Source organism: Spiroplasma attinicola, assembly GCF_023509825.1.
Classification (GTDB): Bacteria; Bacillota_I; Bacilli_A; order Mycoplasmatales; family VBWQ01; genus Spiroplasma_D; species Spiroplasma_D attinicola.
In genome coordinates this window covers 288,358-346,028 of the sequence record NZ_JAKQXY010000001.1, presented here as the reverse complement: position 1 = coordinate 346,028, position 57,671 = coordinate 288,358, and the positions used below count along the sequence as shown (strand labels likewise).

Annotated in this window: 59 protein-coding genes (2 of these 59 only partly in view); 27 read left to right on the top strand and 32 right to left on the bottom strand. The window is 25.8% G+C overall.

Annotated features, from left to right (window positions below; all coding sequences use genetic code 4):
- The 5 genes from LT335_RS01700 to LT335_RS01680 all read left to right on the top strand — a co-directional run.
- Positions 1-611: the 3' portion of a folate family ECF transporter S component gene (locus LT335_RS01700; protein WP_249728174.1), read on the top strand. Its footprint begins 106 nt before the window's first position; 611 of the gene's 717 nt are visible here — the last part of the coding sequence; the start codon falls outside the window, past its left edge; its stop codon occupies positions 609-611.
- Positions 604-1,947 carry a cysteine--tRNA ligase gene (cysS, locus tag LT335_RS01695; RefSeq protein ID WP_249728172.1) on the top strand — a complete coding sequence of 448 codons (1,344 nt, stop codon included), beginning with the start codon at positions 604-606 and terminating at the stop codon, positions 1,945-1,947. Before LT335_RS01700 ends, cysS begins: the two co-directional genes overlap by 8 nt.
- A 36-nt stretch (positions 1,948-1,983) precedes the next feature.
- Complete coding sequence (gene rlmB, locus LT335_RS01690; RefSeq protein WP_249728170.1) at positions 1,984-2,712, top strand: 23S rRNA (guanosine(2251)-2'-O)-methyltransferase RlmB; 729 nt, start codon at positions 1,984-1,986, stop codon at positions 2,710-2,712.
- 79 nt (positions 2,713-2,791) lie between these two features.
- Positions 2,792-3,334, top strand: a complete 543-nt coding sequence (locus LT335_RS01685; protein ID WP_249728168.1) for a hypothetical protein — start codon at positions 2,792-2,794, stop codon at positions 3,332-3,334.
- 16 nt (positions 3,335-3,350) lie between these two features.
- Positions 3,351-4,580, top strand: a complete 1,230-nt coding sequence (locus tag LT335_RS01680) for a replication-associated recombination protein A (protein ID WP_249728167.1) — start codon at positions 3,351-3,353, stop codon at positions 4,578-4,580.
- A 172-nt stretch (positions 4,581-4,752) separates the two neighbouring features.
- Here LT335_RS01680 and LT335_RS01675 read toward each other — a convergent pair whose 3' ends face one another.
- The 19 genes from LT335_RS01675 to LT335_RS01585 all read right to left on the bottom strand — a co-directional run bounded on the left by LT335_RS01675 (position 4,753) and on the right by LT335_RS01585 (position 18,733).
- Positions 4,753-6,030 (bottom strand): Mbov_0401 family ICE element transposase-like protein, encoded by a 1,278-nt coding sequence (locus LT335_RS01675; RefSeq protein WP_249728165.1) that lies wholly within the window; start codon positions 6,028-6,030, stop codon positions 4,753-4,755.
- A 65-nt stretch (positions 6,031-6,095) separates the two neighbouring features.
- Positions 6,096-7,970: a VirD4-like conjugal transfer protein, CD1115 family gene (locus tag LT335_RS01670; protein ID WP_249728163.1), complete on the bottom strand. Its 1,875-nt coding sequence runs from the start codon at positions 7,968-7,970 to the stop codon at positions 6,096-6,098.
- 103 nt (positions 7,971-8,073) lie between these two features.
- Positions 8,074-8,892, bottom strand: coding sequence for a hypothetical protein (locus LT335_RS01665; RefSeq protein WP_249728161.1), 819 nt, complete (start codon positions 8,890-8,892; stop codon positions 8,074-8,076).
- A 24-nt stretch (positions 8,893-8,916) separates the two neighbouring features.
- Positions 8,917-9,165: a hypothetical protein gene (locus tag LT335_RS01660; protein WP_249728160.1), complete on the bottom strand. Its 249-nt coding sequence runs from the start codon at positions 9,163-9,165 to the stop codon at positions 8,917-8,919.
- 93 nt (positions 9,166-9,258) lie between these two features.
- Positions 9,259-9,534 carry a hypothetical protein gene (locus LT335_RS01655; RefSeq protein ID WP_249728158.1) on the bottom strand — a complete coding sequence of 92 codons (276 nt, stop codon included), beginning with the start codon at positions 9,532-9,534 and terminating at the stop codon, positions 9,259-9,261.
- Positions 9,535-9,635: 101 nt separating this feature from the next.
- Entirely contained in the window at positions 9,636-10,004 is a 369-nt protein-coding gene (locus tag LT335_RS01650) for a hypothetical protein (RefSeq protein ID WP_249728156.1), read from the bottom strand.
- A gap of 40 nt (positions 10,005-10,044) precedes the next feature.
- The gene (locus LT335_RS01645; RefSeq protein ID WP_249728155.1) at positions 10,045-10,236 is read right to left on the bottom strand and encodes a hypothetical protein; all 192 of its coding nucleotides are present in this window, start codon (positions 10,234-10,236) and stop codon (positions 10,045-10,047) included.
- An 86-nt stretch (positions 10,237-10,322) separates the two neighbouring features.
- Positions 10,323-10,592, bottom strand: a complete 270-nt coding sequence (locus tag LT335_RS01640; RefSeq protein ID WP_249728153.1) for a hypothetical protein — start codon at positions 10,590-10,592, stop codon at positions 10,323-10,325.
- Between the two features lie 88 nt (positions 10,593-10,680).
- The gene (locus tag LT335_RS01635) at positions 10,681-10,854 is read right to left on the bottom strand and encodes a hypothetical protein (protein ID WP_249728152.1); all 174 of its coding nucleotides are present in this window, start codon (positions 10,852-10,854) and stop codon (positions 10,681-10,683) included.
- Between the two features lie 360 nt (positions 10,855-11,214).
- Positions 11,215-11,397, bottom strand: coding sequence for a hypothetical protein (locus tag LT335_RS01630; protein ID WP_249728150.1), 183 nt, complete (start codon positions 11,395-11,397; stop codon positions 11,215-11,217).
- Between the two features lie 56 nt (positions 11,398-11,453).
- Positions 11,454-11,882: a hypothetical protein gene (locus LT335_RS01625; RefSeq protein WP_249728148.1), complete on the bottom strand. Its 429-nt coding sequence runs from the start codon at positions 11,880-11,882 to the stop codon at positions 11,454-11,456.
- Between the two features lie 60 nt (positions 11,883-11,942).
- Positions 11,943-12,449: a hypothetical protein gene (locus LT335_RS01620; protein ID WP_249728146.1), complete on the bottom strand. Its 507-nt coding sequence runs from the start codon at positions 12,447-12,449 to the stop codon at positions 11,943-11,945.
- Positions 12,450-12,470: 21 nt separating this feature from the next.
- Positions 12,471-15,158: an Mbov_0397 family ICE element conjugal transfer ATPase gene (locus tag LT335_RS04500; RefSeq protein ID WP_249728145.1), complete on the bottom strand. Its 2,688-nt coding sequence runs from the start codon at positions 15,156-15,158 to the stop codon at positions 12,471-12,473.
- Positions 15,130-15,741, bottom strand: coding sequence for a hypothetical protein (locus LT335_RS01610; protein ID WP_249728143.1), 612 nt, complete (start codon positions 15,739-15,741; stop codon positions 15,130-15,132). Before LT335_RS01610 ends, LT335_RS04500 begins: the two co-directional genes overlap by 29 nt.
- 21 nt (positions 15,742-15,762) lie before the next feature.
- On the bottom strand, positions 15,763-15,975 hold the full coding sequence (locus LT335_RS01605) for a hypothetical protein (RefSeq protein WP_249728142.1): 213 nt from the start codon (positions 15,973-15,975) through the stop codon (positions 15,763-15,765).
- 24 nt (positions 15,976-15,999) lie between these two features.
- Complete coding sequence (locus LT335_RS01600; protein WP_249728140.1) at positions 16,000-17,520, bottom strand: Mbov_0396 family ICE element transmembrane protein; 1,521 nt, start codon at positions 17,518-17,520, stop codon at positions 16,000-16,002.
- Between the two features lie 43 nt (positions 17,521-17,563).
- Positions 17,564-17,881, bottom strand: a complete 318-nt coding sequence (locus LT335_RS01595; protein ID WP_249728139.1) for an Mbov_0395 family pilin-like conjugal transfer protein — start codon at positions 17,879-17,881, stop codon at positions 17,564-17,566.
- Positions 17,882-18,454, bottom strand: coding sequence for a hypothetical protein (locus LT335_RS01590; RefSeq protein ID WP_249728138.1), 573 nt, complete (start codon positions 18,452-18,454; stop codon positions 17,882-17,884).
- Between the two features lie 12 nt (positions 18,455-18,466).
- The gene (locus tag LT335_RS01585; protein ID WP_249728136.1) at positions 18,467-18,733 is read right to left on the bottom strand and encodes a hypothetical protein; all 267 of its coding nucleotides are present in this window, start codon (positions 18,731-18,733) and stop codon (positions 18,467-18,469) included.
- Positions 18,734-19,118: 385 nt separating this feature from the next.
- Between LT335_RS01585 and rpmG the strand changes: the two genes are divergently transcribed.
- From rpmG to nusG, 3 genes are read left to right on the top strand one after another with little or no spacing between them, the layout of a single operon-like run.
- Positions 19,119-19,274 (top strand): 50S ribosomal protein L33, encoded by a 156-nt coding sequence (gene rpmG / locus LT335_RS01580; RefSeq protein ID WP_249728135.1) that lies wholly within the window; start codon positions 19,119-19,121, stop codon positions 19,272-19,274.
- A gap of 10 nt (positions 19,275-19,284) precedes the next feature.
- A complete protein-coding gene (locus LT335_RS01575; protein WP_249728134.1) occupies positions 19,285-19,737 on the top strand; it encodes a PH domain-containing protein in 453 nt (150 codons plus the stop codon).
- A gap of 26 nt (positions 19,738-19,763) precedes the next feature.
- A complete protein-coding gene (nusG, locus tag LT335_RS01570) occupies positions 19,764-20,390 on the top strand; it encodes a transcription termination/antitermination protein NusG (protein ID WP_249728133.1) in 627 nt (208 codons plus the stop codon).
- 151 nt (positions 20,391-20,541) lie between these two features.
- On the opposite strand, the gene LT335_RS01565 is transcribed toward nusG, so the two are convergent.
- The 4 genes from LT335_RS01565 to LT335_RS01550 form a co-directional block, all read right to left on the bottom strand.
- Positions 20,542-21,807, bottom strand: a complete 1,266-nt coding sequence (locus LT335_RS01565; protein ID WP_249728132.1) for an Mbov_0401 family ICE element transposase-like protein — start codon at positions 21,805-21,807, stop codon at positions 20,542-20,544.
- Positions 21,808-22,288: 481 nt separating this feature from the next.
- Positions 22,289-26,893 carry a beta strand repeat-containing protein gene (locus tag LT335_RS01560; RefSeq protein WP_249728131.1) on the bottom strand — a complete coding sequence of 1,535 codons (4,605 nt, stop codon included), beginning with the start codon at positions 26,891-26,893 and terminating at the stop codon, positions 22,289-22,291.
- A gap of 66 nt (positions 26,894-26,959) precedes the next feature.
- Positions 26,960-27,670, bottom strand: coding sequence for a hypothetical protein (locus tag LT335_RS01555; protein WP_249728130.1), 711 nt, complete (start codon positions 27,668-27,670; stop codon positions 26,960-26,962).
- Positions 27,671-27,852: 182 nt separating this feature from the next.
- Positions 27,853-28,080, bottom strand: coding sequence for a hypothetical protein (locus tag LT335_RS01550; protein WP_249728129.1), 228 nt, complete (start codon positions 28,078-28,080; stop codon positions 27,853-27,855).
- A 172-nt stretch (positions 28,081-28,252) separates the two neighbouring features.
- On the opposite strand from LT335_RS01550, the gene LT335_RS01545 reads away from it, so the two are divergent.
- The 3 genes from LT335_RS01545 (at position 28,253) to rplA (ending at position 29,684) form a co-directional block, all read left to right on the top strand.
- Positions 28,253-28,390: a hypothetical protein gene (locus LT335_RS01545; RefSeq protein WP_249728128.1), complete on the top strand. Its 138-nt coding sequence runs from the start codon at positions 28,253-28,255 to the stop codon at positions 28,388-28,390.
- Positions 28,391-28,557: 167 nt separating this feature from the next.
- Entirely contained in the window at positions 28,558-28,992 is a 435-nt protein-coding gene (rplK, locus tag LT335_RS01540; RefSeq protein WP_249728127.1) for a 50S ribosomal protein L11, read from the top strand.
- 8 nt (positions 28,993-29,000) lie between these two features.
- Entirely contained in the window at positions 29,001-29,684 is a 684-nt protein-coding gene (gene rplA, locus LT335_RS01535) for a 50S ribosomal protein L1 (RefSeq protein WP_249728125.1), read from the top strand.
- A 280-nt stretch (positions 29,685-29,964) separates the two neighbouring features.
- Here the strand turns inward: rplA and LT335_RS01530 are convergent, their stop codons facing one another.
- Together LT335_RS01530 and LT335_RS01525 are read right to left on the bottom strand one after the other, a co-directional pair.
- Entirely contained in the window at positions 29,965-31,383 is a 1,419-nt protein-coding gene (locus tag LT335_RS01530; RefSeq protein WP_249728124.1) for a hypothetical protein, read from the bottom strand.
- A 47-nt stretch (positions 31,384-31,430) separates the two neighbouring features.
- Positions 31,431-32,372, bottom strand: coding sequence for a hypothetical protein (locus LT335_RS01525; protein ID WP_249728123.1), 942 nt, complete (start codon positions 32,370-32,372; stop codon positions 31,431-31,433).
- Positions 32,373-32,638: 266 nt separating this feature from the next.
- Between LT335_RS01525 and LT335_RS01520 the strand changes: the two genes are divergently transcribed.
- The 3 genes from LT335_RS01520 to LT335_RS01510 all read left to right on the top strand — a co-directional run bounded on the left by LT335_RS01520 (position 32,639) and on the right by LT335_RS01510 (position 35,139).
- Positions 32,639-33,352: an ABC transporter ATP-binding protein gene (locus LT335_RS01520; RefSeq protein ID WP_249728121.1), complete on the top strand. Its 714-nt coding sequence runs from the start codon at positions 32,639-32,641 to the stop codon at positions 33,350-33,352.
- A 3-nt stretch (positions 33,353-33,355) separates the two neighbouring features.
- A complete protein-coding gene (locus LT335_RS01515; protein ID WP_249728120.1) occupies positions 33,356-34,639 on the top strand; it encodes an FtsX-like permease family protein in 1,284 nt (427 codons plus the stop codon).
- Positions 34,640-34,752: 113 nt separating this feature from the next.
- Positions 34,753-35,139 (top strand): hypothetical protein, encoded by a 387-nt coding sequence (locus LT335_RS01510; RefSeq protein ID WP_249728119.1) that lies wholly within the window; start codon positions 34,753-34,755, stop codon positions 35,137-35,139.
- Positions 35,140-35,221: 82 nt separating this feature from the next.
- On the opposite strand, the gene LT335_RS01505 is transcribed toward LT335_RS01510, so the two are convergent.
- Positions 35,222-35,506 carry an HU family DNA-binding protein gene (locus LT335_RS01505; protein WP_249728118.1) on the bottom strand — a complete coding sequence of 95 codons (285 nt, stop codon included), beginning with the start codon at positions 35,504-35,506 and terminating at the stop codon, positions 35,222-35,224.
- A gap of 267 nt (positions 35,507-35,773) precedes the next feature.
- Between LT335_RS01505 and LT335_RS04495 the strand changes: the two genes are divergently transcribed.
- A complete protein-coding gene (locus LT335_RS04495; protein WP_249728116.1) occupies positions 35,774-37,474 on the top strand; it encodes an ABC transporter ATP-binding protein/permease in 1,701 nt (566 codons plus the stop codon).
- A 65-nt stretch (positions 37,475-37,539) separates the two neighbouring features.
- On the opposite strand, the gene LT335_RS01495 is transcribed toward LT335_RS04495, so the two are convergent.
- Positions 37,540-38,076: a hypothetical protein gene (locus LT335_RS01495; protein ID WP_249728115.1), complete on the bottom strand. Its 537-nt coding sequence runs from the start codon at positions 38,074-38,076 to the stop codon at positions 37,540-37,542.
- A gap of 204 nt (positions 38,077-38,280) precedes the next feature.
- Between LT335_RS01495 and rpsL the strand changes: the two genes are divergently transcribed.
- The 12 genes from rpsL to LT335_RS01435 all read left to right on the top strand — a co-directional run bounded on the left by rpsL (position 38,281) and on the right by LT335_RS01435 (position 52,483).
- Entirely contained in the window at positions 38,281-38,703 is a 423-nt protein-coding gene (gene rpsL, locus LT335_RS01490) for a 30S ribosomal protein S12 (protein ID WP_249728114.1), read from the top strand.
- Between the two features lie 14 nt (positions 38,704-38,717).
- On the top strand, positions 38,718-39,188 hold the full coding sequence (gene rpsG, locus LT335_RS01485; RefSeq protein ID WP_249728113.1) for a 30S ribosomal protein S7: 471 nt from the start codon (positions 38,718-38,720) through the stop codon (positions 39,186-39,188).
- Positions 39,189-39,197: 9 nt separating this feature from the next.
- A complete protein-coding gene (fusA, locus tag LT335_RS01480; protein ID WP_249728111.1) occupies positions 39,198-41,300 on the top strand; it encodes an elongation factor G in 2,103 nt (700 codons plus the stop codon).
- A gap of 145 nt (positions 41,301-41,445) precedes the next feature.
- Positions 41,446-42,693 carry an elongation factor Tu gene (gene tuf, locus LT335_RS01475; protein WP_249728110.1) on the top strand — a complete coding sequence of 416 codons (1,248 nt, stop codon included), beginning with the start codon at positions 41,446-41,448 and terminating at the stop codon, positions 42,691-42,693.
- Positions 42,694-42,841: 148 nt separating this feature from the next.
- Positions 42,842-43,639 (top strand): hypothetical protein, encoded by a 798-nt coding sequence (locus LT335_RS01470; RefSeq protein WP_249728107.1) that lies wholly within the window; start codon positions 42,842-42,844, stop codon positions 43,637-43,639.
- Positions 43,640-43,843: 204 nt separating this feature from the next.
- Positions 43,844-44,707 (top strand): aldo/keto reductase, encoded by an 864-nt coding sequence (locus LT335_RS04490; RefSeq protein ID WP_249728105.1) that lies wholly within the window; start codon positions 43,844-43,846, stop codon positions 44,705-44,707.
- A gap of 19 nt (positions 44,708-44,726) precedes the next feature.
- Positions 44,727-47,450 (top strand): cation-translocating P-type ATPase, encoded by a 2,724-nt coding sequence (locus LT335_RS01460; protein ID WP_249728103.1) that lies wholly within the window; start codon positions 44,727-44,729, stop codon positions 47,448-47,450.
- Positions 47,451-47,617: 167 nt separating this feature from the next.
- Positions 47,618-48,577: a hypothetical protein gene (locus LT335_RS01455; protein WP_249728101.1), complete on the top strand. Its 960-nt coding sequence runs from the start codon at positions 47,618-47,620 to the stop codon at positions 48,575-48,577.
- Positions 48,578-48,611: 34 nt separating this feature from the next.
- Positions 48,612-49,544 (top strand): hypothetical protein, encoded by a 933-nt coding sequence (locus tag LT335_RS01450; protein WP_249728099.1) that lies wholly within the window; start codon positions 48,612-48,614, stop codon positions 49,542-49,544.
- A 29-nt stretch (positions 49,545-49,573) separates the two neighbouring features.
- Complete coding sequence (locus LT335_RS01445) at positions 49,574-50,500, top strand: hypothetical protein (protein ID WP_249728097.1); 927 nt, start codon at positions 49,574-49,576, stop codon at positions 50,498-50,500.
- 29 nt (positions 50,501-50,529) lie between these two features.
- A complete protein-coding gene (locus tag LT335_RS01440; RefSeq protein WP_249728096.1) occupies positions 50,530-51,174 on the top strand; it encodes a hypothetical protein in 645 nt (214 codons plus the stop codon).
- 382 nt (positions 51,175-51,556) lie between these two features.
- Positions 51,557-52,483, top strand: coding sequence for a hypothetical protein (locus LT335_RS01435; RefSeq protein WP_249728094.1), 927 nt, complete (start codon positions 51,557-51,559; stop codon positions 52,481-52,483).
- Between the two features lie 61 nt (positions 52,484-52,544).
- On the opposite strand, the gene LT335_RS01430 is transcribed toward LT335_RS01435, so the two are convergent.
- From LT335_RS01430 to LT335_RS01410, 5 genes are all read right to left on the bottom strand, one after another.
- Complete coding sequence (locus tag LT335_RS01430) at positions 52,545-54,338, bottom strand: dicarboxylate/amino acid:cation symporter (protein WP_249728093.1); 1,794 nt, start codon at positions 54,336-54,338, stop codon at positions 52,545-52,547.
- A 15-nt stretch (positions 54,339-54,353) separates the two neighbouring features.
- The gene (locus LT335_RS01425; protein WP_249728091.1) at positions 54,354-55,784 is read right to left on the bottom strand and encodes an FAD-dependent oxidoreductase; all 1,431 of its coding nucleotides are present in this window, start codon (positions 55,782-55,784) and stop codon (positions 54,354-54,356) included.
- A gap of 113 nt (positions 55,785-55,897) precedes the next feature.
- Complete coding sequence (locus LT335_RS01420) at positions 55,898-56,911, bottom strand: alpha/beta hydrolase (RefSeq protein ID WP_249728089.1); 1,014 nt, start codon at positions 56,909-56,911, stop codon at positions 55,898-55,900.
- Between the two features lie 65 nt (positions 56,912-56,976).
- Entirely contained in the window at positions 56,977-57,669 is a 693-nt protein-coding gene (locus LT335_RS01415; protein ID WP_249728087.1) for an ABC transporter ATP-binding protein, read from the bottom strand.
- Positions 57,653-57,671: the final stretch of a DUF4430 domain-containing protein gene (locus LT335_RS01410; RefSeq protein ID WP_249728085.1), read on the bottom strand. 506 nt of this gene lie beyond the right edge of the window; the window shows 19 of its 525 coding nt (coding positions 507-525); its start codon lies off the right edge, out of view; its stop codon occupies positions 57,653-57,655. Before LT335_RS01410 ends, LT335_RS01415 begins: the two co-directional genes overlap by 17 nt.

The window sequence follows — 57,671 nt, the reverse complement described above, 5'->3', positions numbered from 1 at the left end:
TTAAATTAATTGTTTTAACAGCTTTTTTAATTGCGATATCGGTATTTTTAAATTCAACAGTAAAAGTTTTTTTAAATTCAGTAATATCAGCAAAAATTTTTGAAGCAAGAATTGGTAATTTTGCATTAGTTTTAATTGGTTTTTTTTGCGGTGGGATCTTAGGGTTTTTAGCAGGTATTGCTGCTGATTTTTTAGGAGTAATTATTTATAATAGTGGAACACCAGTTTTATTTTTTACTTTAACAAGTATCCTCTGATGTATTTTGCCTTATTATTTAACAAAATTTTTTAGTCATTTTTTTTTTAGTAAGCGTTTAATTTATTTTTATTTATCACTAACTTATACATGTACTTTATTATTAATTACAGGAATTAACCCAATTGTTTTAAAATATATGTATAACTTACAAGGATGATGAATATTATATTTGCCAAGAATTATTAAATTACCATTAGATATTGTCATTAATAGTTTTTTATTAATAATTGTTTATCGCAGTTTTATTAAAAGTTCTCAATTAAGTGCAAAAATTTATCAAATAACAAATAATAAAAAATCGAGAAAAATATTAAAATCACAAGTAAATAGTGAAGGTGCTAATAATGGTTAAAATTTTTGATAGTATGTCAAAAACAAAAAAACAATTAACAACTAATAAGGTTGTTAATTTATATTTATGTGGGCCAACTGTTTATAATTATATTCATATTGGAAATATTAGACCGGTAATAATTATTGACGTTTTGTGCCGATTATTAATTAATGAAAAATATAAGATTAATTATGTTCATAATATTACTGATATTGATGATAAAATTATTGACCAAGCAAAAAAAGAAAAAACAACTGAAGTTAAAATTAGTAATAAATATTTTCAAGCTTATTTAAATGATTTAAAAACTTTAAATATTTTATTACCAACAAAAATGCCAAGAGTTACTAATTATATTTCTGAAAATATTAAGTTTATTGAATCTTTAATTGCTTTAAAAAATGCTTATATTGTTAAGAACGATGTTTATTTTGAGGTTGATAAAGTATCTAGTTATGGTGCTTTAGCTAATAAAAAACTAGATGAATTAATTCCTAACTATCGTACCAATGATAATCGAGAAAAAAAATCACCTTTTGATTTTGCTTTATGAAAAGATACTGAAATTGGAATAAATTGAGAAAGTCCTTGAGGAAAAGGTCGACCAGGTTGACATACTGAATGTGTCACTTTTATTGAAAATTTATTTGATGGCAAAACTATCAATTTTCATGGTGGCGGTGTTGACTTAAAATTCCCTCATCATGAAAATGAACGAGTACAATTTTTAGTTAAACATAATCAGTCATTAGCAAATATTTGATGACATAATGGTCATGTTAATTTAGATAATGAAAAAATGTCAAAATCATTAAATAATGTAATTTTAGTAAAAGATTTTTGTCAAAAATATCAACCAAATGTTTTGCGTTATTTAATTTTAAATCATGATCATCAACAACCAATTAATTTCACTGAACAATTAATTGTTGAAGCAATTAATACAATTAAGAAATATCAAACAATTTTACAATTATGAAGTTATCAAATTTTTATTAAAACAATTAAAATTAAAGAAAAAAATAAATATGACAAAAAATATTATCAATTAGTAATTAATTACTTAAGCGATAATATTAATACAACAAATGTTCTTACAACAATTAGTAATATGATTAAAGAATTGCATGATAAAATCAATAAAAATGATTTTGGTGAACAGTCACAAACAGTTTTTCAAACTTTAGTCTTTACTTTTAAAATTTTAGGATTTGATTTTAAATTTGGTAATTATTCAAAATCAATTCAAACAAAAATTAAAACTTGAGAGGAATTAAAAGCAAAAAAAGATTTTAAGAAAGCGGATTTACTTCGTACTGAATTACAGGATTTAGGAATTTTACCAAAAAATTAATCTTTTAATTAATAAAATAAAAAAAGGAAAAGAATTATGTTCTCTTATATTTATGGTTATCATCCAGTTTTAATGGCATTGGAAAAAAGTTCTTTAGTAAAAATTAAGAAAGTTTTTCTTGTTGAAAATAAACATGAAAAATTGTTAGGACAATTGAAGAAAGCAAAAATTGAATATCAATATATTTCTTTAGAAAAAATGAATAATTTATTACAAACATCAAAACATCAAAATATTTGTGCTGAAGTTGTTTCTTATCATTATTTTAGCCTTAATGAAATTTTAAATATCCTTCCTAAAAATAAGTTTTATCGTTTTTTAATTTGTGACAAAATTACTGATCCTCATAATTTTGGTTCAATTTTACGAATTGCTGCTGGTAATGATTTTGATTGTGTTATTATTTTAAGTCGTAATCAAGCCGAAGTTAATGCAATTGTTGCAAAAGCTGCTGCTGGAGCCTTGAGTGTCATTAAAATTTGTCAGGTTAATAATTTAAGTCAAATTATTAATTTTTTACAACAAAAAAAATTCTGAATTTTAGCTGCTGATAAAGCTGATAAAGCAGTTGAATATCAAAATTTGAAATATGATCATCATTTAGGATTAATCATTGGTAATGAAGGTCATGGAATTAGTAATAATATTTTAAAAAAAGCTGATTATCTTGTGACAATTCCAATGTCAAATGAGATAGAGTCATTTAATGCTAGTGTTGCATGTGGAATTATTGCTAATAATATTTATTTAAAATCAAAAAAATAATACAAAGAAATAATAATTTTTTTCGTTTTTATTAATTCTCTTTCATAATTGAATTAAATAATTATGAAAGGAGAAATTTATGGATGATGAAGAATTAATTTACTTATTTTCAGTAATAAAAAATGATTGAGCATTTAATTATTTATATCAAAAGTATTTAAATTTAATCAAAACTTTTACTAAAAAAATTTTTTATAAATTTTTTAGCATTCCTTTAGAACTAAATGATTTTGAGACAGTTACTTATTTAATTTTTTATCAAAGTGTTGTTGATTTTCAATTAAGAAAAAATAAATCGTTTAAAAATTTTTTCTTAAATAATTTAAATTGAGGGTTACTAAAATATTTTAAAAAATATACAGGCAAAAATCATCAAATTCTTAATTTTGCTTCTAGTTATCAAGATTATTTGCTTGATAATAATTTTGGTTTTTACGATCAATTTAAACAATTTGAATTAAGTGATTTAAATCTAAGTTTTTTTGAAAAAAATGTTTTAAAATTAAAATATCAAGGTTTTTCAAATCAAGAAATAATGGCAAAATTAAATTTAAATTACAAACAAGTTGATAATGCCTTTCAAAGAGTAATTTTAAAAGTGAAAAATATTAATCAATTGTAATAATTTAGGAGAAATTATGTTAGAACCATTAGCAACAATTTTGCGGCCAAAAACTTTAAATGATATTATTGGTCAAACTGATTTAGTAAATTCAAAGAATGGTATTATTTTTAAAATTATTGCTAAAAAATTCTTACCTTCAATGATTTTATATGGACCTCCAGGAACAGGGAAAACTTCACTAGCTCAAGTTATTGCTCAAGACTTAAAAATTTCTTTTACAATTTTTAATGCTGCAACTGATAAAAAACAAGAATTAGAAAAAATTTTTACTTTAGCAAAAAAAGAAAAAAAATATTTATTAATTATTGAAGAAATTCATCGTATGAATCGTGATCGTCAAGACTTGCTTTTGCAATATTTAGAACAAGGAACTTTTACTTTGATTGCTTGTACTAGTGAAAATCCTTATTTTGTTGTTAATCCTGCTTTACGAAGTCGTTGTTTAATGATTGAATTAAAACGAATTAATGATCAAGAAATGTTTGATGGTTTAAAAAAAGTAATAACTGAAAATAAAATTTTTAAAATCAAAATTACTGATGAAGCATTAAAAATGATTTGTCAGTTAGCTAGTGGTGATTTGCGCGTTGCGATAAATATTCTTGAATTAACTAATAATTTGTATCCAAAAACTGAAATTACCGTTGAATTAATTAATAAGTTAGTTCCACAAGCTAATTTGTGAAACTTTAAAGAAGGTGATGAACACCATGATTTAAAGTCAGCATTACAAAAATCAATTCGTGGCAGTGATGTTGATGCTGCAATTTATTATTTAGCAAGATTATTAGCAACAGGTGATTATGAAGCACTTTTGCGAAGATTATTAATAATTGCTTATGAAGATGTTGCTTTAGCAAATCCTGCAATTTGTTTACGAGTTCAGGGAGCAATTAATGCTTTTCGTCAAATTGGCATGCCTGAAGGAATAATTCCACTAGGCTTGACGGTAGTTGAAATGGCTTTAAGTGAAAAGTCCAATACTACTAATGAAGCAATTCAAAAAGCTTATCAAGATGTTTTACAAGGTAAGATTTATCCAATTCCTGATTATTTGCGTAGTGGTGTGTCTTTTAATAAGAAAAAAAATTATAAATATCCTCCTAATTTTAAAAATTCTTATGTTAAACAACAATATTTACCAGATGAATTAAAGCAAGTTAGATATTATAACCCTAAATTTGAAAGTGTTTATGAAAGAAAAATTAATCAATTATATAAGCAGTTTACAAATAAAAGTTAATAAATTATATTATAAAGCGACCGAATAAAGTTTTTTACGGATAAGATGATTAATAAATTAACTTATTAATTATCTTTTTTCAATTCTTAATAATTGTAGCATGCTTATTTTAAAAAAGGAACCCAAAATAATAATTTTTTTTAAAATTTTAAATGATGATCATATTTCAAATTTAGTTAATAGTTTTTCAATAAAAATTTTTAATAGATTCTCTTGCTAATTGATTTTGTTGTTTTAAAAAACTAATAAGATTTAACTGATTAACTTCTGCAGTCTTTAAATAAAGCATATTTTTAAAAGTTTGATGGTTAAAAACTTTACAACCATAACCTAATAATCATTTGATAATATGAGAAATATCAGCTTCAGCACTAACACCAATATTGCATTTTAATTTTTGATTAATAATGCCAATAGCATTATTAGTAAAGTAAGTTATTATTTTAGTTAATTTTTCTTGTTTTCCTGGTTTAGGAGTAATTTGTTTTAATTGATTAATTAAATCATTATATGCACCAGTTTCAAATAAATTTTTACTATTTTGATAACTTTGTAAATTTAATTTATTTTTTTTATTTGGAAAAACTTGTTTTAAGTAGCGAGTTGCATGAAATTTATCCAAAATATATTTAGAATTTGGTCAGTAATTGTTTGCTTCTCTAATTCAAGATGCACCATCACCACAAATAATAACATTTATGTCATCAATATTAGAATAATACTGTTTAGCAATTCTTTTTAACGAAGACATAAATTTAACTGTTTTAATTTTTTTTGAAATTGGTATTAATTGAAAGTAAACTCGTTTATTAGCAAGCACTTTTCTTTTCTGAGTTGAATAAAGTGTGTTATAGCCAGTATGAAAAGTTACTAGTCGAATTCTATATTTGTTGATTTTATTATCTTTTCGTAATTTAATATATGTTTCGTCCATATTGAAATAAAGATATTTTGGAATTTTAACTTTAGCAATATCTTTAGTAACATCTTTAAATGATGCTTGAAAATTAAATGATTTTATAATATTACTAACGGTTGTTCTTGTAAGATTAGAACAAGTAAACATATCACAAATATCTCTTTGTCTTTTACCAGTGGCAATTTGCTCAAGAATTTTAAATTTCAAATGACTAGTAATTCTACTATATCTTTCAATTTGTAATTTTTTATCAGTTAAAAATACATAGTTATATTTTGTTTTATTTCAATATTTATAGACCCTTCTTTTAAATGTTATTCTCCCATAAATTGTTAAAATTGTTCTGAATTTAAATCCATCAGGAATGTAGCCTCGATTTTTCCTTCACGATGATAAAAAAATTTCTTGATCAATTTTTTCAAAATAAGATTTGAAATCATTTTTAATTTTAATTAAATTATTTTTTTGATATTCATCAAAAAATAAATCTAGATTGTCATTTTTGTTAGTTTGTAACTCAAAAGTCCCCATATAGTATTTCCCCTCCACTTATGGCATATTATAACCTTAATGGATGTAAGAATAAAAGAACTTTTTTAGTAATATTTTTTAATATCGTAATAAAAATCCTTTTCAAAATTAATTAATTTTACTTCCGTATCAATTACTATTGGTTCTGGATTTTTAGAACTTATTTTATGTCATGGAACTAAATTTGCTCTAAAAGGATTTTCTCTAGCATAAAAAATAACTGCTTCTCCAGCTGGTAGTTTCATTAAATCACTCGCTGAAATTAAAACATGTCCTCTTAAGCTTTGAGATTGACTTCTTGAATCATCTTTATCATTAATTCTTGAAGAACTAATAATTTTTCCATTGACTTTATTAACAGCTTTACCACTAGTTGAGACTTCAATTATTGTTTTCTCACCAATCATTTTACTATAGCGCTCAGCAGTTTCTAAGTCCATTGTTTGTAAAAAGATATGTAAACTACAATTAGTATAAATAATATTAGCTTTTTCATGACCATACTTTTCTTTTAATTGTTGTAAATCTTGGATAATTAATTGAAAAAAGATATTTCTACTACGAGAAATAGTTATCATTATTTCAATATTGGGAATTGCTGGCACATTACCAAATTCATCGCATAAAAAGTATACTGGTCTTGGCAATTTACTAGCGCTGGTGTTATTTGCTGCAATAACTAAAAATTTATAAAGTTGGGAAATTAATAAAGTAACAAAAATATAATAATTTTGATTTTCATCAGGCACAACAATAAATAAAGCCGTTGGCTTATTAATAAATTCATTAAAATCTAAATCATTATTACAAGTAAGATTACGAATAAAGTTATTTTTAAAAATTGATAATGTTGTTGACATTGTCATTAAAATACTAGTTAGTGTTTTTGATCCTGATTGTAATATTTGATTTGCTGTTAATTTAGCAATACTTGTTTCAGGTAAAGCATCAAATCAATCGATCATATCATATTCTAAAGAAATTATAACTGCAACTGATGATAGATTAAATCTCGTAGCAGGTAAGTATGTTTCTAATAATTGTTCAATTGTTTGATTATTTTCGTTAATATCATCAGCAATTAAAATTTCAGTTTTTTCTAATATTCCTAAAATAATAGCTTCAGTAATTAACGCGCCACTATCATTTCAAAATGGATCAGTTTGATTTTTATTAACAAATAATGTTTTAGTTAAATCTTGAATATCAGATTGAATTAAAACTTTTAAATGTAATTTTTCTTGTTCATCATTAGTTAATAGGAATAATTTAAATTGATTGTAAATCATTTGTAAAGGATTTCAAGCAATACTTCCTTTAATATTTCGTAAATTAAGAACTTTGACATTATAACCTTGATTTTGCAAAAATTTTCCTTGAATTTGATATAGTTCGCCCTTAACATCGGTCAGAACCATACTAGGTTTAGTTTGACTTTTTCCATTAATATGAATTGTTGGTAAAACTAGTCCTTGAGTTTTACCACTACCTGTACCACCAATGATTAAGCTGTGAGTATTAGTTCTAAGATTATAAAATACTGTATTTCCAGTTTTTTTACTATTAACAACAAAACCATGATTATTATTTTTATTATCGATACTAGTAACTAAAGGATACAATTTATTTATTTCATTCTTACTTAATCAATTAGCATTACCAAAATTTTTATATTTTGTTGCTTTTAGTTTTGGTTCAAATTTTTGAGCAAAGCAGATATAATAAATAAAATAAAAATATATTACTATACTTAATAAAAGTGCTAATAATCAATAATAGAAAATACCAAAAACATTTTTTCAATATTTTATTAAATCAAAAATAATACCATTTTTACTAAAAGTAATAAACATTCCAATAATTGTTGCTAAGATAAAAAATAAAATTGGAATAATAATTAATCCAAGTAAAACTGGTTTTTTATAATGATTATTTTTCATTGTTATTCTCCTATTTTTAAATCTTGATTTTTTTAATAAAGTAATTGAAATTAAAAAATGAGTTCAATTTTTGATTGAACTCATAGTAATAAGTAAATTTATTTTAAATTTCAAATTCTTTTTTATCAATTGCTGATTTTTCTCGTTGTTTTTTCTCTAAAGGTAACAAGATATCTTTGAATTTTATAACTTCTTTTTTTAAAGAGTCATTTTCTTTTTTTAAGCGTGATGAATAAAATTTGGAAAATTGTCTTTCATTCGTTAAATGTTTAATATCTTTTTTTAAATTTTCTTTTTCAGATTTTAATTCTGCTTGTTTTTTTAATATTGCTTCGTTTTTATCATCAAAAGATATTTCTTTTCCCATTAAAGTACTAATTTGTCGATTATAGTATTCCTTGATTGGTTTCATTTTTCGATTTGTTTTTGTTAAATTCTTATTTTTTTGCTTTGCAGAATGAAGCTGTTTACTTAAATTTAGTTGTTCTTTATTTAAAGTTTTACATTCTTCTATTAATTCATGATTTTTTGTTGGTGCTTTTTGATTAGAAGATATTTCTTTTTTCAAATTAATATTATTATTTTCTTTAATTGAAGCAATTAAAGCACTAATATTTTGATTTTCATATTTTAGTTGTGCTGTTTTTTCATCTAAATCTTTATTTTCCATTTTTAGATTTAAGTTTGTTTCTAATAAGTTTAGAAGTTCTTGATCAAAAGGTTGATTGCTTTTTATTTTATTCGATAAAAATTCAGTTAGTTTTTTCTTAACATCAATTTCTTTTTGTAAATTTTGATTTTCATTTTTTAATTTTTCATTTTCTTTTGTTATTTTTTCTGTTTTAATTGTGATTTTTTTGTTTATTGCTTTTAATTGTTGATTTTCTTCTTTTAACATAAGTGTGTATTCATCTTTTGGCATTTCTTTATTTTCTTCCTTTCTTATTTATCGTTCTGGACCGTATTCTTCTTCTATTTTTCTTAATTTTTCTTCTCGTTTTTTGTTTGTTTCTTCTTTTTCTCGTCTTTGTCTTTCTTCATAGTCTGGTCATCCTTGCTCTGTTAGTTCATCGTATAAGGCTAGCAATCTTCTTTCTTCTATTTCTTCTTGTTCTCTTTGTTCTTCTCTTATTCTTCTTTCTCTTGCTTGTCTTTGTTCTTGTTCTATTCTTTGTAAGTCTAATGAATCTGGCATTAGTTAGCACCTTCTTTCTGGTTTAAATAAACGTTAATAAATTAATTTATTAGTCTTCAAATTCTTGATTAGTTTTATTTATCTTTTTTGTTCTTATCTTTGGTTTTCATATTGTTCTCTTAATTGTCTTAGTTTTTCCTCTTGTTCTCTTTTTGTTCTTCTTTCTTCTTGTTCTTTTCAATCTTTTCTTAAAGATCTTATTCTTACGCTTCTTTTTGCTTCTCTAATCTTATTTTCTCTGTCTTTTCTTTCTTGCTCTTTTTGTTCTCTTATTGCTGTTTCTATTTGATGATCGTTCATTTCTAATATTTCTTGATCAATTACTTTTGTTATTTTTTCTTTTTTTTCATCATCTTTTTCGCTTGACATTTTTTGACTCCTTTTTAATTATGTTTTTCTTTTTTAAAATAAATGTTAGTAGATTAATTTATTAGTCTTCAAATTTTGGATTAGTTTTTTGTTTTTATTATTTACCTTTCTTTTTCTTGTTGAGCTACTTTTTCTCTAATTTTTCTTTCTATTTCTAATGATTTTCTTTCTGTTTCAATTCTTTTTTGTCATTCTTCTCTTTCTCGTATTGCTGCTTTTTCCAGAATTTTTCTTTCTTGCTCTTTTTGTTTTGCTTCTGCTATTTTTCTTTCTTTTTCTGTAGGTATTCTTTTTGTTTCTTTTTGACGTTTTTCCCTTTTATATTTTTCGTATCGTTGTATATACTTTTCTTGTCTTTCTCTTTGGCTTTTTGCTCTTGCTTCTTTTTCTGCTTCTATATCTTGTCTTACTTTTTCTTCTCTTTGCTGTTTTTCAATTTTGTTGTAGTTTATATTTCTTCCGTTTGACATTGTTTAACTCTTCTTTTCATTGTTTTTTATATTCTTTTTGTTAACGTTCTCATCGATTTCGTTCGTCTCTTTGTCTTTTTGCTCTTTTTTCTCTTGCTTCTTTTATTTGTCTATTTGTTTCCTCTATTCGTTTGTTTATCTCTTCTGTTCGTCTTTTTGCTTCTTCTCTTAGTTTGCTTGCTTCTTCTCTTGAAAGTCTTTCTATTTTTTGTTTTGTTTTTTCGTCTGGCATTGCTTAATTCCTCTTTTCATTATTTTTTTTAAAACGCTAATAAATTATTTTATTAGCGTTCAAATTCTTGATTAGTTTTTTGTTATTTATCTTTCTATATTTCTTCTTGCTTCTTTTTCTCGTCTAGCTGCTGCTTCCATAATTTTTCTTTCTTTTTCTCTTTGTTCTCTTTGTTGTTCTCTTTGATATTGTTCTTTTTTTTGCTGTTCTCTTGCTTGTTTTTCTTTTTGAATTCTTTCTTTTTGTTGTCGTACTGCTTCTTCTCTTCGTTGTCTTGCTTCTTCTGTAGTTTTTCTTAATTCTTCTTTTTGACGTCTTTTAATTTCGTCGTAGTTTTTATCTCTTCCATTTGACATTGCTTAATTCCTCTTTTCATTCGTTTTAAAAATAAAAACGCTAATAAAGTAATTTATTAGCGTTTAGATTTATGTTAATTTTTCTTTTTTATCGTTGTCCGTGTTGTCTTTGTTCTCGTTCTCGTCTTTGTCGTTCTTGTTCTCTTTGTTGTTCTCTTTGACGTCTTTGTCTTTCTTGTTCTCTTTGTTGTTCTCTTTCTCTTTGTTGTCTATTTCATTCTTCGTGTTGATCATTAAGACTTCTATTTCCGTTATTTCACATTGTTTAATACCTCTTTTCTTTTGTGTTAATTTTTATTAATTTAAGTTATCTTTAAATTTGAATTCTTTTCATTCAAATTTGGATTTTTTTGTTGTTTTTTCAATTTTTATAATTTTTTTCATGAATTTAATTATTTTTATTTTTGATTTCATATAAATTTCAAGTCGAGAACTAGGAAAAATTCATTCTTTTTATTATTTTATTGAAGAATTTTTTTGTTTTTTACGCCTGACATAATTCTCTTTAGCAGTTCTGTTTTGATCTTTTTTTGGTTCTGGCATTAACTGATATCTTCTTTCTATTTTTATGATGAACTTTAATAAATTAATTTATTAAAGTTGAAATGTTATATTAACTTTTTTATCTTTGTCGATCGTCTTTTTCTCTTTTTCTTCTTTCTTGATTTATTTCTCGATTTTGTCTTTGTCTTTCTGCTCTTTCTTGTTCTTGTCTTTGTATTTCTCTGTCGTATTTTTCTGCTTTTTCTCTTTCTTGTTGGATTTTGCTTTCTTTTTGTTTTTCTCTTTCTCATAAATTTGGCATTGTTTGGTTCCTCTTTTCATTAGTTTTAAAAATAAAAACGCTAATAAATTACTTTATTAGCGTTCAAATTCTGAATTAATTTTTTCTTTTGTTTGTTTTAATTTTTGATTTTCCTGGATTAACTCATATTTTCTTTTTAATTGTGCTATTACTGCTTCTAATTCTTGCTTTTCATTGAGTAAAGTTCGATAGTTTTTAACCACAATTTGATTTTCATTTTTTAATTTTTCATTTTCTTTAATTAAAGAAAGGTTCATTTTATTTCATTCATCACTTTTTTCATTAATTAATTCAGCTTTTTTACGAATGTTTTCCATTTTTTCTTCTAAATTAAATGCTTTTAATGATTTGAAAAATTCTTCTTTTGATTGAATAGAATGATTTTTGTTATCTTGATTTTGATTTTCTGGTTTAATATTGATAAGTTCTATCTCTTCATACGATGTTGGATTTTGGATTTCAGATTTATTAGTATTTTTTGGCATATTTTCCTCCTTATTTTTATCTTAATTAAAATTGAGTTTTCATAAATATGAACTTAATTTTTAATATAGTACTTCGTATTCTGATTCAGTTTTTTCTAATTGCTTTTCTTTTTGATTTTCGAATTCAATTTGTTTTTCATAATATTCTTTAATTTTTTTAAGTTCTTCATTTTTATCTTTTGCATTTTCATTTACTTCTTTTCAACTAGGAATTACTGATTTGCTCAAATATTGATTTTCTTTAACTAAAAATTGATTTATTTCACGATTGAGTTCTTCTCCTTTTTTTAAAAAATCACTTGTTTCAGTAAGAAATTCTTGTTCTTGTTCTAAAAATTTGTTTTTTAAAACATTATAATTTTTAATTTTTTTATCTTGATCAGTTTTTGATTTAAAAATTCTTTTTAAGGATTTGGAAAAATCACCTTCTTTTTTTAAATTAAGATGTTCTTGATATAAGATTCCAGTTGTTTCCTTCAAATATAAATATTTTCGATTTAAAATTTCTTCTTTTCGATCTAATTCGTTAGATTTTTGATATAAATTATCATCATTTATTTTCGGCATATTTGTTTCTCTTTCTATTTTTTAAAAAATTGCTTGTTCTGTTTTATTAGCTTCAATAGTAATACAATGTCGTTCATACCCTGAAACAACAAGTAATGCTTCGCCTTTACCAGCTCGGGCAATGTAATCTCTTTCTGTTGCAGTTAATCCTCCATAACTTTTGTATAAAGTAGCAACATCTTCTAAATCTTGCGGTGCTAGATTTAAAATTAAAGAATATTGCGTATTATTAATCATTGCTGTTGTTTTCTTTTTGATTTCTTCAGTTCCAGTAAAATCATTTAAATTTTGTGTTGTAATAATAATTGCTCCTTGATATTTTCTAATTCTTTTGACCATTTGATACATAAAATTCAAAGCAACTGGATTATCTTTATCAATTGCCAAGTGTGCTTCGTCAACAATAATAACGATTTCATTTTCATTTCTAAATCTATTATGTTTAACTTCAGCCTTTATTGTTGCTAGTACTAAATGTAATTGGGCTGCTGTTACTTTAGCTTCATCTTGTTCAAATAAAGTTAAGACATCATAAACAACTAATTGGTTAGTAAAAACTAAAGTTGTGTGACCATTTCATAAGTTTTCATATTTACCATCATTTAAAAAATCTGTTCCAATAACATCAATAAATTCTTTTAAAAGTAAGTTTGAATTGTCTTTGTCTTCTGCAATTAAAAGATTATAAAAATCAGTCATTGTTGGAAATTGATTATTATTTAATTTGTTAACATTAACTTGATTAGTTATATTTCATTTTTGATACAATTTTTTTAAATATTTAATTAATAAATTAAATTCTCGATCATTAAAATCAGAGTATAAAGTTTTAAATCATTGTGTTAATAAACGTAAATGATTAGAAACAGGAGCAGAATTTTCTTCATCCATTAGTGTTTCAATATTATTGTGATTTTTTTCTTTATTATCTGAAACATCTTTAAAGTTATTATCTAATACTTGTAATGGATTGATTTTACCAACTGAAGCATCACCAGTATCAATTCATTGACCATCATAGTAATTACATAAATTTTTATATTCTCTTTCAGGATCAATTACAATTACATTTCTTCCCATATTCAGATGAAATGCAATCATTTTCTTTGTTGTAAATGATTTACCTGATCCACTTGTACCAATAATAATTTGATTATGATTTTTTCTTTCATGATTTAATTTAAAAGGATCAAATAAGATTGCATTAGAAATATTACTTTGTCCAAGATACATGCCTTTTTCATCATTTAAACCACTAGCCATAAATGGAAAAGAAGCAGCAAGTGTGGCACAAGGCATTTCACGACCAATTTTCAAAATTAGAGGATCATAATTTTTGGGTAGAAAAGCATTAAAAGCATCTAATTGTCGAAAATGCAAAGGATTAACTTTCATGTCTAGTTCTCTTAAAGCTTTTTTTAATCTTATTTGTGATTGTTTTAATACTTTAGCACTAGTGCCATAGTTTAAAAATAAAATGTTAACATTTTTAATAACTTCACTAGAACCGTTAATATCTTCTACTAATTGTTGATAAGCACTAAGTTCATATTCGTTTTCACTACGATTAATATGAGATTTAGTCATAAATTGTTTAGTGAAAGCATTATTAATTGCTTTGTTTAAAGCAATTTTCATTTTTTGATCATCAACTGGATTAATGTTTCAAATTATTGTTTGTTCATTACATGCTAAGACAGCACCTCATAAATCAATAGCCAATAATGGATAATCATAAATTCCATTAATTGAATAATAAAGTTTATCAGCGATGAAATGTGTTTTATGTAAATTGAATTCTTGAAAAGATAATAAATTACTAAGGTTTGCTTTATTTTTTTCAAATTCTTCTTTAGTTATGAGATTAGCATAAGGATTTCAAATTAATTGTAAGGTTTGAACTATTTCAAGATTGCTTAATCATTCACAAATAAAATTTCCATTGACTAATTTATTTTCTAAGAGTGTCATATTTTCTAATAACTCTTCTTCATTATTACCATAAACAAAAATATAAAAATATTTCTTGGTTTTAATACCTTCATCAGTAATTATTAAATCTTTTTCTAAAGTTGTAATTAAACTTTTAATTTGTTTTTTTCTTGCTAAAAAACCAACTTCTGTTAATTTCTGATTTTCATAATCACTTTTAAGTTTTAGTAATTTATCTTGATAATATTTAATTGTTTTTTTAAATTCTAATGGTTTGTCTAATTTTAAAAAAGTCATCGGAAAGTTAGTAAATTTTAATGCATCTTGTAAATCTTGTAATCGTAATTGTTGTTCACTAGGATTTAATAAAGTAATATCAAAACCTTTAACGTTAATAGCGCCAATTAATTTTTTTTTACCATTAAATTTTTCAGATTGAACAAAATATTCACCTATAGCTTTATCATAAGCTACTAATAAACTAGTATCATTACTATTATTTTTTTTATATATTTTAACCATTGATCAATGAGTAAATAGTAAGATAATTGCATTTCATCCTTTAATTCCAGGCTGTACTTGAATAATTAAAGGAAAAACAAAGATGCTTAATAAAACAATACCTAAAATTTTTGCTCAATTTTTTAATGGTAATCCAAAAATAAACATGCCACTCAAAGAAATTCATCCAAGAATAATTAAAAAATCAATTAAGCTAATGTTTCGCCAAATTGTTAGTTTGCTTTTATTAATTGATTTTGGAATTAGATTTTTCATCAAAATTGTCCTTTCTCTTAATTTTCATCATCTTTTTTGCTTTTTTTATTTTAGTTTGATATTTTTTAATTTTCTTTTGCATTTTAATAATATTTTTTTCTTGTCGTGAAGGTTTTAGTACTGTATTTTCTTCACTTTTTTTGTTTTTATTTTTATTTACCGAATAATAAGAATTTTTACCATTTTTGTTTTTTTTAACTCCAATCCCCTTTTTAAATCGAGATTTCAAAACAATAATGATTAATAAAAAACTAATTGTTAATGTTGATATAGTTGTCATAAGGATTAAGTTTTGGTTTTTCTTTTTTGGTAATGATTTATTTAATTTCAATGTTGATGATTCTAAATTTGTATTACTTATTGTTTTTGTTTTATTTTGTCAAGCAATATTAATTAGTAGATTATAGTTGTAATTTTCATTTGTTATTAAAAAATGGTTTAAAGTAGAATTATTAATTGGTTCATTATTAGTTTTAAAATTATTTTCTTTTATTTCAATTTGTGATTGATTAGCGATTTTAACATTGCTAATGCTACAAACCAAAATTAAAGTACTTGATAGTAATTGTCAAATTTTATTCATGGTTATTTCCTTTGTTTATTTTTAAGAAAATAATGAAAGAAATAATGATGCAACTAAAATGAAAATACTAAGACAAATAAAAATGGCATAAATTAAAATTCGACGCCATTTTTTATTTGCAATTGGTTCTGCTAGATTAGTTTTTTTGATTTTCTTAAGTTTTCTTAATTTTAATAAACAAAATAAAAATCCGGCAAATGAAATCGTAGCCAGAATACTTAACATTGTTACCATTATTTCCTCCTCTATTATATTTAATTAATTTTTATTTCTTTTTGTTTTAGGTTGATATTTTTTAATTTTATTATTCATTTTAATAATGTGTTTTTCTTGTAGCGAAAGTTCTTTTGCTTTATTTTCTTGTTTTATTTTATTAATATTTCTATTTGCTAAAGGATTTGGTTTTATTGATATTTTACGATTTTCAATTGTTTTAATATTTGGTATTTTAGAACTTGTCTTAATTGCTTTTTTATTATTTAACTTTTTAACTGTTCTTGCAGTTACATTACCAAGTGAATTACCAAATTCATTTATTGATTTTCCAGCTAAACCAACAATTCCTGATCTTGAAGCCATTGATTTAGTTGCACTATGAAAGGGATTAAGATTCATTTTTGGTATTTCTCATCTTGATTCACTAGAATTATCACTATTATCAGAAGCATCAGAATTATTATCGGAATTGTTTTTAAAGTTTTTATTAACTTCGTTGATTTGCTTTAACCCTTTTTTAGCAATTTTAAATGGTTTAGCAATTAGTTTACCAACTCCTAGAGCCATGAAACCACCTCTTAAAGTTGATTGAAATGACGCTCTTCCTTCTCTAATTCCAACTCCTTCACCAATAAATCCAGCGACCATATCACTAAATCCTAATGTAGCTAGCCCTCCGGCACATAAAAATAAAACAATAAATAATTGTTTAGCAAAATCACTAGCATCTAAACCTTCTAATCCGGATTTTAATAAAATTTGAATTGCTGACATATAAATGTAATAACTAATTAATGTTGCACTTGATGCTAAAAATTTTGCTATGACCATATCTTTTCAAGTAAATGCTGCTCGACCATTATCAATCACCATCACAATCATAACTAATGGACTAATAATAAAGAGAAAAAATAATTCAATAACTTTTTGAATTAAAGTAATTCCAATAATCGCAATAGCAAATAACATGAATCATGTTCCAAAGATTTGAACTATTAAATTATAGCTTCGAATATTGCCTGGAGGACCATAATCGCTTGGGACGCCATTAGCTGTTCCATTTCAATATTTATCACCAATATGTCATAAATAATCAGCAATATTATTATGATTTCCAAAATTATTTATTATTGTATTAGCAAAATTTTGAATAATAAAGTTAGCAATAAAAAAGAAAATTGGAATTAGAAACATAAAAATAAAGGCTTTAACACCATTTTGAATTGCAAGAACAAATTTTGTTTTTGTTTCAGTTGCTTCTTGGAATATTAATATAATCATTTGAATCGTAAAAATTAAAGCAAAAAGACAAATAGCAACGATTACAAATCAGAAAAATTGCGTTGGAATTTTATCTCAACTAAAATCTTTTGCTGAGCCAAATAAGAGATCATTAATAATTCCACCAGTTAAATATTCTAAGACTTTAGTAAATGCTGCAATTAAATTTAATGGTCCTTGAATAAAAATAAATCAAAATAAGTTTAAAAGAGCAGTAACAATTGCATCAAGAATTGGTTGAAAAATTCAATCAAAAAGTCCTTGAAAAGTTGAAATATGCATTTTTTTCTAAATTCTTTCAATAAAAAAAGTATTTAAGTTAAGATTAACCGCTAATACTTAATCCTGAATGTTTAACAATTTGAATAATTACATTAGATAAGCCAATAACAACTAAAGTTCCAATAATAGCAATAACTGGTCATTTTAAAGAACTTAGATAAATCGCTCTTGTATCTGGTTCATCGGAATTACGAATAACACTTCATCAAATTCAAATTGCTTTGATAGTAGCAAATATTACTTCTAAAACTACCAAGACACCTAATGATGCATTAACTCATATATTTACTGTACTGATTACACCGTTAAAATCAGGTGTATCTGCTAATATTGATATTTTTGATAAAATAAATTGTAACATTTATTTTTCCCCCTCTGCTTTAAGGTTTTCAAAGAATTCTTTAATTTCTCTTGCTTCTTCAATTTTTGTTTTAATATCTTTTAAAGTTGATTCAGGATAATCATCAGGATATTTTTCTTTAATTTTTAATAGTTCTTGCAAATTTTTAATTTTTTCTTTAAAGATATCAATTCCTTGACAAACCTGTTTAGAAGTAAACTCATCATCTTTTTTATTCAATAATAAAATTTGATATTGATATTCATTAATTTGATCTTGATTAGTGTATAAATCAATTGAAACTAAATCAATCATAATTTGAAATGCTTCATCACTAATATCTTCGTTTTCATTTTTATCTCATTCTTCTTGAATCTCTTTAATTGATTGTTGATAAGTAGCTACAGCTTTTTGTTTTTCATTAATTAATGTTTCATAATATTTAATATCTTTAGTTGGAGGTGGCGATGGTGTTATTTCTGGATTATTATTATCACCATGATTATCAGCTAGGGGATTATAACAAGCAATGACAGAAAGACCAAACCCACTAATTAATATTGTTTGAGCAAATAAACTTAAAATTTTTTTCATTATTTCCTCCTTTTAATTTTTAACTTGACCGGTTAGAATAATATTATTGTTAATTGTGACTCATCGAATTACAAAATGATTATTTGAACAAATAAAATAAAGATGCCAACGAATTTTGTTAATTTGTTTGGCATCTTGATAGATTAGTTTTTTATTACATTTTACTTGTTTAATTTTTTGATAATTATCAGCGGCACAATAGTTATATATTTTATTAGCATAAGATAATTTTTGATTTTTGATCGGCAAATATTTTTTAATAATTTCGTTAATTGACATATTTTACCTCCCAATTAAGTTTTTAAAATAAATATTTATTGTCCTTTTGAGACTATAGCACTTTGATGCTAGTATTGTTTTTGGTTAGGGTTACTAGCCCCTTAAATTCATTAATGTACCAATAATTAATGAATGATTAAAATCAATATTAAGTTAAGTAAATAAGTGAATTGAAAAGGCTAACAGATTTTCTTTTTGATTTTTGAAGTGCTTGGAGTAAGAAAGAGACTTTTATGTTTAAATGAAAGGTAGGTAACATAAAATTTTTTTCAAAAAGGAATTGTTAGGAGCAATCCGGAAATATTTTTATTCAGTCTTTTAAATTTAATAAATTGACAGTGATATCAATTAATACTATAATTATTAAGTATTTTAGGTGAAAAAAATGAGCGAAAGTGAAAAAGTAATTTTAATTTGTACTGTATGTTTAAATCGTAATTATCAAACATACAAAAATAAGTTAAATCATACAAAAAGATTAGAAATCAAAAAGTTTTGTCCTCATTGTAAAAAGCATACCTTGCATAAAGAATCAAGATAGGAGGCTTACAGTGGCAAAAAAAGTAAAACGTTCAACAGAAAAAAAAGTAAAAGTTGAAAAGCAACATATTAATCGTGAAAAAGTTGAATTGTTAAAAAATAAATTTAATATTTTCCGCAAAGTTAAGCCTTTAAAATTTAGAAATTCTAAACCTAGTCAAGATAAATTTGATCCGCGAAATATTGATGACAATAAAATAATTGATATGAATGCAATTTGAGAAAAATCAAAAAAAGAACGAACAGCAGAAGAAAAATATTACTATAGAAGCGAAGTAAGAACTTATCATAAATATTTCTTCTTGTATTTATCAAGAGAAGTAAGAAGAATTAGATGAACACCAAGAAAAGATTTAAATAAGAAATTTTGAATTACAGTTTTATTTATTGCTTTTTTTGCCGGTTTGTTTGAAATTCTAAATTTAATTTTGGCTAATTTATTCCGATTAGCTAGAATTACTTAATTAAAAAATGGAGATGTTTTACAATTATGAATAAAAAAAATGAACACGATATCAAAAATGTAAATGATAATGAGAATCAAACAACAAGTCAAGCAAGTAATGCACAATGATATGTTATTAATTGTAATAAAGGGCATGAAAGACGAGTTTATGAAGATTTAAAACAAAAAATTGAAACTTTAAATTTGAAAGATAAAATTTTTGATATTAAAATTGTTGAAGAAACTATTACTAATAAAGATAAAAAGCCCGAAATAAAAAATGCTTTTCCAGGATATATTTTTATTAATATGATTATGACTGACGAAACTTGATATGATGTTCGTAATACTCCAGGTGTAACTGGATTTATTGGTTCTAGTGGTCGTGGAATTAAACCACTGCCATTATCTGAAAAAGAAGTTAATACAATGTTACATCGTGATAATAAACAACCTAAAAAAGAATCAGTTGTTAAAAAAGATAAAAGTGATGAGCGAGATTTTCAATTGAATGATTATGTTCATATTATTTCAGGTGCTTTAAAAGGACATGAAGGACAAGTTTCACAATTAGATGATGATAAAGGTGTAGCTACTGTTAATATTGATTTCTTTGGTCGTTCTACTCCAGTTAAAGTAGAATATGTTGCTTGTAAAAAAATTGGATCTTAAATTGAATATAATTTATTTATCGACTTTTTAACTTATAGTTAAAAAGTTTTTTATTTTTTATTTTTTTATATTATAAAAATAACGATAGACTATTAAATTTGGTAGATAGTTTTATAATTTTATAAACCTTAAATTCTCTTAAATTATAAATCTAATTATTTTTTTGTCATGCAATATGCAAATTAGAGTTTCATTGTTCAACAAAAATTTCTTTAAATAAATCAATAATATTAATTTTATTAACACTAGCAAAATGTAAAGTTAAAATTTTTAGATAAATTTCTTTACTAAATGCTTTTGAACCATACCCTAATAATCACTTAACATGATGAGAAATTGTACTTTCAATACTACAACCAATATTAAAATCATATTTTTGATTACTAATTCCTTGATTTCGTTCATTATGTTGTAAATAATATTTTAATTCTTTTAATTTTGTGATTTTATATTGATCATTAAATCAAGGTTTTGATAGAATTTTAATCATTTCCTGATACTTTCCATTAAAAAATGCTACTCGCAAGTTTTCATAAACTGGTTGCATTAATTTATTATTAGGATTGAATAATTGTCTTAGTTTTCGAATCATATGAAAACGATCAAGAAGATAAATGCTATTAGGTCAATATTTTTGACAATTTCTAATTCATGATGCACCGTCACCACTAATAATTATTTTGATTTTATCAATATTGTTATAAAAAGTTTTGGCAAGATTTTGAATTTTTTCAAACATTAATTGATTGTCATAATATTGATTCTTTTTATTTAAAAACATAAATATTCTTGAATTTTTTAAGATTTTTTTATTCGGTCTTGATTTTTCTAAATCGTAGCCAGTGTGAAATAAAATTACTCGGATTCGGTATTGTTGTTTTTTATTATTTTCTTTTAAATTTAAAAAAGTATCATCAATGTTGACATATAAATATTGATCTAATTTAATTGGCTTAACTTTTTTCATTGTAATTTCTTCTAATGAATCAAGTTTAATTCGATTAATGATATTAGTAATTGTGTTAGTTGTAATATTTAAGTGTGGAAAACAATCGGAAATATCTTGATAGCGTTTTCCTTTAGCAATTAATGATAGGATTTTAATTTGCAAATGTGTTGTAATTCTTTGATATTTTTTAATCCCCAGTGCAATGTCAGAAAGATAAACAAAACGATAACCAGTTTTATTTCAGATTAAATAACGATGTCTTTTATATGTTAATTTACCAAAAATAGTTATTAATGTTCTTTGTCTTGTTCCATGTGGTATATAGCCATTTTCTTTTCTTCATTTTGAGTTAAAAATTTCTTTATCTTTATTTTCATATTCTTGTTTTAAACTTAGTAATGCATAATTAAAAATATTTTGATTTTTTCTTTCATAAAAATTAAGATGATTTTCAAGTATTGAATGCATTGCGTTCCCCTCTTTTTCTAAATCGATTTAGATACATATAAGTATAATTTAGCAATAATATAAAAGGCACTATTTTTTAATAGTGCCTTTTATTTAGTTTTATTATGATTGCAATTCTTCTAATTTATATATTTTTAGCCGAGATTATTCATTACCCTCACTTCTGAAAGTCATAAAAACACCATTACTGCCAGCACCAATTTTCTTTAAAGTCTTCATAATCATCAGATAGAACTTGGATAGTTGTTCTTATTTGACTGTCAGCTTCTTAATTTTTATAAATTTCAAGACATTAATTGGTTTTATTAATCATAGTACAAGAAAATATATTTTTTCTTTAATAAATTATTTCCTAAATTTACAAAATTTAATATCTTATTTTTTATGAAGTTATTTTAAATTTAAGATTAATTAGTCTCCTAATTATTAATGTTAGTTAATAGGACATTATTAAAAATAGTGTTTTTAGTTAATTTGTTGATTATATATTGATATTTTTATTTTTGAATTCATTTAATAATAATTTTTCTTCTTCTGCTCTTGCTGCTGAAAACGATCCATCAGGGTCGTACTGTCATAATTGTGATTTTACAAGTACAAAACCATAACTTGTTGCAGGATCACTTGTATTATCTGTAAAATTAAGGGCTCCAAGAGTACTAGTAGGTATTCAACTTATTTGATAGTCATTATTTGTTCCAATATCAAAAGACGGATTAGAAACTGCTGTAGGAAAATTTGAAAGGAAATGACTTAATAATATTGGTCTATTTGCTATCTGATTATATTTAACTCAACCATCAGGCATTGTTGTTACTGATAAAGGCATGTATTTATATTCTCCTGGAATGTAAGGAGATATTGTTAAATCTCCACTTCCTAGTAAACTTTGACTGTTAATTGTTTTGATGTTTTGAGTATCTCCAGTATCTACTAGTGTGTCTTGTTTATTTGTTACTAATTCATTGATAGCACCGACAACAGTTTGGTCTGTAGTTGTTAAAGTTGTATCAGTTTGATCTTGTTTAGCATTAATTTGATCAAATGTAAGATAAGCACTTGTCCCTCTTTTTGTTAGTGCTTTAACGAAAATTCCTACTGTTGTTGCATCAATAGAACTAGCATCAAAATTGACTTGATTATTTAAAGCATTAACTTTAGTACCAATATTAGTATTTAATTCATTAATTCCGCCAACGATAGTTTTGTTTGTAGTTGTTAAAGTGTTGTCTGTGATGTTTTGTTTTAGGGCATCTTGTGTATCAACGTAAGTTGTGTCAGCTTTTGTGCTGATTGAGTTTGTGATTGTTGTGTCTTGTTGGTCGACATAACTTTTACTTGTTAGTGAGTTATCACTGGCAGCAGTTCAGTCTAGGTTTGTTGCTTTGTATTGTACGAAGTTATTATTTTCATTGTCGTAGATTTCAATGTTCTCTTCTAGGGGTGAACTTCCATCGACACTGATTTCTATGTCTCCAGTACCAAGTAGTGAAGTGCCGTTAATGGTTTTGATGTTTTGGTTGTCGCCATTATCAACTAGTGTGTCTTGTTTTGTAGCTATTGATGTTAGGTTTTCGTTAATGGCATTAATAATAGTTTTACTATTTGTATTTAAACCACTAAATGGTTTTACTGTTCCAATTGAATCACCTAAAGTAGAATAATTTGCATATAATAAGTTACCTGTTTGACCTAAAGATGAATCTGTTTTAATATACATATTATTATTACTATCAAGTTGAAGAGCATTTCCTGCACTTGGATTACCTGGATTAGTTCCAGTTGGAAAAGTTAATGTTCCTTGTTTGCCAGTTACTAATTCATTAATAGCTCCAACAATAGTTTTAGATGTTGTGTTTAAAGTACTATCATTTTGGTTTTGTTTAGTAGATATTTGACTATCAACATAGGTGAAAGAAGTTTTAGTTCCACTTAATTCGTTGATTGCTCCAACTACAGTTTTATCATCAGTGTTTAAAGTGTTGTCTGTGATGTTTTGTTTTAGGGCATCTTGTGAGTCAACGTAAGTTGTGTCAGCTTTTGTGCTGATTGAGTTTGTGATTGTTATGTCTTGTTGATCAACATAACTTTTACTTGTTAGTGTTTCGTCACTGGCAGCAGTTCAGTCTAGGTCTGTTGCTTTGTATTGTACGAAGTTATTATTTTCATTATCGTAGATTTCAATGTTATCTTCTAGGGGTGAACTTCCATCGACACTGATTTCTATGTCTCCAGTTCCGAGTAGTGAAGTGCCATTAATGGTTTTGATGTTTTGATTGCTTCCACTATCAACTAGTGTGTTTTGTTTGTTAGTTACTAATTCGTTAATTCCGCCAACAATGGTTTTAGTTGTTGTTGTTAGGGTGCTGTCATTAATATTTTGTTTTGTATTGATTGATGTTACATTTTCGTTGATTGCTCCGACAATGGTTTTGTTTGTAGTTGTTAAAGTGTTGTCTGTGATGTTTTGTTTTAGGGCATCTTGTGAGTCAACATAAGTTGTGTCAGCTTTTGTGCTGATTGAGTTTGTGATTGTTGTGTCTTGTTGATCGACATAACTTTTACTTGTTAGTGAGTCATCACTGGCAGTAGTTCAGTCTAGGTTTGTTGCTTTGTATTGAACAAAGTTGTTATCTTCATTGTCGTAGATTTCAATGTTATCTTCTAGGGGTGAACTTCCATCGACACTGATTTCTATGTCTCCAGTGCCAAGTAGTGAAGTGCCATTGATAGTTTTGATGTTTTGGTTGTCGCCATTATCAACTAGTGTGTCTTGTTTGTTAGTTACTAATTCGTTAATTCCGCCAACAATGGTTTTGCTTGTAGTTGTTAAAGTGTTGTCTGTGATGTTTTGTTTTAGGGCATCTTGTGAGTCAACGTAAGTTGTGTCAGCTTTTGCGCTGATTGAGTTTGTGATTGTTGTGTCTTGTTGATCGACATAGTTTTTACTTGTTAGTGAGTCATCACTGGCGGCAGTTCAGTCTAGGTTTGTTGTTTTGTATTGTACGAAGTTGTTGTCTTCATTGTCGTAGATTTCAATGTTATCTTCTAGGGGTGAACTTCCATCGACACTGATTTCTATGTCTCCAGTACCAAGTAGTGAAGTACCGTTAATTGTTTTGATGTTTTGACTGCTTCCATTATCAACTAGTGTGTTTTGTTTGCTAGTCACTAATTCATTAATTCCACCAACAATGGTTTTGTTTGTAGTTGTTAAAGTGTTGTCAGTGATGTTTTGTTTTAAGGCATCTTGTGTATCAACGTAAGTTGTGTCAGCTTTTGTGCTGATTGAGTTTGTGATTGTTGTGTCTTGTTGATCAACATAGTTTTTACTTGTTAGTGAGTCATCACTGGCGGCAGTTCAGTCTAGGTTTGTTGTTTTGTATTGTACGAAGTTGTTATCTTCATTGTCGTAGATTTCAATGTTATCTTCTAGGGGTGAACTTCCATCGACACTGATTTCTATGTCTCCAGTTCCGAGTAGTGAAGTGCCGTTGATGGTTTTGATGTTTTGAGTATCTCCAGTATCTACTAAAGTATCTTGTTTGTTAGTTACTAATTCGTTAATTCCACCAACAATGGTTTTGTTTGTAGTATTTAGTGTATTGTCAGTTTGGTTTTGTTTGGTTCCGATTGATGTTAGGTTTTCGTTGATTGCTCCGACAATGGTTTTGTTTGTAGTTGTTAAAGTGTTGTCAGTGATGTTTTGTTTTAGGGCATCTTGTGTATCAACGTAAGTTGTGTCAGCTTTTGTGCTGATTGAGTTTGTGATTGTTGTGTCTTGTTGGTCGACATAGCTTTTACTTGTTAGTGAGTTATCACTGGCAGCAGTTCAGTCTAGGTTTGTTGTTTTGTATTGTACGAAGTTGTTCTCTTCATTGTCGTAGATTTCAATGTTATCTTCTAGGGGTGAACTTCCATCGACACTGATTTCTATGTCTCCAGTTCCGAGTAGTGAAGTGCCGTTGATGGTTTTGATGTTTTGAGTATCTCCAGTATCTACTAAAGTATCTTGTTTATTTGTTACTAATTCGTTAATTCCACCAACAATGGTTTTGTTTGTAGTTGTTAAAGTGTTGTCAGTGATGTTTTGTTTTAGGGCATCTTGTGTATCAACGTAAGTTGTGTCAGCTTTTGTGCTGATTGAGTTTGTGATTGTTGTGTCTTGTTGGTCGACATAGCTTTTACTTGTTAGTGAGTTATCACTGGCAGCAGTTCAGTCTAGGTTTGTTGTTTTGTATTGTACGAAGTTGTTCTCTTCATTGTCGTAGATTTCAATGTTGTTGTCTAGGTCTGTGCTTCCACCTTCAATAGTGATGTCGCCTGTTCCAAGTAGTGAAGTGCCATTGATGGTTTTGATGTTTTGGTTATCACCATTGTCTATTAAAGTATTTTGTTTTGTACTAATTGATGTTAAATTTTCATTAATAGCTCCAACGATAGTTTTGTTTGTAGTTGTTAAAGTGTTGTCAGTGATGTTTTGTTTTAGGGCATCTTGTGTATCAACGTAAGTTGTGTCAGCTTTTGTACTAATTGAGTTTGTGATTGTTGTGTCTTGTTGATCAACATAACTTTTACTTGTTAGTGTTTCGTCACTGGCAGCAGTTCAGTCTAGGTCTGTTGCTTTGTATTGGACAAAGTTGTTATCTTCATTGTCGTAGATTTCAATGTTGTTATCTAATTCTGTGCTGCCACTGCCACCTTCAATAGTGATGTCGCCTGTTCCAAGAATTGATTGACTATTAATTGTTTTGATGTTTTGATTGCTTCCATTATCAACTAGTGTGTCTTGTTTGCTAGTCATTAATTCATTAATTCCACCAACGATAGTTTTGTTTGTAGTTGTTAAAGTGTTGTCAGTGATGTTTTGTTTTAGGGCATCTTGTGTATCAACATAATCTTTTGAAACACCACCACTGCCACCACCATTTTCTTTAAAGTCTTCGTAATCATCAGATAGTACTTGGATAGTTGTTCTTATTTGACTATCAGCATTTGCTCGTGTTCTTGCTTCAGTATTTAAACTTTCAACAGTTGCATATTGAACAGCAGCTGTTGAGATTGTATTTTTATTATTTTCTTTCATATCTTTCTCCTAATTAATCAGAGAAAAAGCAAATATAGTTAAAAGTAATTTATATAATTTGTTATTTTAATTATTGGGTAATTGAAAATTAATTGTAAATGAACCTGTTAATTTTGTACTACTTGAAATGGCGTTAACAATTATTTTGTCATTATAATCAGCATATGTTGCACCAGAAACAATTAAATTTAAACCATCGATTTCGTAATCAACGCCTTCTTCAGTTAGTTGACCTTGACTTAATATTTCATTAACATTAAGACTAATTGTAAGTTTAAGGTTAGCAGCTTGAATATTACTTAAAGCATCTGCTGTAGGAACACTAATAGTTGCTAAAGGATCACTACCACGATCACTAATATTTTCTGTACCTTGTAAGTCTACTACTAATTCTCCTTTAGCTTTGGTACTGCTTTTAACAGCAGCAACAGTAACATTAATTGAATCTAGTCTAACCCCTGCTTCAATATCATCTAACTCATTAACTGTATAGTCAATATTAGGTTCTAATTCTAAATTATCCATTTTTTCAGTGATGTTTTCTTGAACACCAGTTTTTATTGTATTTGCTTCGTCTTCTGTTATTGAATCCATATGTCCGACTTCTGCTAAATAACTAATATTTTGTGAGCTTAAATCTAATCTGCTGTCATTGCCATTACTATGTTTATTAACTCCTGTAATTAGGAAATATAAAAGAAAAGCAAGAGCGATACAACCTAAAACACCTGCAAGTAAAACTGATAGTGAAAAATTTTTAGGATTTTCCTTTTTCAAAATTAATTCTCCAATTTACAATAATATTTTTAAATTTAAATACATTAACTAATTAAATTATATTATATTATCGTAAATATTTTGCGTTTATAGATATTTAGACTATTCAAATTAGCAATAATAGTTATTTTAAAATCTATGGATTTTAGAAAATTATAGGATTATTAAATTATTAGTATTAATTAAAGTGGAATTTTGTATCAAATTCCTCTTGCACTGCGACGATAACCATCTTTTCTTTTTGCCTTGCTGTAGGATGCAATAATAGAGTTTTTACTAGTTTGATATTTTTGATGACCTTTGGTATAACCGTAAACTTTTTTTATTGCTTCTTCTAAATTTTCGTAAACTCCAAGACATTGATCAGTTTTACTATCATATCGTGCAAGAAAATAGCTTTTTTCTTTCATAAATTACTCCCCTAATTTATAAAAATTTAATATCCTATTTTTTTCATAATGTTATTTTGAATTTAAGATTAAGTAATCTACCAATTATTAATGTCAGCCGGTACTTGTCAATAATTAAAATTAATAATAAACTAGGTACAATATTCAAGATTTAAATTAAGGAGCAATTAAAATGAAAAAGGATAAAGAATGATTTCAATTAATGGGTTTAAAAGTTGTTTTAATAATTTTGCATATTATTACTTTAGGGATTCCAAAGTTAGTTAAAACAATTGATAGTAAAATCACAGCAATTACTAGCAAATTGTAATTAATAAAAGTAGGTAGTTAGGAGTTTTTATTTAAATAACGATATTGCAGATTTTTATTATTAATGTTATTATTTATGGGTACTATTTTCTCAAAATTTATTAATAGTGCCGTGTGGAAGATTTAATCGCTATTACCACAATGAGAACGCAAAAGGAGATGTTGCTCATGGCTCAACAAGATTCAAATATTAGCCGAATTGCAACAATTCAATTAAACTGTGGTTTAGCTAAACCAGGTGCTAGTCTAGCTTCTTTTGGAATTGATATGCCAAGATTTTGTCGTGAATTTAACGATAAAACTAAAGATCAAAAAGATGAAGTTAATCCAGTGCCAGTAACAGTTAAAATTGTTGCTTTTAAAAATAAAGATTTTCAATTTACTATCAAGACTCCCCCAACAACTTTTTTAATTAAAAGAACATTAAAAATTGAAAAAGGGAGTGCTAATGCCAAATTAACAAAGGTTGCTACTTTAACTAAAGAACAAATTACTGAAATTGCTAAGATTAAGATGCCTGATTTAAATGCTTATGATTTAGAAGCAGCAATTAAAATTGTTGCTGGAACAGCAAAAAATATGGGTATTGAAGTTAGCGAGTAAGGTGCAAAATGAATAAAAAAAGTAAAAGATACCAAGAAGTAGCGAAATTAGTTAATAAATCAACAGTCTACTCAATAGATGAAGCTATTGCATTAGCAAAACAAACATCAACTTTAAAATTTGACGGAACAGTTGAAACAGTTTTCCGTTTAAATCTTGATCCTAAAAAAGCTGACCAAATGCTTAGAGGTTCAATTGTTTTACCTTCTGGAACAGGTAAAACTCAGAAAATTTTAGTAATTACTACTATTAAGGAAAGCGAAGCAATTGATGCTGGTGCTGATATTGTTGGTGATAAACAAATGATTACTCGAATTCAAGGTGGATTCCTTGATTTTGATATCATTATTGCGACACCAGAAGTTATGCCAGAATTAGGAAAAATTGGTAAGATTTTAGGACCAAAAGGTTTAATGCCAACTGCTAAATTAGGAACAGTAACAAATGATGTTGCTAAGGCAGTTAACGATGTTCGTAAAGGAAAAATTGAATATCGTGTTGACAAGAATGGTAACATTCATGTTATCTTAGGAAAATCTTCATTCTCAGATAGTCAATTAAAAACAAATTACCAAGCAATTTTAAATACTTTAAGAAAAATAAAACCTGCTACTGTTAAAGGTGCTTATATTAAAAATATTAGTATTAGTACAACAATGGGACCCGGAATTAAAGTTGCAATTGAAGAATAAAAGATAATTATTATTATCTATAAGTGCAGTGATATATGACAAAATATATCACTGCTTTTTTATTGCAAAATAATAAAGATATCCCTTCAAACTTTAAATGATTAAAAGGATATCTTTTTCAAGTAAAATTCCAATATGATTAATAAAGTAAATAAAATGCTTCGTAAGATCTTTGGATAACTATTTTCCAAAAATTTATACGAAGCATTCATTTTAATTATTAAGGTAAGTTGAAATTTCAGTTTATATGATTTTTTAAATAAAATTCAACTTATTTTTATTAATTAATATTTCCAAGGTAATCAATAAAATATGTTTTATTTCTGGCATCATCTCAGATCATATTATCTTTTTTGAACACTCCAATATAATAGGGTGGCATAAGACCATTTAATTGAACTTTAATACCATTACCAAAATCAAATCGACCAAAACTTGCTGCAACATTAGAAGTTAAATTTCAAGAATAAATATTAAATGATTTTTTAAATCCTTTATTATTAGTAAATTGAAGATTATGAGTTCTAAAAAAACTAAAATATCAGCCAATAGTTGTTCTTGAATTTTTAGAACTTGCATAATCAAAAGCTTTAACTAGGTTATCTTTATGATCTAAATAAATAAATAGTTTAATTCCTTCGCGAACATTTATATCAGTACTACTTGCAAGTCCTTGACCTGTGATTTCAAATAATTTTAAGTTTCAACTTAATTTTACTTCGCCTTGATAATATTTAGATTCTGGTTTAGCTTTTAAAACTATTGAAGTAGCTTGTTGCTTTTCTAGAATTAAATTAGCAGCATTTAAAGATTTACCTAAATATTTTTCAATTTGATTAGTAATAATATTTAAATCATTAGCGTCTAAAAATCCTTCAGTACCTCTAATTTCTTTAAATTTAAAATCTTTAAAAATGTCATTTAGTAAATTACGATTATCTTTATGATTAATTAATAAATTAGTTTCTTGATTTTTTATATCATTATAGTCGTAATGAATTTTAGCATAAATAGTACTTTTATTTTTTAAATCGTCATTTGTGATTTCAATACCTTGCTCATTAGTAATTTTATTTAAAGAAAATAGATATTGACTAAAATTATTTTTCATTTCTTCAGTTAATTCATTTTTAATAAATTCTGGAGTAATTGCATCTTTTAAATCTGCTATTGTGGCACCAATATTAACTTCGTTATTGTAAAAAATTGAGTTAATTTCATTAACAATTTGTTGATCTTCAACTTTTACAATGATAATTAGTTTAGCGGTTTGTTCTTTTATTGTTCCATAATTATAATTAAATTTTCCGTTAATTATATTTGTTACTGCTAAATCACTATCTAGTATTTCTTGATTTGAATCATCAGTAATTTTATTTAAAGAAAATAAGTTATCATTAAATTCTGTTCTAAGTTCATTAATTAATTGACTCTTAACAAATTCAGCATTAATTAATGCTTTTAAGTGTGTTACAGTACTTTTCACTGCTATTTCTTTAATATATGAATATGATGTTCTGTTAATTTCACTTGCTATATTTTCATCGGTTACATTCGTATAATTATTTTGTTGTGCAAAATATGATTTTAAATTACTTTGATTTTCTTGATGAGAAATAAGACTTAAAGAAGTTGGTACTGTAATAGTTAGAATACCAGTCATAGCTAGCATTTTTTTCAAATTTCAATTTTGTTTCATAATTAATACCTCCTAATTTTTAATTTAATTTTTTTATTTTGATAATTTTAAAATAATAAGGATGAATTAATTCAACTAATATTACCTAATTTGTCAATGGCATAAGTTACTTTTGATAAAGGATTTCATTGATTTAATTTTTTGTCAAAGATTTTAATATATTTAACAGAATTTTCAGAAAATTTAGTTTGAATGCCATTAGTAAAATTAAAACCATTAAATAATTCTGATAATTGTGAAGTTAAACTGCTACCATAAATAAGGAAGGTTTTATTAATATAATTACCATTAATAAAGAAAATACTTAATTCTTCATCTTCATTGTTAGAATTGATAGTGATATTATTAATATTTTTATATCCTGCTAGATCAAAAAATTTAATTTGTTGATCTAGCGAATCAAGATAAAAATAACCTTTCAGTCCTTTACGAACATTTATATCACTAGCATTTGGTACTTCTGTTCCTCAAACTTCAAATAATTTTAAGTTTCAAGTTAGAATTACTTGATTATAAGAATTTTCTAAATCATTTTTATTTTTAACAATAATTGAATTACTTGTTTGATTTTCTAATACTAAACTTTCTGGGTCTAAGATTTTTTTAGTATATTCTTCAACTTGCTGAGTAACTATACTTAAATCATTACTATCTAGAAATCCTTCAATACTTCTTTGATCTTTTAATTTGAAATTTTTAAAAACTTCATTTAATGATAGCGCTTCATTTGGTGTTTCACTTGGTGGGTCCGTAATATCATTTGGTGTTTCAATAGGCGCTTCATTTGATGGTGGTTTTTCACTTGGTGGCTGTGTGTCATCTTTTGGCACTTCAATAGGTATCTCACTTGGCGGTTGTAAGACATCATTTTCTGGTGATGGATTATTTTTTGTTTTTCCACAAGCAACTACACTTAAAGAACTTGGAACTACGACTGATAAAATCCCAATCGCTGTTAGCGTTTTTTTAAAATTTATTTTTTCTTTCATATAATTACCTCCTTGAAAATGTAATTGCTTAACTATATAGGTTTTTTTAGTAAAGGTCAAGCATTAATTTAAATCTCTAAAATTTTTTCTTTATTATCATTAATCATTTCTTTTTTAACTTCAAAACTTAAATTATTTTTTTTGTACCTTTTTTATATTAGACATAATAAAATAACTGCTCTTTTTTTATGATTAAATAATAGTAAAAATTACTCCTATACTGTATAATCTTATGTAAATGATTTATCGATTGGTAGGAAATAAGAATGAAGGAAAATTTAAATAATAAAATTATTTCTTTAAAAAATGTTTCGTTTTCTAATGTTTTAAAAAATATTAATTTTGAAATTAAAACAGGTGAAATTATTGCTATTATGGGTAATAGTGGCAGTGGTAAAACTACACTTTTAAATCTTTTATCTGGTTTTATTATTGCTGATCAAGGTGAATTAATAGTTTTAAACCAAAATTTAAAGAAAATGAAAAATAACAAATTAGATATTTTTCGTCGTGAAAACATAACTTATATTTTTCAAGATTACAAATTAGTTAATTACTTAAATGTTAAAGAAAATATTAGTTTAATTCAAAAACTTAATCATCAAAAAATTGATAAAGAGAAATTTAATAGTTTAGTTAACGAACTTGGTTTAGACAAGTTAATTAATAAACCAGTTACTCAATTATCAGGGGGGCAAAAACAACGAGTAGCAATTGGTCGTAGTTTAATTGGTTTGCAACCATTAGTTTTTGCTGATGAACCAACAGGAGCTTTAGATTTACCAAATCGTAATTTAGTAATGAATGAATTAATTACTAATGCTCAACGCTATCAAAAAACTTTAATTGTTGTTACACATGATTTTGAGGTAGCATTAAAAGCACAGAAAATTATTTTTATTAAAAATCATCAAATTGATGCTATTTGAAAAACCAACGAAGTTAATCAAAGTCAAGTTCGCAAAAAATTAGAGGAATAAGCAATGAAATTTGTTTTTCAAACAATAAAACATTATTGAATTAATCATTTATTAACAACTTTGGTTTTTATAATTTCAACTTTGGCAATTGCTACTTTCACTTCTTTATTTATTAGTGCTTTAATTTATGATCGCAATGCTAAGAATCAAGTATTTTTGTTTTTTTTGATTCTTTTTGGTGTTAGTTATATTTTGAGTTGATTCTTAGTTACTCAAGTTTTAAAATTAAATTTTAAAGTTCGAATTCAAGAAATTAAAAATTTTCGTTTTTTAGGATTAACTTTTCATAAAGTTTATTCTTTATTACTAAAAGAATTCCTTTTAATTTCAATTTTACCATTAGTTATTGGTTTGACTTGTTATCCGATTTTGACAAAAAGTATTATTCATTTATTTCAAAATCAAGATATTTTAACGAATGATTTTAAACTTAATCAAAATCCTTTAATTTATTTAGGGATTATTATTTTAACTTGATTATTAATTTCCTTAGTTACTTATTCAACTATTTTTTCAACAAAAAAACATTTTTTAATTAGAAACTTGAAGCAAAAGTCAAAACAAAAAAAAGCAATTATTATTAAAACAATTTTTGGTGTGATAATTATTATTTGCTTTATTTTATTAATTAGTTTTTTTCAAGATAAAGTTTTATATTTATTTGGTGGAATTATCTTTTTAATTGGTTTTACTTTAGCTGGCTTTACTTTAATAAAAGGATTTTTTTGATGTTGAAAATTTATTATTCAAAAAAGATATTTATCTTATTTGGGGGCGTCACGGTTTTATTATAATCTTTTTAAAATTGTTGTTTTACTTAGTTTGGGAATTTTGATTTTTAGTTTGGCAAATTTTTCTTTTAATACTTTGAACGAAGCAGAAACAGGAAATTTTCAAGAAAATATTTGAGGAAGAGCCCTAAATTTAGTCGCAATAATTTTAAGTTTTATGGTTTGTCTTTTTGGATTAATTGTAATTTTAGTAACTAGTTATCTTTATTTTGATGCTTATCAGCAAAATAATTATGATTTAATGCAATTAGGAGTTAAAAAAAGACAAATTTACTTTTTAAATCTGATTGAAGGTTTGATGATTAGTATTGCAATTTTAATTGTTAGTTTGATTCCTAGCTTAATGGTTGATATCATTTATCATGATGTTGCAGCTGTAAACAATATTGGTCTTTGATTAGGATTAACTGGAATTGTTGTTTTACCTAATATTTTGATGCCAATTATTTGTGTTACTAAATCATTAAAATTTTCACAAAGAAAAGATAAAAATTAACATAATCAAAATTTTTATTTTTTTGATAAAAATTTTTTTGTATAATTATATAAGTTATTACTTTTAGAACTAACTAATAAAAAAATTCCTTAGTATGAAAGGAAAGGATAATAATGAATTTTTTAAAATGACTTAAAAAACAAAATCGATTAATTAGATATGGTAATTATAGTTTGGCAATTGCTTTAGTTGTATTAGCATTAGCATTAATTTTAATTGGAACCGCTAATTTTGTTCCTAAGGATGCTAATATTGTTGATTCAGACTTAATTGGTAGTGGTTTTCAAGTTATGGTTAATCATAATATTTCTGAATTTTTATCAAGTCAGGGAGTATCAGCCTTATCGCAAAGATATACTCAGATTTTTGATTTTTCTTCTGCTCCATTAGCACAATTAATAGCTGGGATTGTTTTTTTAGTAATTGTTTTACCGATTTTTGGTGGTTTTGCTATTTTATTATTAGCTAGTGGTTATTTCAAGCGATGATTATATACATAAGATTACTTATAAATTAAAAATGATAATTTAATATAATATTAATTAAAAAATGTCTAGATTTACCTAGACATTTTTCTTATTATTAATGATTTTTTTGAATTTCATTTTTTAAATCTTTGGCAACATTTAAGCGGATTACTCTTTTTGCTGGAATTACAATTTTTTCACCAGTTTTTGGATTACGACCGTTTCTTTCTTTATAATTTGTAATTTTGAAAGTACCAAAGCCTCTGATTTTAACGTTTTCTCCTTGAATTAGCGCTTTAGAAATTGTGTCAAAAATTGTATTAATTACTTCTTGAGATTGTTTATCAGTCAAATTTACTTCTTTTTTAGTATTTTCGATGATAGTTCTCTTCTTCATCATAATAATAAACCCTTCTTTCCTTTTTAAATGAAAATTCTATCATTTATTTAATACTCTAAATGATATTTTTATTATAGCAAAATTAAATTAAATGATAGTTTTAAAGCATTTAGATATTTTTAATAACCAATATGACGATTAATTTCTAGAGTTTTTTTCTTAATTTTTAAGTTTTTAACTTAAATAAAAATAATTATATTTAACTTTTTCTTTTATATGTTAGAATAAATAGTAAAATTATTTATAAAAACGAAGGGAATTTTTTTGATGTCGGAAACAACAAAAAGAAAACCACTTAAAAAAGATGCTAAAAATTTAAGTGTTGACATTAATGAGTCAAATCAAGTAATAAAAAAATCACTAAAAAAAAGAAAATCAATTGATAAAAATAAACCTTTAGTTGAGCTAAAACACATTACTAAAAAATATAAAAATAAACTTGCTTTAGATAATGTTAGTTTTACTATTAATCCTGGTGATCGAATTGGAATTATTGGGGCTAATGGTTCTGGTAAATCAACTGTTAGTGAAATTATTGGTGGAATTAGACAACCAACTTCTGGACAAGTAGTTCGTCAAGAAAATTTGGTTATTGGTTTACAATTTCAAGATTCAAAATATCCAATTGGAATTTCTGTTATGGATATGCTTAAGTATTATTTACATACTTTTAGTATTAAAATGACCGAAAAACAATTAAAACAATTATTAAAAACTTACCAGCTTAATGGTCTTGAAAATAAATTTATTGAAGGACTATCGGGCGGGCAACAACAACGATTAAATATTTTATTAAGTGTTATTCATGATCCTGATTTAGTAATTTTAGATGAAGTTTCTACTGGGTTAGATATTGAAGTTAGAGCACAAATTTTTGAATTTTTACAAGAAAATATTGTTAAAAAGAATAAAGCGATGATTTTAGTTACTCATCAGATGAGTGAAGTAGAAGAATTTTGTGAAAAATATATTTATATTCATAATGGTGTTGTTAAAGATTCAGGTTTAGTTAAAGATTTAATTAAAAATTATGGTTCAGTTCATACATATACTTGAGAAATGTTTGAAAAAAATAAAAGAGCTGATTTAGAAAAACAATATCAAGAAGAAGAAAAGAAAGCACAAGAATTAGCTGCTAAAAAACCAAAGAAACAAAATAAAATTGATCGTTTAGTTAGTGATTCAAAAGATTATGGTAAGAATTTACCATTAATTGGTTTAATGTTGAAGTATTATTATAAAGGTTTTTTTGTGCCTTTTTTCTTAATTGCGTATCCAATTATTATTTTATTTTTACAAGGATTTGCTTTTAGTAATATGCCAATCGGTGCTGATGGTGTTTTGCCAATTCATAGTTTAATTGGATCAATTAGTATGGTTCAGGCAATGTCGGTTGGAATCTTTATTATTCCACAGACAATTTTAGAATTTAAAAATAGTGTCTTGATGAAACGAATTGGAGCAACTAATATTAAACCGATATTTTTTGTTGCTTCGGTAGTTACAATTGCTTTTCTTTTCATTATTGTTGCTTTTTTCTGAACATTATTGTGAGCAGGAATTTTCTTTGGTCATCGCTTTGGTTGAAGTATTGTTGCTTTACCAACTGATGTTGGACCAGCAATTCCCTTTTTAGTAATTTTAATTATTACTTCAATTAGTCTTGGAATGATGCTTGCTTCAATTTTCAAATCAACAACATCTTTCATTGCTATTTCTAATGTAATTTATTTACCTGTTGCGTTCTTAAGTGGTGGTTTTGTCCCGATTGAAATGATTAGTAATAGTGATGCTTTAAAGTATATAACTTATATTAATCCGTTTAAATATTGTCTAGATCCATTCTTACAAGCTTGAAATCATAACTTTGTTTGAGAAACAATTTATTATGCTTATGTGCCAATTTCATTAGTGCTTATTGCTGGATTTATTGGTATTGCTGGTTGAAAATTACGCTGACAAGCTTAATTAAAATTAAAAAAATTCTTAACTATTACAGTTAAGAATTTTTTCTTATTTAGTTATTTTATTTCTTAGTTTGTTTCATATTGTAATGCAAGAAATGCTGTCATGTAATCTTGTGTTAAAGGTACATTACCATTGTATGTAAATAACTCAAGCATTTGATCAGTATCACCAACTTTATAGTTAAGGAGTACTGTAATTTGATTATTACTAATAATCATTGAAACATTTTCAAAATCAATCGTATTAGAATTAATTAAACCGTTAAGATTTACTCATGTGATTGCACTCATGTAGGTTTGACCTAAAAGTGTTCCTTCATCATTAAGCATTACTAAAGGTGGCAGACCAGATAATACGACTTCTTTACTTTGTTCTGTATGAATTTTATTTAGGTCTTTTAATGATGATAATAAATTTTCTAAAGTAACAGTTTGTGAATCATTTGTAATATCATATTTTACTTCATCTTTTGAAGTAAGATAAGTATTTGCAACTGTTGTTTTCATACTTTCTACGTTGTTATTGTTAGTATTAATAGTTCCGGCAATTGCACCTATTCCAATTGCACTAATACCTGATAAAAGCATCAAATATTTTTTCATTCTATACACCCCTTTTCTTTATAGAATTGAATAATTTAATTATAAAATTAAATCTAAAATATTACAAGATATATTTATAAAAAATCTCGTTAATTTCATTGACTATTACAGTATTTATCGGTATTATATTTATTGGACTGTTTTTATGATACACACGGAATTGTGTATATAATATTCAGAAAATCGCAATAAGGAGATTATTTAATGCCGACAATTAATCAATTAGTACGTCATGGTCGTCAAATGAAGAAGTATAAATCAAAATCTCCAGCTTTAAATGTTGGATATAATACTTTAGAAAAACGCTCAACTAAGATTAGTTCTCCACAAAAAAGAGGAGTAGCTGTTCGTGTTGGAACTATGACACCAAAAAAACCCAATTCAGCTTTAAGAAAATATGCTCGTGTTCGTTTAAGTAATTCTATGGAAGTAACTGCTTATATTGGCGGTGAAGGACATAATTTACAAGAGCACTCAATTATTTTAATTCGAGGTGGAAGAGTAAAAGATCTTCCCGGAGTAAGATACCATGTTGTTCGTGGTACATTTGATACTGCTGGAGTAGCAAACCGTAATCAAGGTCGCTCATTATATGGGACAAAAAAAGCTAAGAAGAATAAGGCTTAAGAAGGAGTTTAACAATGAGTAGAAAAAATCAAGCAATTAAACGCGAATTACCTTTTGACCCTGTCTTTGATTCAAAGCTTATTACTCAATTGATCAATGCCATTATGGTATCTGGGAAAAAGAGTTTGTCAAGAAAGATTGTTTATCAATCTTTAGCAATTGTTAAAGAAAAAACAGGTCAAGAACCATTACAAGTTTGTGAAAAAGCAATTGAAAATATTACACCACAATTAGAAGTTAAAACAAGAAGAATTGGAGGAGCTAACTATCAAGTGCCAATTGAAGTTAGTGAATCAAGAAAAACAACATTGGCAATCCGTTGATTAGTTTCTTATGCAAGATTAAGAAATGGCAAAACTATGCAAGATAAATTAGCATTAGAAATTATTGATGCTGCTCAAGGTAATGGTTCTGCTGTTAAAAAACGTGATGAAATTCATCGTGCTGCTGAAGCTAATAAAGCTTTTGCACACTATAAATGATAGGAGATATTTATGGCCCGAGAATATTCTTTAAATAATACTAGAAATATTGGTATTATGGCTCATATTGATGCAGGAAAAACAACAACAACAGAAAGAGTTTTATTCCATACTGGTAAGATTCATAAAATCGGAGAAGTTCACGAAGGTGCCGCTACTATGGATTGAATGGTGCAAGAACAAGAACGAGGAATTACAATTACTTCTGCTGCAACAACTGCCTTTTGAACTCATAATAACGAAAAATATCGGATCAATATTATTGATACTCCAGGTCACGTTGATTTTACTGTTGAAGTAGAAAGATCATTACGAGTTTTAGATGGAGCAGTTGCAGTATTGGATGCTCAATCAGGAGTTGAACCGCAAACTGAAACTGTTTGAAGACAAGCAACAAAATATAAAGTACCAAGAATTGTTTTCGCTAATAAGATGGATAAAATTGGTGCCAACTTTGCTAATTCAATTGCAACATTACATTCTCGTTTGGGAGCAAAAGCCTTTGCAATTCAATGACCAATTGGTGCTGAAAATGACTTTAATGGCATTATTGATTTAATTACTTTAAAGGCTTATGGATTTGATGGTCAAGCACAAGAAAATTATCAAGAAATTCCAATTCCAACAGAATTAATGCCAGAAGTTGAAGCAAGAAGAGCAATTTTAATTGAAGAATTAGCTCATCATGATGATTCTATTTTAGAAAAATATCTTGAAGGACAAGAAATTAGTGTTGCTGAAATTAAGAAAATTATTCGTCGTTTAACAATTAATGCTGAATTCTTCCCAGTATTATGTGGAAGTGCCTTTAAAAACAAAGGTGTAAAATTAATGTTAGATGCAGTGGTTGATTATTTACCATCACCACTTGATGTTCCAGCGATTAAAGGTGTTTTACCGACAGGTGAAGAAGTTGAAAGACATTCATCAGATGAAGAACCATTTTCTGCTTTAGCATTTAAAGTAATGACTGATCCTTATGTTGGTCGACTAACTTTTATTAGAGTTTATTCAGGAACTTTAAAATCTAGTTCTTATATTTTAAACTCAACTAAAGATAACAAAGAACGAGTTGGTCGAATTTTACAAATGCATGCCAACCACCGTGAAGATATTACCCAACTTTATGCTGGTGATATTGCTGCGATTGTTGGATTAAAATCAACAACAACAGGTGATACATTAGCTGATGAAAAAAATGAAATTGTTTTAGAATCAATGGTATTCCCTGAACCTGTTATTTCTTTAGCTTTGGAACCAAAAACTAAAGCTGACCAAGAAAAAATGAGTTTAGCATTAGGAAAATTAGCTGAAGAAGATCCAACTTTTAAAGTAAGTGCTGATCATGAAACTGGTCAAACAATTATTTCTGGAATGGGTGAATTACACTTAGACATTTTAGTTGATCGTTTATCTCGTGAATTTAATGTAAAAACTAATACTGGTAATCCACAAGTTGCTTATCGTGAAACAATTAAAGCAACTGATGAACATGCTGAAGGAAAATATATTCACCAATCAGGTGGTAGAGGTCAGTATGGTCATGTAATTATGAAATTAGAACCAAATCCAGGAAAAGGGTTTGAATTTGTTGACAAAATTGTTGGTGGAAGAATTCCAAGAGAATATATTAAACCAGTACAAGAAGGTTTAGAAGAATCTTTAGAAAATGGTTTAATTGCTGGTTATCCAGTAATTGATGTTAAAGCAACTTTATTTGATGGTTCATTTCACCCGGTTGATTCGTCAGAACGAGCTTTCAATATTGCAGCATCAAAAGCATTGCAAGATAATAAAGCTAAATTAAAACCAGTTTTATTAGAACCAATTATGAATGTTGAAGTAGTAGTTCCTGGTGATTATTATGGAGCAGTAGTTGGTAAAATCTCTGGAAAAAGAGGAACAATTGAAGATGATGAAACTCGTGGTGATGCATCAGTAATTAAGTGTAAAGTGCCACTAGGAGAAATGTTCGGTTATGCAACTGAATTGCGTTCAATGACTCAAGGAAGAGGAACTTATACAATGACTTTTTCTAATTACGCTGAAGCACCGAAATCAGTAACTGAAGAAATTGTTGGTAAGTATCAAAAATCAAGAGTTATGAAAAAATAAGTACTTATTGCATATTAAGTAAAATTATTTTAAAATTACTATAGTTTATTATTAACTTAAAAAATAATGAATAAATTAAAATTTAGATTAAAAAAATCTAAAAAACAAACTCAAATATTTAAAAAATTTAAGGAGGAAGAAAAAAATGGCTGAAAAAACAAGTAAACCAGCTACAGGAGCAAAAGAAACTTTTGTTCGTGATAAAGTCCATGTTAATGTTGGAACAATTGGTCACGTTGACCATGGAAAGACAACTTTAACTGCTGCTATTACTAAATTCTGTGCTGATCATGCTAAAGAAGGATATAAAGCAAATTATGTAGCTTACGATAATATTGATCGTGCTCCAGAAGAAAGAAAAAGAGGTATTACGATTAATACTGCTCACGTTGAGTACGAAACACCAAAACGTCACTATGCTCACGTTGACTGTCCAGGTCACGCTGACTATATTAAAAATATGATTACTGGTGCTGCTCAAATGGATGGTTCAATTTTAGTTGTTTCTGCAACTGATGGACCAATGCCACAAACTAAAGAACACATTTTATTAGCTCATCAAGTAGGAGTTAAAAACATTGTTGTATTTTTAAATAAATGTGACATGGTTGATGATGAAGAATTAATTGACTTAATTGAAGTTGAAGTTCGTGAATTATTAACAGAATACGGATTTGATGGTGATAATGCTCCAATTATTCGTGGTAGTGCCAAAGGTGCTATTGATGGTAAAGCTGAATGAGTATCAAAAATTAAAGACTTATTATCTGCTATGGATACATATCTTCCAGACCCAGTTAGAGATACAGACAAACCATTCTTATTAGCTGTTGAAGATGTTTTCACAATTTCTGGTCGTGGTACAGTTGCTACTGGTAGAGTAGAAAGAGGAAAACTAAAAGTTGGTGATGAAGTTGAAATTGTTGGATTAGGTAAAAAACCAATGAAAACAACAGTAACAGGAATTGAAATGTTCAAAAAATTATTGCCAAATGCTGAAGCTGGAGATAATGTTGGATTATTATTAAGAGGAATTAAGCGTGAAGAAATTGAACGTGGTCAAACAATTGCCTTACCAGGTAGTGTAAAACCTCATGTTGAATTTAAAGCAACAATTTATGTTCTTAAAAAAGATGAAGGTGGAAGACATACTCCATTCTTTGCTAAATATCGTCCACAATTTTATTTCCGTACAACTGATGTAACTGGTGAAGTTAGCACAATTACTGATATGAACGATAAAGATAAAGTTGAAATGGTACAACCAGGAGATACTGTAACAATTAAAGTTGGATTATTGAAAAATATTGCTCTTGAAGATGGTACAGAATTCTCAATCCGTGAAGGTGGTAAAACTGTTGGAGCGGGAACTGTAACTAAAGTTATATCTTAATAACTATTTTCCAAAAAGGTGAATTTAATAATTCATCTTTTTTTATTGTCTGATTTTAATTTGATTTTAAATTAAAATAATTAGAATGAAATATATTATAATTAACTATAAGAGTTGGCAATAGAGTCGAAAGTAGAAAGAAAAGTTAATGAAAGAATTAGAAATAAATGGTACTAAATTAGAAATTGATCAATTAAAAACTAGAAGTTTTCTTGACAAAATTGTTTATCCAATTGCAATTATTGATTTTGAAACTTTTCGTATTTTTAAAAAGAATTCTTTATCACCGAAAGCAAAGACAGATTTATTTGAAAAAATATTTTCTGTTGCTGTTGTTATTTTCAATAAACCAAATGATTTACAAGGACATAACTTAGATGCTAAAAAAATCAAACTTTTCGCAAAAACAGAATTGCCTAAAGAAAAAAATTTAAATACTTTAGAAATAATTATTCCATTTCAAGAACTTTTCTATAATTTTTTAATTAAAAAATTAATAAAATATCGTGTTAAATCATTAATTACTCTTGATGCTCATACTGAAACTAATTTATTAAAAGCGTATTTAACTTATTTTGATGGTCATAAAAAATTAAAAAATAAAGTTAATTATTTTTTTCAAGAAAATAAAATTTTTGATTTATATGATATTTGAAATAATGATCAAATTGTTAATTTACCAGAATATAAAAATAAAAGTGTTAGTACTAATCGAGTTGGAGCAACAAAAAAAACATCGTTATTAATAAATAATAATCGTGATTATTTAAAACTTTTAAAACCAAAATCAGTAATTTCTAATTATGAAATTGGTCGCACAATTGATTCATATTTTACTAATCGGATTTGTTTATTAAGTAATTTTTTAAGTTATGTTTCTGATCATAACCAAAATGATGTTTTAACTGGAGCAGCAATTTTAGTATTTCTTTATCGTTATTGTTAATTATTTTATTAGTAAATATTATTAGTCTGATTGTAATTACAAACCTAGTAAGATTAATTTAGTATAATAAGATTATTAAGAGTAAAAAACTCAAAGATTAATTTTTAAAATTAGTAATCAAAATTAGTTATTAATCAAATATACTAAAATTTTTCTTAGTTTTGTAGTAAACTAATTTAAATAATTGAAAAGAGGTATTAAGAAATGACTAAGAATGAAATTTTGACAAAAAAAATTAAATTAAGCAATGGTGTTCTAATGCCCCAATTTGGTTTGGGAACTTATTTAATGGAAAATGAAAATGAAGCGTATAAAGCGGTAATTGTTGCTTTGGAAAATGGTTATCGTTTAATTGATACAGCTCAATATTATAATAATGAAACAGAAATTGGTCGTGCAATAAAAGACTTTTTAAAGCAACATCCTGAAGTAACACGAAAAGATATTTTTATTACTTCAAAAATTTGAAATACTGATCATGAATATGACAAAGCGAAAAAAGCTTTCTTTGCGATTTTAAAACGCTTACAAGTTGATTATTTGGATTTGTGTTTAATTCATTGACCAACAAAAAATCGTTATCAATGCTGAAAGTTTTTAGAAGAAGCATATCAAGAAGGTAAAGTAAAAGCAATTGGTGTTTCTAATTTTAAAATTCATCATTTGGAAGCATTTTTGAAACAAGTAAAAATTAAACCAATGGTTAATCAAATTGAAACTCATCCGGGATTTAATCAGTTAGATGTGGTTAATTTTTGTCACAAAAATAACATTGCCGTTACATCATGAAGAACAATGATGGCAGGTAAAACTGATGAAATTCCTTTATTAGTTGCTTTAGCAAAGAAATATCAAGCAAGTACAATTCAAATTGCTTTAAAGTGAGCATGACAATTAAATGAAATTATTATTCCAAAATCTGTAACACCAAAAAGAATTATTGAAAATCCTAATATTGGTAATTTTAGTTTAACAGATAAAGAAATGGCAGAAATTAATCAATTACCACAAAAAAGATTAGGACCAGATCCAGATGATAAAAAAGTATGAAAAGATTTAATTGATTAAATTTTATAAGGGGACATTAATGTATTGAAAAGATGATATTAACAAAGTTGCTGCTGACCTAAATACTGATTTAGAAAAAGGTTTAACGGCTAATCAAGCTGCTACTATTTTAAAAAAAGAAGGTTTTAATCAATTACCAATGACAAAACAAAAATCAGTTTTGCGCTTGGTTTTTGAGTATTTAATTGAACCATTTAATTTAGTTTTAGTAGCACTTTTAGTTATTGCTGGGATATTAGGTAGATATCCAGAAGTTGTTGTTATTGTCTTAATTGTTATTATTGAAATATTTCTTGGTGTTTATCAAGAAAAAAAAGCTGCTAATTCTTTAGATGCTTTAAAAAAATTAGTTAAAAATAATGCTGTCGTCATTAGGGAAGGTAAAAAATTTACGATTGATGCGAAAGAATTAGTTGTTGGTGATTTAATTTATTTAGAAGCAGGAATGTTTTTACCAGCTGATGTTCGAATTATCCAGTCTTTTAATCTACGATTTAATGAATCAATCTTAACTGGTGAATCAAATTTAGTTATTAAAACTGTTAATCCAATTAACGTTGAAAATTTGGGCATTGGTGATCGTACTAATATGGGATTTATGTCAACAATGGTTGCTGTCGGTAGTGGTTTAGCAATTGTTGTTGCGACAGGAAAGAATACTGAAATTGGTAAAATTACTAAGTTATTACAAGAAGCAAAAGAACCAAAATCACCTTTAAGTAAACAAATTACTTTTTTGATTACAACAATTTGTATTCTTGCTGTGCTTTTAGGAGTTGCAATTTTTTGTATTGATTTTTTTGCTAACAAAGCAGATTGACCAGATGCCTTAATTTTTGGTGTTGCTCTGGCAATTGCTATTATTCCTGAAGGGTTAAATGCGATTGTTACTGTTTCTTTATCTTTAGGTAGCAGAAGAATGGCAAAAAAGAATGCGATTGTTAAACGATTAAATGCTGTTGAAACTTTAGGACAAGTTAATGTTATTTGTTCTGATAAAACAGGAACTTTAACTGAAAATAAAATGACAGTACAAAAGTATTGATTAGATGAAGAAATTAAAGAAGCAATGAGTTTTGAAAATGCAACATTGCAAGAAGCATTATTTTTACAAGCTTTAGTTTTAGATAATAATAGTTCGGTTGCTGATCAAAAAATTACTGGTGATCCAACTGAGGCAGCATTGTTAAAATGAGCTGAAGATTTAAAAATTAATTCTCGACAAATTCAGAAAAAATATCGTCGAATTCATGAATTACCATTTGATTCAGACCGAAAATTAATGTCAACAATTAATAAATATGATGATAAAAAATACTTATTTATCAAGGGTGCACCAGATAATTTAATTAAACACTGTACTCATATTTTAATTGGCAATAAAAAGATGAAACTTACTAAAGAATTAAGAATAACAGTTACAAAAAATATTGCTAAAATGTCCGATGATGCTTTAAGAGTTCTTGGCGCAGGGTATCGAGTTTTATTAGCAGAACATGATTATAATGATATTCAATATATGGAAAAAAATATTATCTTTTTAGGTTTAGTTGGAATGATTGATCCACCGCGAAGAGAAGTTAAAAATTCTTTGGCGATTACAAAAGCAGCAGGAATTACAACAAAAATGATTACTGGTGATCATGTAAATACTGCTGTTGCCATTGGTAAAGAATTAGGCTTGTTAACTGATAAAGATCAAGCAATTAGTGGTGATAAAATTGAACGATTAACTGATAAAAAATTAAAACAACAAATTCATAAATATCAAGTATTTGCTCGTGTTTCACCAGAACATAAAGTAAGAATTATTAAAGCATTACAAGCACATAAAGATGTTGTTTCAATGACAGGTGATGGTGTTAATGATGCTCCAAGTTTAAAAGCAGCAAATATTGGTGTTGCAATGGGAATTACTGGTACTGATGTTGCTAAAGAAGCATCACAAGTTGTTTTGACTGATGATAATTTTTCAACAATTGTTGATGCAATTGAAGAAGGAAGAAATATTTATAATAAATTAAAAAGAATTATTTGTTTTATTATTGTTACTAATATATCGCAAGTTTTAGCAATTATTATTGCTTCATTATTAAAATGAGGTAATTTATTAACACCATTACAAATTTTGTGAATTAACTTAATTGTTGAGTCAGTTTTATCAATTACAATGTCAATGGGGCCAAATAATCCAAGACTAATGCTTGAGAAACCAATTAATGGTAAAGAGAACATTCTCAAGGGCAGTTGGAAGTTTATTATTTATATTGCTGTTATTTTGTGTGGTTTATTATTAGTTTCCTTTTATTTTTTACCAAAACAATTAGGATATTCAGGTGATTATAAATATCCTAATAGTTCTGATTATCATGGTTTTATATATACTTTTATTATTATGGTTAATGCTCCTGTCTTTTATGCAATTTCCTTTTCATTGGGACGACACGAACCAATATTTACTAAGAAAATTTTCCATAACCGAGCCTTTTATATTTCTGTTTTAATTTCTTTTGCTTTAAATGTTTTAATTGTTTTTGTTCCAGGATTAAGTGATGTCTTTGGCATTAAAATTCAAGTTGGTTTTGTTGAATGAATTGTTTGTCTGGCAATTGCTATGATTCCGACAGTTTGTTTGGAAGTCTTTAAATTTTTATTAAAAGGAATTGATAAACTTTTAGGTCGAAGTAAGTCAAAACAAGAAATTGATCAAGCACTTGAAAAAATTAATAGTGCAAGAAACTAAATTAATTAAGATTAAGATGAACTCAGTTTTATTATAAAATTGAGTTCATTTTTTTAAATTACTAAAAAAATCTATTGGAAAGATTTAATTTTTTTCATATAATAGTTTTATAAATTTAATTAGGTTAAAGACTTTACTGTCTAATTAAAAATAAAAAAGAGGGATTTATGAGAAAATTTTTAGCAATTTTTGGAACTCTTACTGTAACAACTAGTTCAGTCGGGTTTTTAAGCAATGCTTTTTTAGCAAGCAAAACAACAATTAATATTAAAGATGAAACAAAAGATTTAACTGCAGCAAAAATCACCGAACTTGATAAAGAATCTCAGAGTTGAAACGATGCCAAAATTGATGAAACTCTTAAACATAGTTTACAATACCACCATCAGCAATTATCAATTAATAAAAAGCAATTAGATATGACAAAATTGCCAACAGAAGTTTTAAATCACCTTGATTTAGCTTTAGTTCATCTTAATGAAGCGGTTAATAATGGTTATATTAAAGTTGTTATTAACAATAGTGAAGTACAATTAATTTATCCAACTAATCCTAAGACTTTTAAAAATTTAGATAATAGCAATAATGATATTGTTTACTTTGATAGCAACTCAATCGGAGTAAAATCTAAATCATCTTATATGTGAGGTTCTACTTATGGTCCAAGTCATTGATGAAAGTTTTGAGAATGAGGCGGATATATTCACTTTAGTGAAACTGCAGTAAAAAATGCAAAATGAGTACATTTATTTGCATTATTTGCAAATATGGTCTTTATTATTAAAAATATCACTGAAATTGAAAAAATAACTGAAGAATTAAAAATTGCTCATACTATTGGTGATACTGCTAAAGTTAATAACGGATTAAAACAACTTTCAAAAATATTTGGTGGATTTGATTTAAATTTATTAGGAGAAATTATTGATATTTTAGCAATTTTCACTAGTTTGATGAGTTTTGTTTTAGCTTTAACTTCTGCAACTGGATGACTTTTACCAATTCTTGAATTAGTAGCTAGTCTTTTTGCTTCAGTGACAGGACAAATATTGAATGCTGATAACGGCAAGGGTGTAAAATGAAAATGACCTTGTTTCATTATTCCTGGAAAGATTTCAGCTGAATAAGATATAATAAAATAAATTCTTTAGGAGGTTAATTATGGGTTGATTTTCATTATTTTTGTCTAAAATTGTCGGATTATCATGTGGAAAAAAAAATTTAATTACAAAAACAGAGATTGAAACGACAAGAAAAAAAATAATTACAACTCGTAGATTATATAGTATGAAATCTGTGGTTCAAAATAATTTTGATCTTAAATCAGGGATTTTAAGATTATTTTTTTGAGCTTATTGAATTGATGGTGTTTTTTTTGCAATTAGTTTTACAGTAAATACTTTTTATACTTCAATTTTTTTTGGTATGTCTTTTAATTTTAAAATATCTGATGATGCTTCTGATAATGATTTTATTTTTCCTTGAATTGGAATTTTAATTATTAGTTTTTTTGTTGTATTTTTTCTTATTCGTTGAATTAATGATTGTTATAAATTATCATTAAGAAGTAATTATCGTTATAGTTATTTAAAATTATTATGATTAGATATTTTTACTTTAAATTTTCTTAATATAATTGGGATTTTGATTTTTCTTAAAAATAAAAAACAAATACGGAATTTGAATATTGATAATTTAAAAATTAATGCTATTAATTTAAATCCTCAAGTAATTAAAGATTTTTCTAAAATCATTACTAAAATTGAATTATTTATTTTGTTAATTAATTTAATATTATTTGCAGGTGCCATGCTTATTTGTTATTTTGTTTCAATTAATAGTATTAAATTCATTTGTCTTTTTTTTATTTTTTGAACTATTGCTTTAATTCAAGGTTGGTCATTTCAGAAAATTGCCGGATTAATAATTATTCAAAAAATGCTTAAGAATTTATTAAATAATAATAATTATTACTATTTATTAGTAATAATTCGTTTTTTGGGATTTAATTTTGGCGGTTATTATATGGCTGTTTTTATTAATATTTTAAAATTTGATGAAAGTACTAAAGAATTCATTTTGGAGAATTGATAGCTATTTTATTTAATTAAATAGAGGTTATTATGGGTTGAATTTCATTAATATTATATCGATTCACAGGTTTATTATGTGGTAAAAAATTATTAATATCAAGAACAGAAATTAATACAGACTTTAAAAAATTAGTTCGTTCTCATAGAACGTATAGTATTAAGTCTATGATTAGAATTAATTTTGATCTTAAACCAGGAATTTTAAGATTATTTTTTTGAGCGTATTGAATTGATGGTGTTTTGTTTGCATGTAGTATTGTAGCAAATATTTTTTATACTTCACTTTTTTTCTATCTTTTTTTTGGTATTAAAATTTCTGGAATTGATAAAACTGATATTAGTTGAAATTGAATTGGAACTTTCATTATTAATTTTTTAGTTATTTTATTTTTTATTAGAAACATCAGTGATTATTATAAATTATCATTAAGAGATAAATATTATGATAATTATTTAAAGTTGTTATGGTTAGATATTTTTACTTTAAATTTTCTTAATATAATTGGTACGTTAATTTTTATTAAAAATAGGAAGCACTCAAATTTAAATCAAAATAATCAAAAAATTAAACAACTTAATTTAAGTTCGAAACCAATTAAAGATTTTTCTAAGGTAGTTACTAAAATTGAAGTATTTATTTTATTATTTAATTTAATATTATTTGCTGGGGCAATACTTATTGGTTATTTTGTTTCAATTAATAGTATTAAGATAGTTTGTACTATTATTATTGTTTGAAATATCGCTTTCATTCAAGGTTGATCATTTCAGAAAATTGTTGGGTTAATAATAGTCCAAAAAATGCTTAAAAATTTATTAAATGATAGTAATTATTATCTTTTATTTACAATAATTCGATTTTTAGGACTTAATTTTGGATACTATTATCTTGTTATTTTTCTTAATCTTTTAAAATTTGATGAAAGTACTAAAGAATTCATTTTGGAGAATTGATAGCTATTTTATTTAATTAAATAGAGGTTATTATGGGTTGAGTTTCATTAATATTATATCGATTCACAGGTTTATTATGTGGCAAAAAATTATTAATATCAAGGACGGAAATTAATACAGACTTTAAAAAATTAGTTCGTTCTCGTAGATTGTATAGTATTAAGTCTATGATTAGAAATAATTTTGATCTTAAACCAGGAATTTTAAGATTATTTTTTTGAGCGTATTGAATTGATGGTGTCTTGTTTGTGTGTAGTATTGTAGCAAATTCTTTCTATTTGTTTTTATTTTTTGTTCATTTTTTCAATTATAAAAACTTTAAATTATTAGGCGATGTTCCTAAATGAAATTGAATTGTAACATTAATTCTTACTGCTTTAGTTATTTTATTTCTTATTCGTTGGGTTAGTGATTATTATAAGTTATCGTTAAGAGGAGAATATCGTGATGGATATTTAAAGTTATTATGATTAGATATTTTTACTTTAAATTTTCTTAATATTATTGGAACTTTAACTTTTATCAAAAATAAAAATCAAATCTTAAATAAACAACTTAATTTAAATTCGCAAGCAATTAAAGATTTTTGTAAAATCATTACTAAAATTGAAATGTTTATTTTATTATTTAGTTTAATTATTTTTATAATAGCAATCTTAATTGGTTATTTTGTATAATTTTTGATTTTTTAACTATTATTTTTATCCAGATTTGATCATTCCAAAAAATTGCTGGATTAATAATTGTTCGGAAAATGCTTAATAATTTATCAAATGATGGTAATTATTATCTTTTACTTACAATAATTCGATTTTTAGGATTTAATTTTGGATACTATTATCTTATTATTTTTCTTAATCTTTTAAAATTTGATTCATATTCTAAAGAATATTTATTAGAAAACTGATAATAAGTTATTTAAAAAGATACTTTTAAAAATTACAAATTATTAATAATTATTTACTAAACTTATTTTTTTAAATTAATAAAATTCTAAAACATGAATTACAATGCCATAATAACCAATTAATAAAAAGCAATTAGAATTGGAAAGCAATTATGGGTGGAATGATTTTAAAAAAAATTACAATATGATTACTTAGAAGAAAAAAAATAGCTTCAGAAGAAGCAGTTGATTTAATCAACAAAGAAATATCTGATACTTTTAGATTTTTCGTTATTAAACCTGATTTTAAAAAAGATTTAGACCTTAAACCAGTAATTTTAAAATGATTTTATTGTTCTTATTGGATTAATTTAATTTTTACTGCATTTATAATTTTTGCAAATGCTATTTATATTGTTCTTTTATTATATATTTTTTTTGGCATTAAATTTTCTGGAATTCCTAAAGATAGTTTTAGTATTCCTTGAATTGGAACTGTTATAATTAAAAGTTTATTTGTTATTTTTCTTATTAGAGTTTTTAGTGATTGTTATAAATTATCTCTTAAAGCTAATTATCGTAATCAATACTTAAAATTATTATGATTAGATATTATTACTTTAAATCTTTTTAGCATTATTGGAAGTTTATTATTTCTTAAGCATAAACATAAGAATTATTTATCAAATATTACTGCTGATTTTAAGATTGTTAATAATAATTTAAATTTGCAAACAATTAAGCATTATTTAAAAGCAATTTTTCAAATAGATTTTTTAATATTAATAATTAATTTATTTATTTTTATAACTACAATTCTTATTGGTTATTTTGTGCCAATTAATATTATTAAAATAATATTTTGAATTTTATTTTTTCTAAATTTTTTAATATTATCTATTTGATCAATACCAAGAATAATAGCGTTTCTTATTATTCAAACAAAATTAAAAAAATTAGTAAATAATAAAAGTTATTATTATTTTGTGACAGTGGTTCGTTTCTTAGTATTTAATCTTGGGTCTTATTATATTGCGACTTTAGTTATTTTTTTAAAGTTTGATGAAGATTCTAAAGAACTTATAATGGAAAATTGATAATTATTATTTATTTAATCAAAATTAAAAAAAGTTGAACTGTAAGATTCAACTTTTTTCTGTTTTAATGTTCATTATTATTTTGATTATTATTTTTTTGCTTTTTAATTGCTTTAATTTTAGCTTTCATTTCTAATTTTAAAGTTTTAACTTGTTCTTGATAGTTTGTTTTAACATTAGCAATATCAATGTCAATATTTGGATTAGGAGTTACATTTTGATCTGAATCATTGATTGCTTGAATTTTATTATCTCTTGCTTTTTTTAATACTGCAATTTTTGCTTCATATGCTTTTTTTAAATTATTAATTTCATTTTCTTTTGCTTTTCTAACAGCAATTTTTGCCCCAATCTTTTTATTTAAAATATGAAGTGGCTTGAATAAATAATTTTTTAATTTTAACTTCTCATCTTCAATCATATCATTATTACGACTAGCAATTGCCGTTGCTTGTAAACCACCAGAAATATTAACAGCAGTTCTTCCCATATCAAACAAGCCATCTAAAGCACCAATAATACCATAAACCGATGCATAAAAAGCACCAAATCCTAAACCACCTAAGACACCGGCAGTAACAACACTAGCAGTACCAGGAACTCCAGCAATTCCTAAAGAAGCAATTAAAGTAACAATTAAACCATTAATAAATAATAAAGCAATTGTTCAATCAGGAAAGTCACCTTGTTTAATAACTGAAAAATATAAGAACGATAGAATAATTCCTGCTTGAACACCAGCACAACCGCTAAGTCCAATTGTTGTTGATAGTGGCATAACAGTATCGGCTGCTTCTTCTTTAATTTTTAGATTATTTTTTAAAGTGTCAAGAGCAATTGGTAATGTTGCACTTGATGATTGTGTTGTAAATCCACTAATAATTGGTCGTTGTGCTTTTTTCAATCATCGTCAAGGATTAACACCAAAGATGAATAATGATAATAAATGTCAGGCAAAAGTAATCACTAATGCCAAGTACGCAACACCAATAATAATACCAATATCAGCTAGAGCGCCGATTGGATAATTCATAATCGCAGAAGCTAACATACTCATAACAGCAAACGGCATAATTTTCACGAACATTGTTAAAATTGAAGTAATAATTTTTCACATTGTTTCTAAAACACTACGGGCTTTATCCATTCGTTGTTCGTTTCTTTTTGTTAGTTTTTTAATTGCATAACCAACTAAAAAACCTAGAATAATTACGGGAATAATTAGAAATTGAGTAAAGACACCAATAAAACTACTAGGAATATAACCAGCAATTAAAGCAGGAATTCCTTTAACACTATCTCTTGTATAAGTACCACTTTCGCTTAAATGAAAGTTTTGGCCAATTTTAAAGGCCATTCCTAGCCCAAAAGCGATACAAAAAGCAATCGCAACATTTACTAATAAAATAACAATGCCGGTAATTGAAACTTTCATTAATTGATTAGTGCTAGCAAGTTTTTTGGCAGTGATACGAGCAATAGCTAAGAAAACAATTGGCACTGTTAGCATAGTAATACCAGTAATAAAGATATTCTTAATTAGTTCCACTCAACGAGCAGTTTCACCAGCTCATTCAATATAATGGGGATTTTGTGTTTCACCACCTGATAAAAGTGGATTAGTAATATTATTAGGATTAAAACCAGTAATACCTTGAATTGTTAAACCAAAAATTAACCCTAATCCCATGCCAATAAAGATCCGATAAGGAAATTTCAATCTTGTTTTTTTAATTGTAATTGATAAAGCAATAATAATGGTGAAAAAAATTAAAATTGCTACTAAACTTTGTCAGTGAGAGATACCAAGAAAATCTCGCAGCAAATTAATTTTTTTATTATCAGCTAAAAGAGTCATAATTTCTTCTTTCTATTATTTGATTTTTCTTGCAGCAATATGAATAATATCGCTTGTTGTTGCAAAAGGTGGCGCATATACTAAATCTAAATTTTGTAAATCACGACTATCCATTTTATTTCAAATTGCGGTTGCTAAAGCATCGATTCTTAATACTGCTTTATTATAGCCTGCGATTTGTGCACCAAGAAGTTGATAAGAAGTCTTATCATAAGTTAGTTTTAAATATAATGGTTTTGCTGTTTTAAAATAAATTGGAATATCATTGCTTTTGACAAAGACAGAAGCAACTCTTTCTGATGTTCAAGAATCATCTTTAATTCCAGTTTTAGCAAGTTCTAAGTTTTTAACTCTAAGAATTCCCGAACCAAGAGTTCCAGGTCAAGATTCTTTCTGATCTGGGTGAGTAATATTATGAGCAATTACTCTTGCAATTTTATTAGCAGTAGTTGCTAATGGTAAGTAATCAATATTTTGACTTATTTTATTAATAATTATGGCACAATCACCGCCACTAAAAATGTTTTCATAAACACTTGAATCTGATTTTAAGACTTGGCCGTATTGATTAATAATTACAGCATTATTTTTTGCTAATTTAATATTATTCTTAGTTAAGAAGTCGGTATTAGGTCGAAAGCCTGTTGCTAGTAATACTAAATCACATTCAATTAGTTCGCCTTTGTTAGTTTTTAAACTAACAATTGTATCATCTTTAAGATTTATTTCTTCAATTGTTGTATTGAGCAATACTTTAGTTGCCATTAGTTGTTTATTTGCTTTTTGATTATTAGCATTTTTTCCAGTAACTTCATCATAAATTAATTGACTAAATTCATGATCAAAAACATTTGCCATTAAACCATTTTTAACTTCAATAATTGTTGTATCTTTTTTTAATTTTGCACATGCTTCAGCCATTTCTAAGCCAATAAAGCTACCGCCAATAATCGCAATTTTTTGTGAATTTTTGATAATTTTTTTAATATTAATTGCGTCTTCTTTAGTTATGACATTAAATAAATTTTTTGGTTGCTTTTTTAAATTGAATGGTGGAAAAATATTACCTTTCGCACCGGTAGCAATTACTAAATATTGGTATTTAATTTTATTACTTTTATTATTTTTTTGATTTTGATAAGTAAGTTCATTTTTTTCTGGATTAATATTTTTAACAATATGATTTAAATGAAACTGAATTTTACTTTGATATGCTTTTTCATTTTTAAAATCTTTTGTTGTTCTAGCATTTAATAAACTTTGTTTTCTAAAATCATTGCTAATAAAATATGGAATCGCACATGCTCCCAAAGAAATGTAGTTATGATTTTGAAAGACATGAATTTTTAAGTTTTTATTTTCTCGTGCTAATTTACTTGCAACACCCATTCCAGTTGCACCAGCACCAATAATGGCAATTTTCATATTATTTTCAAAACCTTTCATTATTTATAATCTAAAAATATTGTAAAACCTTAATCTTACTTTATAGCAAGTGTTTTTAGTAAAAAAATAGTTAAGATAATCTTATAACTTAACTAATATTTTTGCAATTTTTCTTACTTTATTATTTGATTAATATAATCAAAAACTAATTCGGAAATTTTTTTGTCTTGTGGTTGATTATATTCATCAAGAATTGTTGCTTCGCGATTATCACCAACTAAAAAAGATTGACCATGTAATGCTTCTTTAATTAAGTAAATTTTACTTTTAATTGGATGTTCATAACGAATTTTTTCGCGATATAATTCTTGGCTATTAGTATAACTAATAAAACGGTCACTTTTACCATGTAAGAATAAAACGGGAAATTTTGGAATGTATTTTAAATATTTGATTGGTTGCAATAATGATAAGTCATTGAAACCTGTCATTTTTGTTATTTGATTATGAAAAATTTTCATTGCTAAATTAGTTGGAATAAAACTATAGTTATTAATTTGTTCAACATAACTTTGTTCTAAGTGTGCAAACGAAGAATCGCAGATTAATAATTTAATATTGTCATTATTATGATTAGGTTGTTTATGATAAATGTCACTTCACATAATTACTGTTGCTGAACCTAAGGAAAAGCCATAAATAATAATATTTTCAGGTTGATATTTTTCGACAATATAATTAATGATATCTTGTAAATCTGAAGATTCATTTTTCCCGAAAGTAGTTGCTGCTTCATCACTTTCGCCATGATTTCTTGCATCATATCAAACAACATTATAGCCAGCTTGTAAAAAAAGATAAACTTGTTTAAAAATTCAGTAACGAGTATTAGTAATGCCATGAAGTAAAAAGATTGTACGATTATTATTACTATTTTTTACAGGACTTTTAATATAATCGCCAACTAAAGTTATTTGATCAAAAGTTGCTGTAACTTTAAAAGGATAAATATTTTTATTTGTTACTAATTGATTTCAATAATCAAGATAGATTGGTCATTTTTCTAATTCTGGATTAACCAATGGTGCCATTTTGGCATTATATTTTAAACAAGCATGAAACATTTCAATTGAATTAATGTCAACATTACTTCTTAATTTGATTAGATTAATTTTCGTATTTTTCATTGATACTCCTATACATTTAATAATTAACTAAATAAATTATAATAGTAATGAAAAAAATTTATTAATTAAATAATATCTTCAATAAAACTATTTAAATTGTTGTACTGTTTTAAGATATTTGTTTTTTTATCATCAAAAATAATTTTTTCATCTTTAATGACAATAATTCTACTACATAATGTTTCAATTTCTAATAAATTATGGCTAACTAATAATAAAGTTTGCTCTTGATTTTTAACAATTTCATTTATATAAGCAATAATATTTTTTTGTAAATGAAGATCTAAACTAGAAGTTAATTCGTCAAGAATTAATAGTTTTGGATTATGAATTAAGGCTAATAATAAGTTAAGACGCTGTTTTTGTCCAGGTGATAGCTTTTGTGCTTTATATTTTAGCAGTGATGATAAATCTAAATTTTTTATTAAATATTGAATTCTTTCTGTTTGTATTTTTGAATAAATCTTTTTATAAAACGATAAAATATCATTAATTGTTAAATTAGCAGGTCAATTATTTTCTTGGAATTGCAAACCAATTTCTTGTTTAAATTGTTTATTATCAAAAAAATAATCAATCGTACCACTAGTTGGTAATTGAATTTGGGTTATTATTTCAATTAAAGTTGTTTTGCCTTGACCATTAGCACCTAAAAGAGCAATTTTTTCCCCCTTATTAATTGTTAAATTAATATTTGTTAAGACTTTTTTATTATTATAAGATTTAGAAATGTTATTTAATCTAATTAGTGCTTCCATAG